Source organism: Deltaproteobacteria bacterium, from assembly GCA_016208165.1.
Lineage (GTDB): Bacteria > Desulfobacterota > Desulfarculia > JACQYL01 > JACQYL01 > JACQYL01.
The window spans coordinates 1-57,671 of the sequence record JACQYL010000052.1; the positions used below are offsets into that span (position 1 = coordinate 1).

47 protein-coding genes (1 of these 47 running past the window's edge) are annotated in these 57,671 nt (G+C 55.9%); 33 read left to right on the forward strand and 14 right to left on the reverse strand.

All coding sequences use genetic code 11. From position 1 onward, the window contains the following. The first annotated feature begins 48 nt into the window (after positions 1-48). Positions 49-1,797, forward strand: coding sequence for an ATP-binding cassette domain-containing protein (locus HY788_10975; GenBank protein MBI4774683.1), 1,749 nt, complete (start codon positions 49-51; stop codon positions 1,795-1,797). A gap of 12 nt (positions 1,798-1,809) precedes the next feature. Here HY788_10975 and HY788_10980 read toward each other — a convergent pair whose 3' ends face one another. Both HY788_10980 and HY788_10985 read right to left on the reverse strand, forming a co-directional pair. Beyond that, positions 1,810-2,226 carry a hypothetical protein gene (locus tag HY788_10980; protein MBI4774684.1) on the reverse strand — a complete coding sequence of 139 codons (417 nt, stop codon included), beginning with the start codon at positions 2,224-2,226 and terminating at the stop codon, positions 1,810-1,812. 172 nt (positions 2,227-2,398) lie between these two features. Then, positions 2,399-2,641 carry a hypothetical protein gene (locus tag HY788_10985; protein MBI4774685.1) on the reverse strand — a complete coding sequence of 81 codons (243 nt, stop codon included), beginning with the start codon at positions 2,639-2,641 and terminating at the stop codon, positions 2,399-2,401. Positions 2,642-2,983: 342 nt separating this feature from the next. On the opposite strand from HY788_10985, the gene HY788_10990 reads away from it, so the two are divergent. The 3 genes from HY788_10990 to HY788_11000 all read left to right on the forward strand — a co-directional run bounded on the left by HY788_10990 (position 2,984) and on the right by HY788_11000 (position 6,148). Further along, positions 2,984-3,487: a maleylpyruvate isomerase gene (locus tag HY788_10990; GenBank protein MBI4774686.1), complete on the forward strand. Its 504-nt coding sequence runs from the start codon at positions 2,984-2,986 to the stop codon at positions 3,485-3,487. A 43-nt stretch (positions 3,488-3,530) separates the two neighbouring features. Beyond that, positions 3,531-4,010, forward strand: a complete 480-nt coding sequence (locus HY788_10995; GenBank protein MBI4774687.1) for a VOC family protein — start codon at positions 3,531-3,533, stop codon at positions 4,008-4,010. A 365-nt stretch (positions 4,011-4,375) separates the two neighbouring features. Further along, positions 4,376-6,148, forward strand: coding sequence for an SLC13 family permease (locus tag HY788_11000; protein MBI4774688.1), 1,773 nt, complete (start codon positions 4,376-4,378; stop codon positions 6,146-6,148). A gap of 31 nt (positions 6,149-6,179) precedes the next feature. Here HY788_11000 and HY788_11005 read toward each other — a convergent pair whose 3' ends face one another. Continuing rightward, on the reverse strand, positions 6,180-6,530 hold the full coding sequence (locus HY788_11005; protein MBI4774689.1) for a DMT family protein: 351 nt from the start codon (positions 6,528-6,530) through the stop codon (positions 6,180-6,182). Between the two features lie 395 nt (positions 6,531-6,925). Between HY788_11005 and HY788_11010 the strand changes: the two genes are divergently transcribed. The 13 genes from HY788_11010 (at position 6,926) to HY788_11070 (ending at position 19,717) form a co-directional block, all read left to right on the forward strand. Then, positions 6,926-7,609, forward strand: coding sequence for a hemerythrin domain-containing protein (locus HY788_11010; protein ID MBI4774690.1), 684 nt, complete (start codon positions 6,926-6,928; stop codon positions 7,607-7,609). A 47-nt stretch (positions 7,610-7,656) separates the two neighbouring features. Next, positions 7,657-8,328 carry a phosphatase PAP2 family protein gene (locus HY788_11015; GenBank protein MBI4774691.1) on the forward strand — a complete coding sequence of 224 codons (672 nt, stop codon included), beginning with the start codon at positions 7,657-7,659 and terminating at the stop codon, positions 8,326-8,328. 13 nt (positions 8,329-8,341) lie between these two features. Beyond that, positions 8,342-9,835, forward strand: coding sequence for a hypothetical protein (locus HY788_11020; GenBank protein MBI4774692.1), 1,494 nt, complete (start codon positions 8,342-8,344; stop codon positions 9,833-9,835). Positions 9,836-10,032: 197 nt separating this feature from the next. After that, positions 10,033-11,172 (forward strand): chromate efflux transporter, encoded by a 1,140-nt coding sequence (gene chrA, locus HY788_11025; GenBank protein ID MBI4774693.1) that lies wholly within the window; start codon positions 10,033-10,035, stop codon positions 11,170-11,172. A 196-nt stretch (positions 11,173-11,368) separates the two neighbouring features. Next, positions 11,369-12,064: a hypothetical protein gene (locus HY788_11030; protein MBI4774694.1), complete on the forward strand. Its 696-nt coding sequence runs from the start codon at positions 11,369-11,371 to the stop codon at positions 12,062-12,064. Between the two features lie 84 nt (positions 12,065-12,148). Continuing rightward, a complete protein-coding gene (locus HY788_11035) occupies positions 12,149-12,652 on the forward strand; it encodes a periplasmic heavy metal sensor (GenBank protein MBI4774695.1) in 504 nt (167 codons plus the stop codon). 247 nt (positions 12,653-12,899) lie between these two features. Continuing rightward, positions 12,900-13,517 (forward strand): cytochrome c, encoded by a 618-nt coding sequence (locus tag HY788_11040; protein ID MBI4774696.1) that lies wholly within the window; start codon positions 12,900-12,902, stop codon positions 13,515-13,517. 194 nt (positions 13,518-13,711) lie between these two features. Next, complete coding sequence (locus HY788_11045) at positions 13,712-15,466, forward strand: copper resistance system multicopper oxidase (protein MBI4774697.1); 1,755 nt, start codon at positions 13,712-13,714, stop codon at positions 15,464-15,466. A 195-nt stretch (positions 15,467-15,661) separates the two neighbouring features. Beyond that, positions 15,662-16,327: a copper resistance protein B gene (locus HY788_11050; GenBank protein ID MBI4774698.1), complete on the forward strand. Its 666-nt coding sequence runs from the start codon at positions 15,662-15,664 to the stop codon at positions 16,325-16,327. 231 nt (positions 16,328-16,558) lie between these two features. Next, positions 16,559-17,656, forward strand: a complete 1,098-nt coding sequence (locus tag HY788_11055) for an L-lactate dehydrogenase (GenBank protein MBI4774699.1) — start codon at positions 16,559-16,561, stop codon at positions 17,654-17,656. A 114-nt stretch (positions 17,657-17,770) separates the two neighbouring features. Beyond that, positions 17,771-18,151 carry a hypothetical protein gene (locus tag HY788_11060; protein ID MBI4774700.1) on the forward strand — a complete coding sequence of 127 codons (381 nt, stop codon included), beginning with the start codon at positions 17,771-17,773 and terminating at the stop codon, positions 18,149-18,151. Continuing rightward, positions 18,132-18,614, forward strand: a complete 483-nt coding sequence (locus HY788_11065) for an HAD-IC family P-type ATPase (GenBank protein ID MBI4774701.1) — start codon at positions 18,132-18,134, stop codon at positions 18,612-18,614. Before HY788_11060 ends, HY788_11065 begins: the two co-directional genes overlap by 20 nt. Positions 18,615-18,808: 194 nt before the next feature. Then, the gene (locus HY788_11070; protein MBI4774702.1) at positions 18,809-19,717 is read left to right on the forward strand and encodes an NAD(P)/FAD-dependent oxidoreductase; all 909 of its coding nucleotides are present in this window, start codon (positions 18,809-18,811) and stop codon (positions 19,715-19,717) included. A gap of 160 nt (positions 19,718-19,877) precedes the next feature. Here HY788_11070 and HY788_11075 read toward each other — a convergent pair whose 3' ends face one another. Then, positions 19,878-20,987, reverse strand: coding sequence for a TOBE domain-containing protein (locus HY788_11075; GenBank protein ID MBI4774703.1), 1,110 nt, complete (start codon positions 20,985-20,987; stop codon positions 19,878-19,880). 185 nt (positions 20,988-21,172) lie between these two features. On the opposite strand from HY788_11075, the gene HY788_11080 reads away from it, so the two are divergent. Beyond that, the gene (locus HY788_11080; GenBank protein ID MBI4774704.1) at positions 21,173-22,135 is read left to right on the forward strand and encodes a sulfite exporter TauE/SafE family protein; all 963 of its coding nucleotides are present in this window, start codon (positions 21,173-21,175) and stop codon (positions 22,133-22,135) included. Between the two features lie 241 nt (positions 22,136-22,376). On the opposite strand, the gene ychF is transcribed toward HY788_11080, so the two are convergent. Next, entirely contained in the window at positions 22,377-23,447 is a 1,071-nt protein-coding gene (gene ychF, locus HY788_11085; GenBank protein MBI4774705.1) for a redox-regulated ATPase YchF, read from the reverse strand. A 245-nt stretch (positions 23,448-23,692) separates the two neighbouring features. Between ychF and HY788_11090 the strand changes: the two genes are divergently transcribed. Together HY788_11090 and HY788_11095 are read left to right on the forward strand one after the other, a co-directional pair. Then, positions 23,693-24,907: a DEAD/DEAH box helicase gene (locus HY788_11090; protein ID MBI4774706.1), complete on the forward strand. Its 1,215-nt coding sequence runs from the start codon at positions 23,693-23,695 to the stop codon at positions 24,905-24,907. 334 nt (positions 24,908-25,241) lie between these two features. Further along, positions 25,242-26,150, forward strand: coding sequence for a pirin family protein (locus HY788_11095; GenBank protein ID MBI4774707.1), 909 nt, complete (start codon positions 25,242-25,244; stop codon positions 26,148-26,150). Between the two features lie 279 nt (positions 26,151-26,429). Here HY788_11095 and HY788_11100 read toward each other — a convergent pair whose 3' ends face one another. Together HY788_11100 and HY788_11105 are read right to left on the reverse strand one after the other, a co-directional pair. Next, on the reverse strand, positions 26,430-28,781 hold the full coding sequence (locus tag HY788_11100; GenBank protein ID MBI4774708.1) for a glycosyltransferase: 2,352 nt from the start codon (positions 28,779-28,781) through the stop codon (positions 26,430-26,432). Positions 28,782-28,865: 84 nt separating this feature from the next. Beyond that, on the reverse strand, positions 28,866-29,702 hold the full coding sequence (locus HY788_11105) for a sulfite exporter TauE/SafE family protein (protein ID MBI4774709.1): 837 nt from the start codon (positions 29,700-29,702) through the stop codon (positions 28,866-28,868). A 65-nt stretch (positions 29,703-29,767) separates the two neighbouring features. Between HY788_11105 and HY788_11110 the strand changes: the two genes are divergently transcribed. Beyond that, the gene (locus tag HY788_11110; GenBank protein ID MBI4774710.1) at positions 29,768-30,091 is read left to right on the forward strand and encodes a hypothetical protein; all 324 of its coding nucleotides are present in this window, start codon (positions 29,768-29,770) and stop codon (positions 30,089-30,091) included. 196 nt (positions 30,092-30,287) lie between these two features. Here the strand turns inward: HY788_11110 and HY788_11115 are convergent, their stop codons facing one another. Genes HY788_11115 through HY788_11130 form a run of 4 tightly spaced genes read right to left on the reverse strand, consistent with a single transcriptional unit; the run spans position 30,288 to position 36,554 of the window. After that, positions 30,288-30,767, reverse strand: a complete 480-nt coding sequence (locus tag HY788_11115; protein MBI4774711.1) for a FixH family protein — start codon at positions 30,765-30,767, stop codon at positions 30,288-30,290. A gap of 31 nt (positions 30,768-30,798) precedes the next feature. After that, entirely contained in the window at positions 30,799-34,059 is a 3,261-nt protein-coding gene (locus tag HY788_11120; protein ID MBI4774712.1) for an efflux RND transporter permease subunit, read from the reverse strand. A gap of 21 nt (positions 34,060-34,080) precedes the next feature. Next, on the reverse strand, positions 34,081-35,286 hold the full coding sequence (locus HY788_11125; protein MBI4774713.1) for an efflux RND transporter periplasmic adaptor subunit: 1,206 nt from the start codon (positions 35,284-35,286) through the stop codon (positions 34,081-34,083). Next, positions 35,286-36,554, reverse strand: coding sequence for a TolC family protein (locus tag HY788_11130; GenBank protein ID MBI4774714.1), 1,269 nt, complete (start codon positions 36,552-36,554; stop codon positions 35,286-35,288). Before HY788_11130 ends, HY788_11125 begins: the two co-directional genes overlap by 1 nt. A gap of 902 nt (positions 36,555-37,456) precedes the next feature. Between HY788_11130 and HY788_11135 the strand changes: the two genes are divergently transcribed. The 7 genes from HY788_11135 to chrA (HY788_11165) all read left to right on the forward strand — a co-directional run bounded on the left by HY788_11135 (position 37,457) and on the right by chrA (HY788_11165) (position 46,882). Beyond that, positions 37,457-38,431: a chromate resistance protein gene (locus HY788_11135; GenBank protein MBI4774715.1), complete on the forward strand. Its 975-nt coding sequence runs from the start codon at positions 37,457-37,459 to the stop codon at positions 38,429-38,431. A 41-nt stretch (positions 38,432-38,472) separates the two neighbouring features. Continuing rightward, positions 38,473-38,910, forward strand: coding sequence for a chromate resistance protein (locus HY788_11140; GenBank protein ID MBI4774716.1), 438 nt, complete (start codon positions 38,473-38,475; stop codon positions 38,908-38,910). 29 nt (positions 38,911-38,939) lie between these two features. After that, a complete protein-coding gene (locus HY788_11145; protein MBI4774717.1) occupies positions 38,940-40,208 on the forward strand; it encodes an MFS transporter in 1,269 nt (422 codons plus the stop codon). Between the two features lie 66 nt (positions 40,209-40,274). Further along, positions 40,275-41,507 (forward strand): hypothetical protein, encoded by a 1,233-nt coding sequence (locus HY788_11150; GenBank protein MBI4774718.1) that lies wholly within the window; start codon positions 40,275-40,277, stop codon positions 41,505-41,507. A gap of 10 nt (positions 41,508-41,517) precedes the next feature. Beyond that, the gene (locus HY788_11155; protein MBI4774719.1) at positions 41,518-42,273 is read left to right on the forward strand and encodes a transporter; all 756 of its coding nucleotides are present in this window, start codon (positions 41,518-41,520) and stop codon (positions 42,271-42,273) included. A 98-nt stretch (positions 42,274-42,371) separates the two neighbouring features. Then, positions 42,372-45,566 carry a pyruvate, phosphate dikinase gene (locus HY788_11160; GenBank protein ID MBI4774720.1) on the forward strand — a complete coding sequence of 1,065 codons (3,195 nt, stop codon included), beginning with the start codon at positions 42,372-42,374 and terminating at the stop codon, positions 45,564-45,566. After that, positions 45,533-46,882: a chromate efflux transporter gene (chrA, locus tag HY788_11165; GenBank protein ID MBI4774721.1), complete on the forward strand. Its 1,350-nt coding sequence runs from the start codon at positions 45,533-45,535 to the stop codon at positions 46,880-46,882. Before HY788_11160 ends, chrA (HY788_11165) begins: the two co-directional genes overlap by 34 nt. Before the next feature lie 171 nt (positions 46,883-47,053). On the opposite strand, the gene HY788_11170 is transcribed toward chrA (HY788_11165), so the two are convergent. Continuing rightward, the gene (locus HY788_11170; protein MBI4774722.1) at positions 47,054-47,998 is read right to left on the reverse strand and encodes a calcium/sodium antiporter; all 945 of its coding nucleotides are present in this window, start codon (positions 47,996-47,998) and stop codon (positions 47,054-47,056) included. A 118-nt stretch (positions 47,999-48,116) separates the two neighbouring features. Here HY788_11170 and HY788_11175 point away from each other — a divergent pair, with 118 nt between their 5' ends. The 3 genes from HY788_11175 to HY788_11185 all read left to right on the forward strand — a co-directional run bounded on the left by HY788_11175 (position 48,117) and on the right by HY788_11185 (position 51,961). Next, positions 48,117-48,254: a hypothetical protein gene (locus HY788_11175; protein ID MBI4774723.1), complete on the forward strand. Its 138-nt coding sequence runs from the start codon at positions 48,117-48,119 to the stop codon at positions 48,252-48,254. A gap of 771 nt (positions 48,255-49,025) precedes the next feature. Beyond that, positions 49,026-51,626: a glycosyltransferase gene (locus HY788_11180; GenBank protein ID MBI4774724.1), complete on the forward strand. Its 2,601-nt coding sequence runs from the start codon at positions 49,026-49,028 to the stop codon at positions 51,624-51,626. A gap of 134 nt (positions 51,627-51,760) precedes the next feature. Then, entirely contained in the window at positions 51,761-51,961 is a 201-nt protein-coding gene (locus HY788_11185) for a hypothetical protein (GenBank protein MBI4774725.1), read from the forward strand. 248 nt (positions 51,962-52,209) lie between these two features. Here HY788_11185 and HY788_11190 read toward each other — a convergent pair whose 3' ends face one another. Next, the gene (locus HY788_11190) at positions 52,210-53,235 is read right to left on the reverse strand and encodes a hypothetical protein (protein ID MBI4774726.1); all 1,026 of its coding nucleotides are present in this window, start codon (positions 53,233-53,235) and stop codon (positions 52,210-52,212) included. Between the two features lie 262 nt (positions 53,236-53,497). Next, entirely contained in the window at positions 53,498-55,849 is a 2,352-nt protein-coding gene (locus HY788_11195) for an anion permease (GenBank protein ID MBI4774727.1), read from the reverse strand. A 317-nt stretch (positions 55,850-56,166) separates the two neighbouring features. Between HY788_11195 and HY788_11200 the strand changes: the two genes are divergently transcribed. Continuing rightward, a complete protein-coding gene (locus HY788_11200) occupies positions 56,167-56,910 on the forward strand; it encodes an ABC transporter ATP-binding protein (GenBank protein MBI4774728.1) in 744 nt (247 codons plus the stop codon). A gap of 6 nt (positions 56,911-56,916) precedes the next feature. Further along, positions 56,917-57,671: the 5' end (the start) of an ABC transporter permease gene (locus HY788_11205; GenBank protein MBI4774729.1), read on the forward strand. The gene runs 1,609 nt beyond the window's last position; 755 of the gene's 2,364 nt are visible here — the first part of the coding sequence; its start codon is at positions 56,917-56,919; its stop codon lies off the right edge, out of view.

Below are 57,671 nucleotides of genomic sequence, written 5' to 3' on the forward strand. Positions count from 1 at the left end.
CCCCTTCGGGGGCCCGCCCCGGCTGAGCCTCTTTTCAGCGCGCGCGGGCTGTGCTACCGATATCCGGATGAGACCCCGGCCCTGTCCGGCGTCGAACTGAATATTGCGGCCGGCGATCGGATCGCTTTGGTCGGCCAGAACGGTTCCGGCAAGACCACACTGATCAAACAGCTCTGTGGACTCTTGTCACCCACGGTCGGGGAAGTGTTCTACAAGGGGAAGCGGCTCGCCGGCGAGCATCTGGACCGCAGCAGGCTCGAGATCGGTCTGCTCTTTCAGGACCCGGACGACCAGCTTTTCGGTCACACTTTGTTGGAAGACGCCGCCTTCGGCCCCCGGTATCAGGGCTTGTCCTTGGAGGATTCGCAGCGGGCGGCCCGGAGGGCGATCGATCGCGTAGGCCTGACGGACAAGGCGTACAAAGCGCCCCACAATCTCAGTTTCGGACAAAAAAAACGAGCCGCTCTGGCCGGCCTCCTCGCCATGGAACCGGAAGTACTGCTCCTCGACGAACCCAACGCCAACCTGGATCCTCGCCAGGAGCAGGTCTTTTTGGACCTGCTCAACAATTTCTCCGGCACACTGATTTGCACCAGCCACGACCTGATCTTTCTCTATGAATTGTGCGACCGGGCCGTGGTGCTGGATGGGGGCCGCATCCAGCACGACTACTCCATGCGCGAACTGGTCTCCCAACGGTCGGCCTTGCGGATGCACGGTCTCGATTTCTCTTTTCGCCTGGCGGTCACGGCAGAGACCAACGATCCGACGGCCTCGACGACGAACCGGGCTTCACCCAAGGCAGCATCCTCTCCCTCCGCACCGGAAGACAGCCCGCTGGTATGCTTGCGCGACTATCGCTACGCCTATCCGGACGGCACACAGGCTCTGTGCGGCATCGACCTATCCATACAGGAAGGCGAACGGATTTCCATGGTGGGAGAGAACGGCGCAGGCAAGACCACGCTGTTGTCCTGTTTGCTGGGCCTTCATCAGGGGCGCGGAGCATTCTTTTTCGAGGGTCGGCCGGTGACCCGTCGCAGCCGCAGGTCCCTGTGGCGGCAAGTCGGTATGGTGTTCCAGGATTGCGCGGACCAGCTCTTCTGCCCAAGCGTGGAGGAAGAAATCACGTTCGGATTGAAGCAGCTCGGCCATTCTCGGGCCGAATCGCGCAAGCGGGTTGAAAAGGCCCTGGAAATGGTGCATCTCGAGGGTTTCGAAGAGCGTGTCCCCTTGCATCTATCCGGAGGTGAACGCAAACGTCTCGCGCTGGCCTGCGTGCTCGCCATGGAACCCCGGTTGCTCATACTCGACGAACCCACGGCCGGCCTCGATCCCCGTGGAGAAGAGCTGTTGCTGGCGATCCTGCGCGACCTTGACGTGACCCTTTTGCTGGTCAGCCACGACATGTTCTTCGTCAAAGAACTGACCCGCCGGACAGTGGTGATGCATGAGGGGCGGATTTTGGAGGATATGCCCATCCAGGCTTTTCTGCAGCATAAACGGCTTGGCAATCTCAACGGCCTATCTTACGTGCACCGCCAACGCAACAGCACGGCTATCCGCCAACTCCAGCATGAGCACGAGCACAGCCACCTGCATCATCACCTGCACGCGCACCCGCACCGGCATGAAGAGGTCGAGCATGAACACTTGCACGACCACGTCCACGACCACACCCATCGCTTCGTACACAGCCATCCCGAGGAAAAGCAAGACCACGATCATGCGGCCCGCCGCTACCATGAACACGGTCATCAGGACCACGAGGTCGAAGATCACGACCACGAACACTAGGCCACTGAATGGTCACTTTTGAGTGCTCGAGCCCGACCGCTTTTGCGCCACGGCCGAAGAGGCTTGTCGGGCCGTGTTTCCCTTTCCGGCGCGTCCTGCGATTTTTACCCCGGCCAGCCCGACCGCGCCCAGCAGGACCGCGCAGATCGGTGAAAACAGGAAAATCAGGCCGGCGGTGGACGATTCCGTCCGTGTACCGCCCCAGTCGAAGAGCCAAGCGGCATGTATTAAAACGATGACGAGCGTCACGACGGCGGCAAATACGACGGCGCTCCATGAGAGGCGCCCTATGCCGGGGGATCGAAAAATCGCCAGCCCGGCCAATGCCAACGGCGACAGGTTCCACAGCGCTATCCAGTGGAGTCCTTCGGCGTAGACCACCAACAGCACGGCGCCGGCAAGAAATATGACACCAACGACCCGAATCATGGGCGGCTCGCCGCCTGGCGTTGTTGCTCGGCCCACATCAGAATGCCACGCCGACCCTGCCTGGCCGGGTCGATCGAGCGACCCGGCTCCGGGATTCCATCGCCGGGCAGCGTGACGTCCACGAGGAAGGCCGGAATCGAGCGGAGCCGTGCCCGGGCGTGGCTTGTCATCGTCACACCCAACCCGAAAGGAAGTTCATCGCCGAGTCCAGGCTCGCGGCCACCGCTTCACGCGGTGACATCCCCTTGCGAAGGTGGTGAATGAATACCGGCACACCGATGAAGAGCAGGAAGACTCCCTCGAACACGAGGAACACGGTCCCCGAACCAGACCAGTCCTTGATCCAGGGGTTGAAGACTGCGACCAACGCCGCGGCATTCGCCAGCAGTACGACCAGGAAGATGCCCTGTCTCATACACTTTCACTCCATTGTTCGCGGAGGCGCGTCCATACGAAGAGGATCGCCACGACCGGTGTTAAAAACGCACAGAACCTAGGCGCCTTGGGGGAATAGTTTCTCTAATTACTTCAACGTATGCAGCGCATGAGATTATAGTGCCAAAATACATGATTCACCCCATTTTTTTTCTTCAGTTTTAAAACTAAATTCTTTCAGTTTCCTTCCGCCATGTTCGGTCGGACGATTCCTTCCTATCGCACTTGTCAAAACGCCCATATCGTCTTCCGGAAAGGAACCCGTCAGGTTTGAAACAGACAACCATACATGAGCAACAACCGAGAAAGGAGGCCGTCAGACATGGCCACTTCCAACGGAACCCAACTGGCTAAAAGAATTCGAAAAAGGATGGAAGAACTGAAAAACGTATGCGAAGGGGTTGATGAGACCACGGCTTCCCGCGCTCCCGAGGGACGATGGTCTCCCAAAGAAGTCCTGTCGCATCTTTGGGGGCCCGAAGGCTCCGGCCACCTGCCGATCCTTCGGGCTTTTTTGGTGAAGGAGACTCCCACGGTAGACATCGATCCCGAGAATCCCTTTTTCTCTGAGAAGCGCGCCCGGATGACTTTTGCGCAGCTGTTCTCGGAAGTCGTAAAGGAGTACGATGGCATCTCCAAGTTCGCGGAGGGCTTATCCGAGGCGCAGCTCGACCGGAAGGCTCGTGTTCCCAAGCTTAAAGACTCGCCGTTGGGAGAATATCCGACACTGGAAAGCATGGTCGGCGGTTTGGGAACGTTTCACCTTCAATTTCACATCGATCGGATGCGCGAGATTTTACAGGGTCTGGGCGTACCGGCGAAGTGAAAGAGCAGCAGGTCTCTCAGCGCTCACTTTGAAAGGAAAGGCTATGCAAAAGTTCACCCCGTGTTTGTGGTTCGATAGTAACGCCGAGGAGGCAGTGAGGTTTTATACCTCCATTTTCGAAAACTCAAAAATTACAGGCATTGCCCCTTATGGAGAAGCAGGAGCGAAGGCCTCCGGCAGACCGAAGGGAACGGCGATGACCGTGGGGTTCCGGCTCGAAGGCCAGGAGTTCCTGGCGCTGAACGGCGGACCTGTGTTTACGTTCTCGCCGGCCATCTCGTTCATCGTGAACTGCGAGACACAGGAAGAGGTGGACGATTTGTGGGGAAAGCTCTCCGAGGGCGGAGAGACGGAACAGTGCGGTTGGCTCAGGGACAAGTACGGCGTGTCCTGGCAGATTGTTCCCAGAGTTCTGGGAGAGATGATGCAAAACAAGGACCCAAGAAAATCTGAAAAAGTCATGGAAGCCCTGGTTCAAATGAACAAAATCGACATAAGGACTCTGGAGAAGGCGTATGAGTAAGCTTAGCCCATCCCGGACGTGAAAAGAAACGATCTTGTTTTTCGGAACATCCATGATAGAGACCAGGCGATCTGCGATGAAGGGGACGTGCCGGACATAAAGGAAGGCTCTGATAACCACACAGGAATTAAGCCAAGCATAATATATGCTTATTGGTAATACTTAAAGCAAATAGGCAAGTTTGAAGGAATAGAGTTGAGACGCCTTCTTCCAATTCATTATTGCGTCTCCCTGGTCGCGCTATGGATGGACATTGATTATCACGAGTTCTAAATTCTGCCGTATCTGATTGCTTAGACACTGTGCTATCATGGCAATGGTGAAAATACCTATTATGACCGAAAATCGGAGTCCCTGCCAAGTCAATGGGTCCTGATGCGATTTTCACATTGATCGTTGTGGTTCTGCTGTTTGTCGCCTTGATCAAAAATCTAGGCCCGCCCGACTTTCTCTTTCTTGGCGCCACGGCGCTCTTTTCCTTGACGGGCATTGTTTCACCGAGCGAAGCCTTCGCCGGGTTTTCCAACCCCGGCATGTTGACCGTGGGTATGCTGTTCGTTGTGGCCGCCGGCTTAAAGGAGACCGGGGTACTGGATTTCATCGGGCTCCACGTCTTTGGCGGCGTTCAAAATGAAGGGCGTGCTTTGTTGCGTTTGGCCGTGGTGGCGGTCCCGTTGTCGGCCTTTCTCAACAACACGCCCATTGTGGCCATGTTCGTGCCCTTGGTGCTGGCATGGTGCCGGCAACACCACGTTTCTCCCTCCAAGCTGATGATGCCCCTCTCCTTTATGACGATCCTCGGCGGCACGTGCACGCTGATCGGGACCTCCACTAATCTCATTGTAAACGGCCTGATGGTGGACAACGGCCTAAAAGGGATGCATCTGTTCGAAATCGGAATGGTCGGTTTGCCTTACACCATTGTCGGCATGGCCTACCTCTTTTTTGTCAGCCGGCATTGGTTGCCGGATCGAAAGGATCTTCTGGACCGGCTTGGCGAAACCAATCGGGAGTACGTCATCCATATGCGCGTCGAGCCGGAATGCCGACTGGTGGGGCAGTCCGTTGGGAACAGCGGCCTGACCCATTTTGTGGGTTTGAGAATGTTAGGAATCCAACGCACTGACGCGACCAGGCTCATCACACCCGAAGAGATCATTGAAGCAAACGACCTGTTGGTGTTTCAGGGTGTTGTGGGCAGCATCGTCGAAATCGAGAAGATTCCCGGCCTTGTTCCAGTGGGTGACGCCGCCTACGTCTCCTCGTCCAAGGAGCAGCGCGAGAAAAGACTATGCGAAGCCGTCCTTTCCGACACTTCTCCCTTCATAGGCAAAACGATTCAAGAATCCGCTTGTCAGGACTGTTGTGACTCGGCTGTGATCGCCTTGCATCGCCAAGGTACACGCCTCGAGAAAAACATAGAACGTGTCAGGCTGAAAGCGGGCGATACCTTGCTCCTACAGACCGGTCCTGACTTCATTCGCTCCTTTCGCAACGACCCTTCTTTTTTTCTCGTCAGCGATGTCAAGGAATGGCGCCCTCTGAGACGCGACAAGGCATGGATCGCCGGCCTCCTCTTCTTCGTTTTGATTATGCTGTTGGCCACCGGCTATTTGGCTCCGCTTATCTCGGCCGCACTGGTTGCCGTACTCATGGTGGGTGCGCGATGCATATCCGCCGGCGATGCACGGCGCAGCATAGACTGGCAGGTTCTCATCACCATCGCTTCGGCTTTCGGGGTCGGCAACGCCCTGCATAACTCGGGTGCGGCGTCCGCCATCGCCTCCGCCCTCGTCAGGACGACCGACGGCTTGGGACCGGTTGCGGCCCTGGCCGTTATATACCTGACGGGTTCGGTTTTGACGTCGTTGATCACCAACAACGCCGCGGCCGTGCTGATGTTCCCTTTATGTATTGAGGCGGCCCATCTTTTTTCGGTCAGTCCGCGGCCGTTCTTGATGGCGCTCACCCTGGCCGCCTCAGCCAGTTTCATGACCCCCATCGGCTACCAGACCAATCTGATGGTCTATGGGCCCGGAGGTTATCTGTTTTCTGATTTTCTGAGGATCGGAGCGCCTCTGAATGCGCTCATGTGGGCTGTCGCGGTGTTGCTGATTCCACTCATCTGGTCGTTTTAGGAGTCTTGTTAAGAATGAGCGGGCAGCAGCCTCATTGAACCACGGAGACGTGCCGGAACATGAAGAAGGCCGCCCCGGCCAGGCAGAGGCTTGCCCACAGGTAGTCCCAGGTCAGTTGCTGCTTCATGTAGAACACGCAGAATCCCGCGAATACCACCATGGTCACGACTTCCTGGATGACCTTGAGCTGTGGGAGGGTGAAAAAAGCGCTTCCCATGCGGTTGGCCGGGACCTGAAGGCAATACTCGAAAAAAGCCACGCACCAGCTGATGATAATGGCCACCAGGATCGGTTTGGCTCTCAAATCCTTCAGATGGCCGTACCACGCATAAGTCATGAACACATTGGACAGAACCAGCATAAAAACCGGCGTAAGACGCATGTAAGCACCTCACGTTAACAGCATTTGACCCATCAACAAGACCCCGAGGGGGATTACCCCACGGGGTCTTGCACAACATCGGCGCCGCCTGATCGGCGGACGTTTTTGGCTACTCAACCGTCACTCTCCTAATAGCCATTCTCCGTCGGGCCGTCAATCCCAACGTTGCCTGCGGCCGCGACAAGAGGAAGATCATGCGGGAAGGAATGGCATCTGGCCGCCTTTGCCGGCAACATGAAGACGCAGAGACGTTCTGAACCCTTGGATCGCAACAACGGACGTCATCGCGGGCTTCTATTTTCTTGAAATACACGATAGACCCTATTCACTCAATAACGATGGTCACGTAAGATTCATCAAGATCGTCGGACAAGGAGGTCTTTATGCCGTCGAATATGCCAAAAACGCGCCGCGGTTTTCTGACCCTTGCAGGCGCCGCATTGATGGTTGCGGGGCTTCCCGCTATTGCGCCTGTCGCTGCGAAAGAGGAATTACAGGAAACAGAGATCAGTCCTGCGGAAGACCTGATGCGGGAGCATGGGATTCTACGTCGCCTGCTCCTTATCTATGATGAGGTGCTCCGACGCATGGACAAGAATACGGAAACACCCGCTGAAGTCATCTCCGGTTCAGCCGGGATCGTCCGCCGGTTCATTGAAAACTATCATGAAAAGCTCGAAGAAGAAGAGGTCTTTCCCCGCTTCAATAAAGCAGGGAGGCTCACCGGTCTCGTGAAGGTGCTCTATGGTCAGCACCAGGCGGGACGCCGTCTTACGGATGAGATCTTGCGCACCTCAAGTGCTTCCGCCCTTGGTATCGGCCAGCCACGACACGAACTGGTCGAATCGCTCGAGCGGTTCATCCGTATGTACCGTCCCCATGCGGCTCGTGAAGATACCGTTCTTTTCCCTTCTTTCAGGACGATTCTCACCGCCAAGGAGTACGATCAATTGGGTGAAAAGTTCGAGGACAAGGAAATGGAGCTTTTCGGGAAGGGCGGATTTGAGAAGATCGTGGAGGAAGTCGCCGAATTGGAGAGAAAACTGGGCGTGTACGATCTTGCGCAATTCACCCCTTAAGGGGATTGATTAAGAAAAGGATCGGGCTTTTCTGGATTTCCTGGATTTTGCCTCGACTCTTACACTTTTTCCATTTGTGGAGGAAAATTATAGACCTGGAAGAAAAGGCATGGATAGGCCTGATTGCAGTGACCGTCCTTCTTATCGTTGGGGCAAGGTATTTGCCGTACTTCCCCGGTGACCTGGCGGTGGCTCGCTTCGTTCAATGGATTACGCCCGCATCCACGGGGTGGGCGGAGTGGATTTCCTCAACAGCCAAATTCCCTTTGAACCTCGTTCTGCTTACACTTACAATCGGTTTTTCCTGGTGGCTTGCCGGCCGGCATGCCGCCTTGCTTGCCATGGTCAGTTTTGCCGGGATGTGGGTCCTTGGGATAGGGCTTGGCCCTTTGCTTGCCAGACCGCGTCCATCGCCCGATCTTATCCATGTGGCCGGGAACCTCTCCGGATATTCCTTTCCGTCCATTTTTGGCCTGACTTACGCGTCGACCATCGGATACCTTGGTTTGCTGTTGACAAGAAAAGCTTCTGGGATACTGCGAAGAACCGCCGTCATTGCCTGTGGTCTCTCGTTGCTCGTCGGATGGGCGGCTCGAATCGCTTTAGGGGCTCATTGGCCCAGTGATGTCATCATGTCTTACCTGATCGGGTTTCTTTGGGCCTATTTCCTTATCCGCTTCGTCTATCGCAAATTCGCGGGGAACGCTCGTATTCCATAAAGGACAATGCAGCATGAAAAGAAAGCGGTTCCACCGAACGGCCTGCGTGGCTTTCTGGGGAGTTGCCATGATTTGCTGTTGGCTTCCCTTTTCGGATGTTCCGGCCTTTGCTCAAGGTTCGGAGCAGGATCTAAGAGAGCGTATCGAGCAACTGGAGAAGATGATGCTGGAACAGAGGCGCATCATGGATGCCTACGAGGAAGAGCTGAGAAGCGTGAAGGAAGAACTGAACAGACAAGCCGCGACGATGGATGAGAAGGTGAAAGCAGCCGCGAAAAAGCCTGAATATCAGGAGTACTTGCGTGAAATCATGCAAAGCATTCGCCTCACCGAAAAAGTGGAGACCCCCGAGGAAAAGAGGCTCAGAACGCTGTATGACGAGGGGTTTTATCTCGAAGGCGTCGATGACCAGCTTCGCATCGGAGGCTGGCTGCAGGCGGACTCGAGGTGGTTTCTCGATGGCGATCACCCCGAAAAGGATACTTTTCTCGTCCGGAGGGCCCGGTTGGATATCCGAGGCGTTCTGGAAAACCACTGGGGCTATCGATTGTATGGAACCCTTATAGGAGAACGTAATGGAATCCTCCAGGAAGGATGGCTTGAATACCGGAAATATGGCGGACTTCGCATCCGGGCCGGGCAGGTCCTGGAGCCTTTCAGCCTCGAGGCCGTTTACTCGGCTCGGTGGACCGACTTTATAGAGCGGGCGATGATCGTCAATGCGCTGTCTCCTCAGGAAGATATCGGAATCATGGCCTTCGGCAAAGTGTATCAGGATCAACTGGTCTGGGCCTTGGGTTTTTTCAACGGCCAGGGCCGCAACGAGGACGCCGTTGTGGACGACAAGGACGTTACGCTCCGCCTTGTGTATTCCCCCTTTCTTCATTCAACTTCCCTGAGCTGGCTTAACAATTTATATGTCGGAGGTTCCTTTAGCACGGGCAATAACGAACGGGATCTGTCGGGAACGGAATTCTCCACGCAGGCCTTCACACCCTTTTTCGACTTTGAGCCGGGCGTCACACAGGACGACAGGCTCACCCGTTGGGGTCTCGAAGCGGAATACCTTTACGGCCCGTTCAATTTAAAGACGGAGTATCTCTCCGGTCATTTTGAAACGGTTGGAAACGGTAACGAGTTCGCGGACCTCGATGTGAACGGGTTCTACCTGAATTTGGGATACATATTGACCGGGGAGAATGCGCCGCGTGACCTTCCCATCCATCCTCGATCCGTGTTCGATCCCTCCGAGGGGGGATGGGGCGCTTGGCAGTTGATGGGCCGATACCAGATCCTCACGACCGACGAAGAACTGCTCGATCTGGGACTGGCCACGGGGACCGACCGGGCCCAATCGGCTACCGTCGGTCTAAACTGGTTTCCTAACAGACATATTCGATTCCAGTTCAACTATGACCACGCATGGTTCCAAGACGAAATCACTGTTCAGGGGGTGTCACTGGACAGCGAAGACACCTTCACCACAAGGTTTTTGTACGACTTCTGATTCCCCGGAGCGGATGACGCGATCAAGCTCCAGCCTCTTTCAACGGAACCGAAACGCTCAGCCGGACCAAGAAAATCAAATCGGCGACTTGTTTGGCCTATCGTCGAAAGCCATTCGTTCAATCCAAAAGGCGTCAAGCCCTTACAAGGCGAGGTTCAGCCGTATGCTGACGTTGGTCTTTTTGAGGCAGGAGTATCATGAAACAAGTCTTGCCTGAGACACTTTCCGAAGTCGCGGCCCTGTTTCTCAAGCTCGGCCTGACAGGGTTCGGCGGACCGGCAGCTCACATCGCCATGATGCACGACGAAACCGTGAAGCGGCGTAAGTGGCTGAGCGATCAAGAATTTCTTGATCTTGTGGGGGCCACGAATCTGATCCCCGGTCCCAATTCCACGGAAATGGCGATTCATATCGGTTTCTTGCGTGCACGATGGCTTGGGTTGATTATCGGCGGACTGTGCTTCATCACGCCGGCCATGCTTATCGTGCTGTTGCTGGCATGGGTCTACATGCGCTTTGGTTCCACACCGCAAGCCGAATGGTTGCTGTACGGAATAAAGCCCGTGGTCATTGCAATCATTGTTCAAGCCCTTTGGAGCCTCGGGAAAACAGCCGTCAAAGGCCTGCTTACTGCGACGATCGGAGTCATTGTTATCGTTCTGAACTTTGTGGGCATCAATGAAATCGCCCTGCTGTTCGCCGGTGGATTGACAGTGATGTTGGTCATGAATTATCGGCGTTTAAGAAGACAGGGATTGGTGGCGCTTATTGTTCCAATTAGCGGAGTCGGCGTGTTGACCCGGGTTGCCATTCCCTTAAATCTGCCTCACTTGTTCCTTACTTTTCTCAAGATCGGATCGGTCCTATATGGAAGCGGGTATGTTCTACTTGCTTTTCTCCGTGCCGATTTCGTTGTACGCTTTGGTTGGCTCACTGACCAGCAGTTGATTGACGCCGTCGCCATCGGACAAGTAACTCCCGGCCCGATCTTCACAACGGCCACATTCGTTGGTTACGTCCTTGGCGGCATACCGGGGGCGCTCCTCGCAACACTCGCCATTTTCCTGCCTTCGTTCGTGTTCGTCGCCGTTTCCAACCCTCTGATTCCTTGCATGCGTAAGTCGCCGTGGGTTGGCAGCTTGGTGGACGGCGTGAATGTGGCTTCGCTGGGTTTGATGGCGGCTTTGACCTGGCAACTGACCAGAACTTCGATTGTTGACCCTCTCACTGTTACAACGGGGCTTCTTTCCGCACTGCTCCTCATCCGGTATCAGGTGAGCTCCACGTGGCTTGTCCTCGGTGGGGCCTGCGTGGGGTTGTCAAGGGCGCTATTCTGAAATCTCGGAAAATGCTGCGGCGCATGGTCCGACCGAGCCAAATAGACCTATCCCCGAGCCGCGAAAGCGGCGTATGGGATACTGGAATACAAAATCCGGCAAAATACAGGATCGAGGGTATGGAACAGAAGATGGAACGGGTATTGGATGGGAGCACAGGTACGGCTTCAAAAAAACAACACCAAAGGAGGATGCCATGAATAGAAATCTAGTGGTAGGCTTGTTGGTTGCGGCGGTCTTCTTGGGAACTTCTGCTCTGATGGGGATCCAACCATGCAAGGCTGTGGAAGAGCACCATGAACCCGGCGCCAAAGCAACGGCGCCGGGTGCATCCGAGTCCACGGGTATGATGAAGGGTCCTGCTACAGGCGGCGGCCCGGGGATGATGGGCATGATGGGCCAACCCGAGGAAGAAGACGACCAAGGCATGACGGGCATGACGGGCATGATGGACATGATGGATGACGACATGATGCGCATGATGATGTCGCACATGATGGGCGGACCCGGCGGCATGGGAAAGATGATGGGGCAAATGGGCTCCCTCAGGAGAGGTCATCGCAGGGGCATGGCTCCTATGGCTCGGGTGTTGGACAATTTGAATCTGACGCCGGAGCAATGGGACCAGGTGCGTGGCCTGGCAAGGAAGCGACTGGAGAAGATGGTGGACCTGTGGGCTCAGCGGATGAAGCTGAAGATTGAACTGGCCGGCCTGCGCTGGGATAAAGAAATAGATCCCCAGAAAGTTAAGGATCTGTTCGTTAAGAAAGGGGAAGTTAAGGCCGAGATGTTTCTGTCGAATCTGGAGTACTGGCGAGAGTTGAAAAAAATCCTCACTCCGGACCAGCTCGAGAAGCTGGAAGCTCTCAAAGGATCTGACCTGCCGCTATAGAGCTCGAGGGGATCATAAGCCGATGTCACATTACAGATCCGTGGGCCTCGATCACGGCTGAGGAACATCGGAAACAGGAGGTTGATGATGAGAAACGCGTTGTTGGTCTGTCTGGCCGTGCTGGTATTCGTGGCGACGCCGGTGTGGGCGGATGAAGACCGATCGTCGTCGCCCCGGCAGCCCGGCTCTGCGGAACACGGATATGAAGACATGGGACCTGGAATGTTGGGTCGCGGTCAGGAAGGAGATCGCGGTGTGGGCGGCCATGGTCGCGATTTGACGGGCCCCGACGAACAAGGGTGGCGGGGCATGAGCCCTGAACATCGTGAGCAGTGGCGGAAGAAGCGCTCGCAATTTATGCAGGACACCTTGCCCATGCGGCAGGAGTTGAGGTCCAAGCGGATGGAACTGGAGACGCTGTGGGACCAGCCGAACCCCGATCGGGAAAAAGTCAAGGCTCTGTCGGACCGGATAAACGAGCTGCGCCTCAATTTGCAGCAAAAGCACGATGAATATCTGATGTCGTGCCGCCGGGAGTTTGGAGACCGCGGCTGGGCTTGTCCCACCGGGGTCTGGCTGGGGTACTGAGCGCCGTCGAGCCCCGCATCGATGATGCGGGGCTTGGTCTGCAAGTGAGAAACATCCAAAGAAGAAGTGGAAAGATACAAAGGACACATGGAAAGCCGGGCGGTTCTTTTCAGGTTGGGACGAGAAAGCGGTGACTTGCCGTCGGACAGACCGCGCTGGACGCGGATTCGACGTACATACCGCACGGCCTGGAGGAACTGCGGCCGCGCAGCGTGATCTTCAAGGGTTTTCATACGGGAGGGGAACCGTGAAATACATTTCGACCGTTGTCATCGTTTTAGCTCTCATGGGACTGGGAGCCATCATATATGCCTGGTCGGGCGCCTACAACATCGCTGCGACGGAGCCTCATTGGGACATGACGGCATCCTTTATCGAACTCCTGCGGGATCGCTCCATAGCTGTGCATAGCAGCGATATCCAGGCCCCGAATCTGGATGATCCAAAGCTCAAGGAAGTCGGAGTTCTTCACTACCACGAGATGTGCCGTCTTTGCCATGGAGCCCCGGGATACCGGCGTGAGGAGTTTGCGGAAGGTCTCTATCCTTCGCCGCCGAGCATGACCTCCGGAAGCCTTCAGAGTGAGCTCGGCAAGGCTGAAATCTACTGGATCGTCCGTCACGGCGTCAAACTGACGGGTATGCCCGCTTTCGGGCCAACCCACACGGAGGAGCAATTGTGGGGCCTCGTGGCCTTCGTAGAAGACGTACCCCGGACAGCCCCCGAACAATACCGGCAAATGGTCATGAAGGAAGGCGGGATGGGGCCGGGACACGGACACGGGGAGACGAGCGAAGAAGAAACTCAGGTTCACGGTCACTCTGAACCGTCAGATCATGGGAAAGCGGAAGAACAGCGTCAATAGAACAGCCGACCGTGCAAGCAGTAATCGGTGCTGCAAGACACGTGTGTCCGGCGAAGTCCGGACGTCGATCGAGAGAAAGCCCTGGCTGGGCGGACGAGGGCCAATACCGGCCGACCGAGGCATAAACAACTTCGTTGCGATTTCCACAAAGTGGCTGACAAGGTCGTTCATCGGAAACGCATGGGGAGAGCAAAATGAACGGCTCCAAGGAAATCACCCGACGCAATTTTATGAAGACCACCGGAGCGGGACTTTTCCTGACAGGTCTATACTGTACCCTGCCCATGCCGGCATGGGCGCTTACAACCAGTCCAGGAATCGAACAGAGGACCCCCAAAAGCCGATACGATTTTACCATCGGTTATTCGCCCGTACAAATAGACGGTCGTGAGGGCACGGCGACCGCCATAAACGGTACGGTTCCGGGCCCCCTCCTGCACCTCCGGGAGGGCGGCGACGTCACTCTCAATGTGACCAGCCGGCTAATGGATACGGAACACGCTTCCATCCACTGGCACGGAATCCTGGTGCCGTTTCGGATGGATGGCGTTCCGGGGGTGAACTTTAACGGCATCCAGCCGGGCGAGACTTACGAGTATCGCTATCGGGTCAAACAGGCCGGTACGTATTGGTACCATAGTCACTCCCGTTTTCAGGAGCAGACCGGGGCTTACGGGCCTTTGATCATCGAGCCGAAAAACGGAGAACCGTTCGACTACGACCGGGACTATCCGGTGGTGCTGTCCGACTGGTCCTTCGAGGACCCGGAGACCATTTTCCGACACATCAACCTGATGGGGCACTATTACAATTTCCAGCGGCGCACTATATGGGACTTTTTCGAAGATGTGGGTGAGCGCGGCTTTGCAGATCCGATCTCCGAACGCATGGCCTGGGGCAAGATGAGGATGAGCCCGGTCGATTTGGCCGACGTGACGGCTTACACCTATACGTATCTCATGAACGGCCATTCACCGGACATGAACTGGACGGCGATTTTCAATCCGGGGGAGACCGTCCGGCTCCGTTTCATCAACGCCTCCGCCACGACCAACTACGACGTGCGAATCCCCGGCTTGGACATGGAGGTGGTCATGGCCGACGGAAAGGCAGTGCGCCCTGTGTCCGTTCATGAGTTTCGTATCGGAGTGGCCGAAACGTACGATGTGCTGGTACGGCCCATGAAGGACCAGGCTTTCACCATATTTGCCGAATCCCTGGATCGAAGCGGCTATGGCCGGGGAACCCTGGCCCCCGAACCGGGAATGAAAGCCCCTGTGCCCGCACTGCGTCCCCGCCCGGTACGACGCCTCGAGGATATCGGGATGGGCGGGATGCTTCACGGCAATATGAAGGATATGAGCCACAGCCAAATGGACCACGGAAGTAAAGCTTCGCTAGACGATCCGAGAATCCCCGGGCCCAACGGACCTACGCCTTTCAAACCGGAGAAGTCGCGCTCGAACGTGGAAATGGTGATCACGAATCCGACATACCGGCTGGATGAGCCGGGCATCGGTCTCGGCAAAGACGGCTGGCGGGTCTTGACATACGACGATCTCGTTTCCATCGAACCGCAGCCGTACTCTGCGACGGTCGACCGGGAGATGACGATCAATATCACCGCGAACATGGAGCGGTACATGTTCTCCTTCGACGGTAAGAAATTCACTCAGCATCCGTGCCCGTACCTTTTCCGCCACAACGAGCGACTGCGTCTCTTCTTGGTGAATCACACCATGATGGAGCATCCCATACACCTGCACGGCATGTGGATGCAGCTCGAAAACGGAGCCGATAAGCTGCCGTTCAAACACACCATCCTAACGAAACCCGGAGAGGTGCTTTCCGTGCTCATCACACCGATCGAAAAGGGGGACTGGGCCTTCCATTGCCATCTGCTCTACCATATGGAAGCCGGCATGTTCCAGGTAGTCCGGGTCGCCTGAGGAGGACATTCAATGAAGACATGCATGCTGCTGCTGGTTCTTTTTCTCCTACCATCCACAACCTTGGCAACCGATGAGACCTTCACCGATTCAGAGGAGCGTGCATTTCCAGCCGATTACCACAAAGTGGATGCCCATCCGGAGAAAGGCGAAAGGATTCAAAAATACGCGGAAGATGCTCAATCAGGGGCGCAGATGAATTTCGGCGTACAGCCCATTCCCGACAACGAAATCTTCGCCGTTTTCCGTGGGGACCGCCTGGAGTACCAAAGCAATGATGGAGAGGGCGGTCTTTTCTGGGATGTTCAGGCATGGGGCGGCACGGATTATAGCAAGCTCTGGTTCAAGAGCGAGGGCTTTTGGCTGTTCGACAAAGAGACGTTCGAGGAGGCCGGGGTGGAGCTGTTTTACAGCCGTAACATTGCCACGTTCTGGGATTTGCAGGCCGGTGTCAGACACGATTTCGAGCCGCATCCGACCCGGACCTTCGCCGCGCTGGGCATCGAGGGGCTGGCGCGCTATTGGTTTGAAGTGGATGTGACCGCATATATAAGCCAGGACGGCGACCTCTCGGCCAACCTGGAAGCCGAGTACGACCTGCTCCTCAGTCAAAGGCTGATCTTGCAGCCGCGCTTCGAGATCGACGTTGCAGTGCAGGAGGTCGAGGAACTCAGCATCGGCCAGGGCATCAATGACATCGAGTTGGGCGCCCGCCTTCGCTACGAAATCCGAAGAGAATTCGCCCCCTACATCGGGGTTTCCTGGAGCCGGAAGCTTGGCGAGACAGCGGATTTGGCTGAGGCCGACGGTGAAAGCATCGAGACAACCTCCCTCGTGGCAGGTATCAAATTCTGGTTTTGAAAATCCGGTTTTTAAAAGATGGCAAACGAATGGAAGATCGGATTTTGTAGAAGCGCCTGAATCGAATGGCTTCAGATGGCTCATGTTGGGGCTGGGGACTCATTGGGCACATACCATTACGCATTCGACTCCCGTAGTGGAAAGAGATGGCTCTTGGGCAAAAGAGGTAGCATCACGTTTCGCGAGAAAGCTCTTGCAGGGACAAACGTAACGTGTAAGGGGGCGAAAACAATGGCCAGGGACCCGGTTTGTGGTATGGAGATCGAAGGCCAAGAGGGCCGATACGGAGCTCAATATATGGGTGAAAACTTCTCTTTTTGCAGCGAGGACTGTAAAACCAAATTCGAGGGCAACCCGCAGAAGTATTCAGATGCAATGGAAACACCTGTTTCGACCACTCGAAAGGTCGTTATCGTGGGAACCGGGCAGGTGGGAGCGACCATCTGCTTTTCACTTATGACGAGCGGACTCGCTTCCAGCATCGTTCTCATCGACCTCAACCCCGACTTGGCTGAAGGTCATGCCATGGACCTCAATGACGGCCTCTCCTTTGTCCAGCCGGTGAGAATCTTCGCAGGAAACTATTCAGATTGCAAGGGAGCCGATATTGTGGTCGTGACGGCAGGCGCCGCCCAAAAACCGGAAGAGACGAGGTTGGATCTCGTTTCCGAGAACACGAGAATTTTCAGAGATATTATTCCCAGGATCGTGGCGCACGAGCCGGGAATCCTGTTAATCGTATCCAACCCGGTCGATATATTGACCTACGTTGCCCTCAAAGTTTCCGAATATCCCATGAACCGCGTTATCGGATCCGGAACCACGCTCGATACGGCCCGTTTCAGGTTCCTTCTCAGCAGGCATTGTCAGGTGGATCCCCGCAATGTTCACGCCTACATTATAGGAGAACACGGCGACAGTGAGGTTCCGGTCTGGAGCCAGGCCAATATCGCGGGCTTGACTTTAAGCCAGTACTGCTCTGTCTGCGAAAGAAGCTGCCTTTCGGAGGAAAGAGAAGAGATTTTCAGGCAGGTTAAAAATGCCGCATACGAGATTATCAACCGAAAAGGATATACCAACTTCGCTATTGCCCTGGCAGTGGTGCGAATCATCATCAGCATACTCCGTGACGAGAACAGCGTCCTTACCGTTTCCACACTGGTGGATGATTACCACGGCATATCGAATGTTTGCTTGAGCATACCGGCCATTCTGAACATGAATGGTGTCTCCAAGCATATCCACATAAACCTGGATGACTCCGAAAGGCGCCAACTCCTGGCTTCAGCCGAAACCTTAAAAGGAATTATCGGGAAATTGGATATCTGAGAAGAAGGCAAGACAATCGCGGAAAAACAGCAAACCGACAAGAATACAGTCGGCGATTCATTAGGTGACCCTGAACTGGATAAAGGTCATGAAAGACACAAAAACCACAACGGTATGAAGCGCCGGGATCACGAAGGAGGCAGGGAGCACGACGGACACAAGGGCGGCGATCACCACGCGCACATGGTGGCGGACTTCAGAAAGCGTTTCTGGATCTCCTTGCTGGTTACGATCCCTATTCTGGTATTTTCTCCCATGATCCAGGCGTTTTTAGGGGTCAAGCAGGCTCTTGGATTTCCGGGGGACGACTATGTGTTGTGGGTACTTTCGTCGTTTGTTTTCGTTTACGGCGGCAGGCCGTTTCTCAAAGGGCTCGTCGATGAGCTGAAAAAGCGACAGCCCGGAATGATGGCCCCCATCGCCATTGCCGTTGCTTACGGTTACAGCGCACAAAGAGTTGGGCGTCCAATGTATAATGCTTACTGGAGACAATGAATTGGTGGCCAGGTGGGTGGCTGAAGAGGTCGGCCTTGACGAGTATTTCGCAGAGGTTTTACCTGAAGACAAAGCGGAAAAGGTAAGAGAAGTCCAGTCTCGGGAACTGGCCGTGGCCATGACTGGAGACGGCGTTAATGACGCGCCTGCCCTTGCGGAGGCCGATGTGGGAATTGCTATCGGCGCAGGTACGGACGTGGCGGTTCAGGCGGCGGATATCATCCTGGTCCGCAGCAATCCGCTGGACGCCGGGGCCATTTTGGGCCTTTCGCAGGCCACTTACCGCAAAATGATCCAAAACCTGGTTTGGGCCACGGGGTACAACGCATTCGCCATACCGCTCGCCGCAGGAGTCTTGTCCGCCTACGGAGTGTTGCTGTCCCCGGGCATTGGGGCGGTTCTTATGTCCTTGAGCACCGTGATTGTCGCAGTTAACGCTAGATTGTTGAAGACTGCAAAATAGCGCAGCGATATCGCAGGGGGTCTGTAGGGCTTGCTCGGAAGGTAAAAACAGCTCTGATCCTTGTACGCCCTTGGCTTATCTAAGACTTTAATATATTGATATATTAAATTGTTTTATATGAAGAATTGCACGAACACGTCGATTGAACTTCAGCGCCATGCGGCGCTTTTTTACCGGTAACGTGGGAGTATGAAATGACGGACGAGCGTTACGATGTGGTCATCTTGGGCTCCGGACCCGCGGGGCTCCAAGCGGCCATCCATGCGGGGCGCAGAAAGGCCTCGGTCTTGGTCCTTGGAAGACTTCCCAGAAGCAGTTCCTACAACGCACACATTGAAAATTTCTGCTGCCTGCACGGGGACACGGGCGCGGAACTTCTGAAACAGGCTCACCTGAAAGCAGAAGAATCGGGCGCGAAGTTCCTCGAGCAGGATGTGACCGAAATTACGATGGACAATGGGCGCTTTTCGTTGCAGGTCGAGAGCGGAAGACATCTCGACGCTGCGGCCTTGATCTTTGCCATGGGCATTTCCCGCAAGAAGCTCGGCTTGAAAGGGGAAAAGAATCTCTTGGGACGAGGGATCAGCTATTGCGTGGACTGCGATGCGGGTTTCTACAAAGGAGAAGCCGTGGCCATGATCGGATGCGAGAGCGCGGCCCTGACGGGCGCTCTGACGTTGCTCCTGTATGCCAAGGAAGTGCACTTGATCTGTGACAAGCCGGATGCGACCGATGTTCTGATCGAAAAGATCAGGGAGAGCCCCATTCAGCTTCATGAAAGCAGGAAGGTTGCGGAAATCTTGGGCGACGAATCAGTAACAGGCCTGGAATTGGATGACGGCGCACGCATAGACGTTGGGGGCGTTTTCATTGAACTCGGAGCCAAAGGGGCCACCATGCTGGCGGGGGCATTGGGGGTCGCTCTGGACAAGGATACCATGAAGTATATCGCAACCAACAAAAAGCAAGAGACCAATGTCCCGGGTGTATACGCCGCCGGGGATATCTGTGGTCCTCCGTGGCAGGTGGCCAAGGCGATCGGCGAGGGGTGCGTTGCGGGTCTCGAGGCGGCGGCTTACGCAAAGAAGCTGAGGAACGCATGAGCCGAGCGATGAGCATCGGCCGACTCTTAAAGGACGGAACAGATTGACCCATAAGGTTATCATGTTCAGTCGCGAGGCAGGGAAGCAGGACTGCGATCTCGCCGAATCTTTCCCGCCGACCTTGGTTCGTATTCTGTCGTTTCGTAAGAGCAGGGGTCGCTTAATCGATGTGCAGCACCACGGCAAAACTGTTGAACAATGCCCAAACCGGATCACCGACGTTGAGATTGAGCTGCCGGCTGCCTGCGGTCGAGACAAGGGCGCACAATTCCGTCCCATCGGAAATACGGACAGCATACTCCGTATTGACTTCACCCCCGGCTATACGGACGATACGGCCGTGAAACCTGTTTTCCGCGCTGCACGCCGGTTCTTTATCCCCCTGCTCGAGAATAACCCACGGCGCCTTGACTTCGGCCCTGATCAACCCCCCTTCCTTTAACGCCAGTCTGTTCAAGCTGTCGATGGTGATGACCGTGGTGACCGAGTGGCCGCTCATGGTGGTCAGATTCACGCAAGCCTGTATATCTCCGCGGTGGATCGTTAGGATTTTGCCGAAGAACGCGTTACGCGCACTGGTCTTACGAGACGCTTCTCTCTCCAGAAACAGCCTGGTCACCTGCTGGATTTCATCCTCTGAAAAGGAGACATAAGACGATGTCAGATTGGGCGTCGAATGGCCCAGCATCATCTGAACCACGGGCAGCGGCATGTTGCCTTGCATCATCTCCACGGCCCGCGCCTTGCGAATCAGCTCCGGACTACCCAGCCGCTTGGGATATCCGCAGGCTTGGGCCCGTTCATAAAACTTGCGGCGCACGAAGCCCGGATCGACGCCGAAACGGCTCTGCAGAGGATTTCTGAAAGCGGGATCATCCAGCGTTCGTTGAATCTCACCGGATAAGTCCTCCGAAATCTGAACCTCCCTTGGGTTCGTTTCCGACATAAGGTCCGCGCGGCGAAAGAGGATGCATTGCCGTTTAGTATCGATGTCCCCGAAGGGGTTCAGGGACAGAACCTCGTTCAACTTGGCCCCTGTGTACCGGATCAAAAGAAAGATGAGTACGATGCGACGGCGTGACAGGCGTACGTCAGCGCGCGGTGAACTCTCGGCCCACTCCCGAAAGGAGTGCTCCAATCGATGGAGCTGAACGGCGTCCAGGCACTGGTCTTCGTCCGGAATCGAAACGATGCGCCCGTGGTTCGTATTCTTTTGGATGGGTGGTTGTTGAGCGGACGACGCTGGATGTTCTTTCGTTTTCGCGTTCATGAGTCTCTCCGCCGAGGTTTCCGGTGTGACCCGGATCGATCCGTTCGTTTGATTATAGCTTAGCCGCGCGACGAGTCACCCGGCAAAATCATCTTGACGTTGGTCCTATGGCTTTGATACATATTAACACGAAAATAATATGTTTCGTGTCTATTAAGTCAAGCGCTTTTCAAATGGAGGCCGAGATGCTCTTTCAGACCGCCGGAATCGAAGTCGCTCCATGGATTCCACCCCTGGTCGCTCTGGTGATCTCCTTTTTCACCTCCATGGGAGGAGTTTCAGGAGCTTTTCTTCTCTTGCCGTTCCAAATGTCGTTTCTCGGGTACACCCATCCTTCGGTCAGCGCCACCAACCAATTGTTCAATGTCGTCGCCATTCCAAGCGGGGTCTATCGGTATTGGAAAGAGCGAAGAATGGTGTGGCCGCTGACCTGGGTCGTGGTGGCCGGTACGCTGCCCGGGGTTTTCATCGGTGCTCTCCTAAGGGTCTCTTACCTGCCGGATCCAAAGCATTTAAAATTGTTCGCGGCCGCCGTGCTGCTCTATATCGGCATCCGGATGGTGGGGGATCTGGTAAAGAACAAGACGGGCAAAGCAACTACCCAAGCCCGCAGCGAAGATCGTTTCCGAGAGACGGTTCGCCGGCATCGCTCGGACACTACCGGCCGGGATCCTTCTGAAGCGTCCTTGGCGGCCGTCAAGGTCACCCACTTCAATTTGAAGCGAATCGGGTACACATTTTATGGTGAGCACTACGACGTTTCGTTCTGGGGCATTTTCTCCCTGAGCTTCGTCGTCGGCATTGTGGGAGGGATCTACGGCATCGGCGGCGGCGCGATTATCGCTCCGTTCTTCGTCACTTTTTTCGGGTTACCCGTGCATACCATAGCCGGAGCGGCCCTGATGGGCACTTTCGTTACATCGGTCGCCGGTGTGGCGTTCTATCAATCCATCGCCCCCCTGTATCCGAATATGTCGATTGCCCCGGATTGGCTGTTGGGAATTCTATTCGGAATAGGCGGGACGGCGGGGATGTACCTGGGGGCCCGTTGCCAGAAGTTCGTTCCGGCCAAAGCCATTAAGTGTATGCTGGCCGCTATTATCATCTTTACGGCCGTCAAGTATGTCGCCGACTTTTTCGGGCATTGACCCGGGACGTGACGGACATACGCAAAAAACAGGTACAAGGCCGATCAACCATCATATGGAGGTTCCTTGAAACGAACGGATCCGGCGGACGGCCGATCAGGCTCTCCCGTTCAAACCGGTCGAGAATGGAAAGTCGCCGGCCGGCTCGTTAGCGGAGAGCGAGGCAGGTCCGGCTTCTTTGGCCTCACTCTCCATCGGCTATCGCCAGGGTGCTCTCGTCCCCTATGTGTACGATTCCGGGCTACACGTTAAACCGGAAATTCAAAATGTCACCATCTTGAACGAGGTAGTTCTTGCCCTCGACTCGAAATCGCCCCTTCTCTCTCACTCCTTTTTCCGATCCGTAGGCCAGAATGTCATCGTAGCTGAAGCATTCCGCGCGGATAAAGCCACGGGCTATGTCCGAGTGAATTGCGCCGGCGGCGTCCACCGCGGAGTCCCCGTTTCGAACGTTCCATGCGCGGACTTCGTCGGGCCCAACGGTAAAGAAATTGATGTAGCCCAGCATCCCGTAGCAGGCCCGTGTCAGACGGTCCCGGGCCGAGTCCCGGATTCCCATGTCCTCCATGAACATCCGGGCTTCCTCCGCGTCCTCCAAGCGCGAGAGTTCCGTTTCAAACTTGCCGGCGAATTCGATTACTCTGAAAGTCCTCTCGATCATCTCGACGACCGTCTGGTTCTTCCCATACTCGGATTCACCGGAATTGAGGATCACGAGCTGCGGCTTGCCCGACAGAAACTGGAAACCGCGCGCGATCTTTTTCTGATCCTCGGACAGATCCATTCCCTGGATGGGGAGCCCGGCCTCGAGCCGGCTCGTGATTTTTCGCATCAGACTTTCTTCGGATATCAATTCGTTGGACTTGATTCCCCGGTCAAAGGAGTGCTGAATGCGTTCCAGTCGACCCTCTGCGAGGACGAGGTCGGCCAGCAGCATTTCATCCCGGATCTGTTCCAAGTCTACGACCGGAGTGGGGGCGCCGTTCAGGTCATCCTTGAAATTCCGGACAACCAGGGCCAGCGCATGAGCGTTCTTTGCCTGTTGCATGAGCTCCGGAGGGAACAGCCCGGTACGGCCCGAGCCGTTGTTGAACCCGGAAAAATCCACCATCTCGATGGTGGCGTAGGTCGTCTTTTTGGGATGATAGAGTTTGGAAAGGCGGGTAACTCGGTCATCACCGACATGGATCACCGCCTGGTTGGGCTCGGCCTTGGCGTTGACGTGGTTCGTTATTGCCGCTTCCGCTTTCGTCAGCGCGTTAAAGATGGTTGTTTTGCCCGAGTTGGGCAGTCCGATGAACGCTATCTTCATTACTAACCCTTTCGCTTGTATCTAGTTTTCCCGGTGGTCAATTTGAGTGTGCATGAATAAAAACCCATTTATATACATCAAACCAGAGGAGTTGGCAAGAATGAAAGCGGATCAAATGGGCTTGACAGCGGTTCAAACAAGCTGTAGGGTGCATACAAACGTTGTTCCTGGTTGTTATTTACGCGAACGTAAGCCCTGGAATGAATCCAGGGCTTTTTTATTGGAACACAGAAAGAAGGTATTTTTTGGACTTTAAGGAATTTCATTTTCATCCGAGTGTAGCTGCCGGAATCACGGCCGCCGGATTCGAGAGACCGACTCCGATTCAAGAGAAGGCCATCATTCCATTGATGAAAGGACTCGACGTCATGGGCCTGGCCCAGACGGGCACCGGCAAGACAGCCGCCTTCGCGTTGCCGTTACTGAATCGATTCGTGGATAAGAAACGCGGCCGCGTACGAGCCCTGATCATCGCTCCTACTCGCGAACTTGCCGAACAGATCCACCAGGATATCAACACCCTTGGAACTCAAACCCGGTTGCGCTGCATCACCCTTTACGGAGGCGTACCGCTCAACCCTCAGATTCAAAAACTAAAAAGGGGCGCTGAAATCATCGTGGCTTGCCCCGGCCGCCTTATCGACCATATCAACCGGGGCAATGTGGATTTCTCCCTTCTCGAAGTACTGGTTCTCGACGAGGCGGACCAGATGCTGGATATGGGGTTTATCCCCGACATTCGAAAAATTTTGAAGCGTATCCCCACCAAGCGTCAGACGCTGATGTTCTCCGCTACCATGCCTAACGAAATTCGACAACTAGCGTTCGAGGTATTGTGCAAACCGGTTACCGTTCAAGTGGGGAACACGGCGCCTGCGGATACGGTCAGTCACTTTCATTTCCCCGTCGCGCAAGATTTGAAGACATCTTTGCTGCTTAAAATCCTGAAGGATACGGATGTCGGATCGGTTCTTGTCTTTACTCGGACCAAACAACGCGCCAAGCGTCTAAGTGAAGCTCTATGCAAGGCCGGATACGGTTCAACCTCTCTGCAAGGGAACCTTTCTCAGGCACGCCGCCAGGCTGCACTGAACGGCTTCCGGTCGGGAAGGTTCCAGATCCTTGTGGCCACGGATATTGCGGCGCGCGGTATTGACGTTTCCAATGTCTCCCATGTCGTCAACTACGATGTCCCCACCACTCCCGAAGCCTACATCCATCGCATTGGAAGGACGGGTCGCGCCGAAAAGAGTGGAAAGGCTTTTAATCTGATCACCAGTGACGATTCCGCCATCGTACGCTCCATCGATCGGATCCTCGGTTCGCAGGTCAAGCGATGTACCTTTTCGGACTTTGACTATAGCCCCTCGACCCGGCCTTCGGCGAACAAAGAGGCTCGCTCGACAAGGTCCTGGAAATCACTTAGAAAATCGGATCGCGAGCATCTTTCCTTTCCATGATCCGAATTCGGAATAGGAACAGAGAGAAAAACGAAGCCCCGTATCGTCGATGCGGGGTTTTGTTCATTTGGTAACCGGATTGATGAGAGTTGCGTCGATGGTTGGCTCCTCTTTATGCATCCGTTGAATGTTCAAGCAATTCGCCCTCTGAATGCTCTATCTTTCAGATGCTGCCCGGCATTCTCTTTGGTGGTCTGAAAGAGGTCCGTTTATGTGCCTCCCTTGGTCACGCGGTATGTACTCCCAAAATACATGATCCACCTCATTTTCCTTTTTCCATATTCAAACTACATTCCTTCAGGTATTTGTCACGCCTGGACGATAGGAGGAAAAAATGAAATCCGTGCGCATGATCAGTAAAGTGTGGAAGAGCAAGCCGACCATCGAGGGCGCCGGCGTGCATCTGAAACGGGCTTTCGGCTACAACCAGGTTCCCCAGTTCGACCCTTTTCTCATGCTGGACGACTTCCATTCGGACTACCCGCCCCATTACCTGAAGGGATTTCCATGGCACCCGCACCGTGGGATCGAGACGATCACCTATGTCATCCATGGAAGGGTGGAACACGGGGACAGCATGGGAAACCAAGGGGTCATCGCTTCGGGCGACGTGCAGTGGATGACCGCGGGCAGCGGCATCATTCACCAGGAAATGCCGAAAGGCGATGACAACGGACTCATGTGGGGGTTCCAGTTCTGGGCGAACCTTCCCGCCTCCCACAAGATGATGGGACCGCGCTACCGTGGAATTGTGAGCGAGGAGATCCCGGAGGTGAGTCTCGATGGAGAGGTTCGTGTGAAAGTGATCTGCGGCGAGGTCGGCGGAGTGAAGGGGCCGGTGAGGGACGTGGTCGTCGATCCCGCCTATCTGGACGTGACGGCGCCGCCGGGAACGACCTTCAAGCATCCCATCCGGAGGGGACACAAGGTGTTTGCCTATGTGGTGGAAGGAGAAGGTTACTTTGACCCGGAACGAAACCCCTTCGCCCACGAAGTGGTTGGGGAGAACTATTTCGATATGAACCGGAAGTGCGCCTGTGGTTCCGAGAGTCTTATCCTATACGGTGACGGCGACGAGGTGGCCATATCCACCCAGGCGATTCCGGTCCGTTTTCTCTTGGTTTCGGGAAAGCCGATTGGTGAGCCGGTCGCGTGGTACGGTCCCATCGTCATGAACACCCAGGAGGAACTGCAAATCGCTTTCGAGGAATACGAAAAGGGGACGTTTATCAAACATCCGTAGCAAACCAGGGACGATCGAAAGGAAAACGCGGGGTCGAGTCCTTTTTCCTCGACGAACTGAAGCCACTCTCCATCGCGGGCAAACGCATGATCGTTATCCGGCTTCGGGCGCGGTTCCCTGATCCTGTAGCGGCATGGTTCGGGGCATCGATGATGCGCGCCAACCGCCTCACATAGAATGATGGTGTTCCATTGGCCGAAGGCCGGCGGTTGCTTCTTCACATCGCGCACTTGAACCAACGGGAAGGAAGGGATTCCCTCTAGACCGCTCGATTTCAAGTCAATTCAGTGCCGATGTCACTTTCGCTGCAAGTACGCGAGCGTACACTTGAGTCATCTCGTATCCGAATTTCTCGATACTGTACACCTTGGCGAATTCCCGCGCGTTTGCGGCAAGCCGCTCGCGCAGTGCGGAATCCGCCAGGAGCTTTTCAATGTGCTCTCCCCAAAGTCCGGCATTCAGCTTGGTCGTGTACCCGTTGAACCCGTTTTGAATAAAATCATTGATACCGCTCGATCGAACCGCCACCACCGGCAGTCCGGCTGCCATCGCTTCCAGAATCACCATTCCCTGGGTTTCGGCGCGCGAGGCGAAGACGAAAATGTCCGCCAGGCGACAGTACGCGGGTACCTCTTCGGGAGGCACCGCCCCGAGGAGAAAAACCTGTTTTTCCAAGCCCAGTTGACGGATTCTTTCTCGCAGGTGGTCACGCTCCGTGCCTTCGCCGACGATCAGGAGCTTGAATGGTAGATGACAGCTCTTCGCGAGGTCGTGGATGGCATCGAGCATGAAATCGATATTCTTCTCCTTGCTCAACCTCGATACACTGATCAGTATCCTTTCATCGCCGATGCCGAGCCGAGCGCGAAGCTTGTCGAGCTCGCCGTTGTCCACATGGAGAAAGCATTGGGGATCTACTCCGGTAGGCTGCACAAATATAGGGCTTTTGACGCCAATCATGCGCAGATACTCTTCCGCGGATTCGGTAGGCACTACCACACCGTCACACCGGTTGGCGAAGCGCCTTACCTGGGCGTGCGATATCAGATTCCGGAAAAGCGTTCGGGCCAAGGGCATATAGTGGGCAAAGTGTTCCAAGCGTGTGTGGTAAGTATACACCACGGGCACCTTCAGGCGCCGTGCGAGGAACAAACCGGCTCTACCCAGCCAGAACGGATGATGCAAATGGATGACATCCGGTCGGAAGGCGGCCACCGCCCGGTAAATAGGCAAAGAGAAAATATTCGGAATCGGAAACTCACCCTTCTCACCAAGCCGAATGAGCGCCGGAAGCCGCAAGGTGTCTTCCTCTTCCTTGTTTTCCGGTTTAGCATCGTAGCTGGGAGCCGCAATCAACACCTGATGGCCCAGTGTTTTCAGCCCCCGTCGCAAGCGGTCGATGGATATCGGCACACCGCCGACAAAGGGCAGAAAGCTATTGGTGAACATGGCGACCCGAAGAGGGCGCCTCAGAAACGGCTCAGGCTCCAGGTCGAAATTGGGATAGTAGTTCCGCTCCGTGAAGACGGCGACGTACAACCAGATGGCTATGGCGATCAGAACGCTTACCAGGAGCAGAAAGTTCAGGTAGCCCACATAAAAAACGGAATGAACGAAGAACCACAAGCTTTCCAGAGTGCGAAACACAGGGTGCTGACCGATATCGAGTCGGATGGGCGCGACATCGACACGATCGCCCTGGACGGCAACTTCGACATAATGATAATAGCTGCGTTCGTTGTTGAGCACCAACCCGCCCGCTCCACCGGTCACTACATACTCGGTGTCCTTGTTTCGTACGCGTGAGAACAGCGGCACGTTGGCGGAGAACACCGCATCCACCCTGAAACGTTCGATGATCGCCGTGAATCGATCGCTGACCTCCTCCGGGAGAAGATAGTCGTCGCCGAAGTCCAATACGCCTTTCCTGTCGATGGGCCTGACGGGACGGCCGGAGAAGAGAAAGGTATGCTCGCTTGAGGTAACGGCCAATTCTTCCTCGAGCCAACGGAGCTGCCACTCCCAAGACGTCTTTCCCGTGCTGTCCAGGAATACGAAACGGCTGTTACCGGCCGAAAACGCAAACAAATAAGGGCCGAAATGATCGTAGAACCGAAAACCGCCGAGCCTGCTGTCCTCGTTCTCTCCGAAAGTGAGTAGGTAAGGCATCTGCAATTGGCTCAGTGTTCGATAGATCGCCCGGTATTTGTCCTCCCCGCCGCTGCTGACCGCATTGCCGGCCGAAACGGCAAAATCCACACCTCGACCGTTGATCATGGGGATAATTTTCCGATCGAAGATGCCCACCGAGTTATTGATATTACCCACTACCGCAAACGTGAACGAGGACCGTCCACTCAGTTTCGCCTCGATACGTTCGACCTGTCGCGCATGGACGCTCTCGAAGTCCTCTTCGAAAAAATTCAGATAGACCTTGTAGACGAGCAGCAAGGCAACAGCCAGAATATTCAAATAAAAAATCAGTCTGAGCTTGCTCCATCTACGCACAACGTCACTCCTTAACAGTAACGGCGCTGGAAACAAAAAAGGTAACCGGAAACAGTGCGAGGCCCCACACAGCCAACAGAATGGCGATCTGTGGGCCGATCGGATAGGTTGGGTTCGAACCATATCATAGAGAGGACGTGCCTATGGCTAAAATTAACGATCTGAAGGACGTGAGATTACCCCTAACCCGTAGTTTCGAATGGCTGCTCACACAGCTAAGAACAGGATTCTGATGCCGACCAGCCCGAGCGCCGCCGCCAGGCTTCTGATAATCCAGTTCCCGGTGAGAAACCGGGAGAGCCGGGCTCCGATTTGAGCACCCAGCAGGACCCCGATGCCCAGAGAAATCATATAATGGACCCCATATGGGAAGGTGCCGGTCAAAATATGCACAACGGTTCCCGTAAACGCCATGATCGCCAGAATCAAATGGGAAGTTGCGGTCGCCACGTGCACGGGAAAGTGTAGCAGGTACACGAGCGCGGGAACATGGATAATGCCTCCACCGATGCCTAGAAAGCTCGAAATGTACCCGATAAACAGGCTCAGCAACACCCCCGCCTTGGGGTTGAAAGCGTAGTCGAAAGTGGTTCCGTCCGTCTCTTTCAGGTGACGGCTCATCATGTCATGGTCAAAAAAATAAACCGTCCGGCCCTTTGCCGCCATTCCGGGGTGGAGATTTAGAAAGACCGCGGCGCCTACAAGCAAGATCCCAAATATCACGTCAAACAGACGGCGAGGGATGAAGCCGGTATTGAGGGCTCCGAAAATCGCCCCGGGAATGGTGGCGACAGCGAATAATAGCGCGGACTTGTAGTCGATCCGCCGCATCAGGGCATAGGCTCCCGATCCCGACAGGGCGTTCAAAAACACGATCGCCAGAGAAATGCTTGTGAGTTTCTCCGGCGTTTCATTTGGAAAAAAGAGGAGCAGCAGCGGCATCAATACAAAGCCGCCGCCGGCCCCGATGAGCGTCCCATAAGTTCCGACGCCCAAGCCAATGGCAATCAAACCCAAATAGGTTTCCGGGCTGAGACCGTTCATTTCGGTTGCCGATTTCCTGCTCGTCTGAGGGGTTAAACGATCGGACAAGACGACTCGATTCGATTATGCTCGACTCATCATTCAATGGTCCGCCCATGGATTCCGAGATTGCAGGGTATCATACCGCAATTGTGCCAACGGCAGAAAGCGAATTCGGGATCGGCTTTCCGCGTCCGGCGGCCGACGCAGCAAACGAAAGGACGATTACCGGCACGGTGGTGGAAACGGCCGGGAACAAGGAAGAGAAAATCACCCCTGCCGGAATCGCAACCGAGAGCGAAGGCAAATTTGAGGTTGCGGGGAAGGACGAGGGCGCTGAGCTGATGAACATGATCGACAAGAAATTGGAAGTATCGGGCTCAGTTCACGAACCCAAAGAGGAAAAATAATACATGTGACCGGCTACGAAGTCGTGGGAATGGAAGAATCCGTGGAGCAGCTCATGGAAAACCCCATGGGAGAATCCCCGGAATGATCCCCGATCAGGTAGGAATGAAATCTTCTGCTTGTTCGATGCAAGGAAAGGGGACGGCTCAGCCGCCCTCTCCGTTGTGGTTAGCCGCAACCGATAGTAAATAAGTCCACCTAGTGGAGGTCGTAATAAATGCCTCCTGTCTTCTTCTGGTCGCCATATCTGGCTAGCACCAGGATCTGATATCGACCTTTCACGGGCATGTTGACATAAGCATCGTAGCTGTTCATCGACGGTTCGAAAGTCAGTGCTTTGAGCTGGTCCTTTCCGGACGGATCGATGAGGCGCATACTGACACTTGCATCGGTGATCGGCTGCTGCGATTTTTGATCTTTGAGCACCACGGTGATGTTGTGGGTGGTTCCGGCCTCGACGTTCTCTTTCATCTTCATCTCGCGCAGCATCTTCAAGTGCTCCGAGTTGGCCATCACGGAAAAACTGATCACAACCCCTTCCGCCAAGACGTCCTGGGTGGTCATGGCTCCCGTTTCGTGGGTCGCGGCGCCATGGTTGTGTTGCGCTACGACCCGTGCGGGGCCGGCTAGGCACAGCGTCAGCAGGAGACACAACGTGATCAAATGAGATTGGAACATAATACCTCCTCGGATGGTACGGTTGTCGGTTTCAATGGCTCAATTCCGATATGTTCAATTTTCCTTTTTTCAGTGCCCGGGATTTGATCATGGCAAAAATCACCGGCGTTATGATCAGCACATGTACCGTGGAGGTGACCAGTCCCCCGATGATGGGCGCCGCAATGGGCTTCATGACATCGGACCCTACGCCGACCGACCACATGATCGGAACCAGGGCCATCAGGGTCGTGCCCACGGTCATGATCTTGGGGCGCAGGCGGAGCACCGAGCCTTCTACGGTGGCCTCGAGGATGTCGGCCTGACTGACCGACCCACGGCTCAATCGCTTGTCCAACGCTTCGTGCAGGTAGATGATCATCACCACGCCGGTTTCCACAGCGATGCCGTACAAAGCGATATAGCCTACCCACACGGCCACGCTGAAATTGTAGCCGAGTAGATACTGCAGGATCACCCCGCCGGTCATGGCGTACAAAACAGCCAGCATCAGGATGATCGATTCCGAAATGGAGCGGAAGGTCATATAGAGCAAAATGAAAATAACGAAAAAGACAATCGGCAACACGACTTTGAGCCGTTCTTTAGCGCGCAGTTGGAATTCGTACTGTCCGCTCCATGAAAGGAAATAGCCCGTGGGCAGGTGCAGCTTTTCGGCGATGGCCTGCTTGGCGTCTTCGACATAGCCGCCCAGATCGCGCCCGGTGACATCGATGAAGACATAGCCGGCCAGCATGGCGTCTTCGTCTCGGATCATGGCCGGTCCGCTGGTCAGGCGGATATCGGCCAGTTGCGCCAGCGGAATCTGACTCACCTGCGCGCCGGATGCAGCGGGCGCATTCATGGCCCCGCCGGCGCCGGTTATGTTCACCGGCACCAGGATGCGCTCGATCTTTTCGATGTCGTCCCGTAGTTCGCGCATGTAGCGTACGTTCACCGGGTAGCGTTCGCGACCTTCTATGGTGCGGGTGATGTTCATACCGCCGATGGCGGACTGGATCACCTGCTGGACATCGCCCACGGTCAGTCCATAGCGTGCAATGGCGTCTCGCTTGATCCGGATATCGGTGAAATAACCGCCGGCCACGCGCTCGGCGTATACGCTGCGAGTCCCGGGCACCGATTTGAGGATTTGTTCGGCGGCGATTCCAAGCTGTTGAATGGTATTGAGATCCGGACCGAAAATCTTGATGCCCACCGGTGTGCGGATGCCGGTGCTGAGCATGTCGATGCGCGCCCGGATGGGCTGGGTCCAGGCGTTTTGCATGCCGGGAAACTGCATGCGCCGATCCATCTCTTCCACCAGTTCTTTAAAACTCAGGGAGCGCTCGGCGCCGAAGATGCGTCTGGCGGCCGGACGTAACCCTTCCGGCAGAAAGTCGTACTCCCTAGCGACCTTACGCCACTGGTCGCGGGGTTTCAACTGCACGGTGGTCTCCATCATGCTGAACGGCGCCGGATCCGTGGACGTTTCGGCCCGGCCGGCCTTTCCGTAAACCGACAGGACTTCGGGAAAACTCTTCAGGATGCGGTCCTGGGTCGCGAGCAGGTTCCGGGCTTCCGTCACCGAAATGCCTGGGTTGGTTACCGGCATGTAGAATATGGTTCCCTCGTAAAGCGGCGGCATGAATTCGCTGCCGATGCGCAGCGCCAGAAAAATCGCCAGAGGAATGAGCAGGAAGTTGATCGCGATGGCGGTCTTCTTGAATCGAAGGCACCAGGCCAGGATAGGCGCGTATATCCTCCTCAGAATGCGCGACAGCGGGTTCTGTTCCTCGGGCCTTAGGCGTCTGCCGCGCAGGAAAAGGATCATCAGGATGGGCACGAGTGTGATGGCCAGCAGCGAAGAGGCGGCCATGGCGAAGGTCTTGGTGAAGGCGAGGGGACGAAACAACCGACCCTCCTGGGCCTCGAGCATGAATACGGGCACAAAAGAGATAATGATGATCACCAGTGCGAAGAAGATGCCCCGTCCGACCTGCTGACAAGCACTGACGATCGTAGCGACGCTGTTCTTACGCTCCTCGTCGCTGCCTTCTGAAAGACGCCGGTAGCCGTTTTCGACCATCACAATGGAAGCGTCCACCAGCACGCCGATGGAGAGCGCCAGTCCGCCCAGGCTCATGATATTGGAAGAGATTCGAAAGAAATACATGGGAATGAAGGAGATAATCAGGGCGATGGGCAAGGCGAAAATAGGCACCAGGGCGGATCTGAAGTGCAATAGAAAAACGATCACCACCAGGCTGACCACGATGATCTCTTCCAGCAGCGTTTTCTGCAAATTGTGGATGGATTGGCGAATCAGATCCGATCGGTCGTAGGTGGGCACGATCTTGACCCCTTCGGGCAATCCCGGGGCGATTTCGGCGATCTTCGCTTTGACGGCGTTGATGACGTTCAATGCGTTTTCGCCGAAGCGGATCACGACCACTCCGCCCGCCACTTCACCCAGACCGTCCAATTCCACAATGCCCCTGCGGATGTCCGGCCCGACGACTACTTCTGCGACGTCACGCAACAGGATTGGGGTGCCACCCTGGTTGCCCATTACGATCCCGCCGATGTCCTCCACCGATTTCAGGTATCCCAGGCCTCGCACCATGTATTCCCGGCCGCTGAATTCCATCAGCCGCCCTTCGACGTCGCTGTTGGACATCCTGATGCGGCTGATAACGTCCAGAATGGAAATATTATACGCCGATAGACGGTTGGGATCGATGTTGACTTGATACTGCTTGACGAAGCCTCCGATGCTGGCTACTTCCGAAACTCCTTGAACGCTGGCAAGGGCATAGCGCAAGTACCAGTCTTGCAGGGAACGCAGCTCGGCTAGGTCGTGCCGTCCGCTTTCGTCCACCACGGCGTAGGTGTAGACCCATCCCACACCGGTCGCATCCGGGCCCAGCACCGGTACCGCGCCCTCCGGCAGCCGGCCGGTGAGCTGTTGCATGTACTCCAATACTCGCGAACGGGCCCAGTAGATATCCGTGCCGTCTTCGAAGATGACATATACATAGGAAAAGCCGAAGTCGGAAAGGCCCCTCACGGTCTTTACCTTGGGCGCGGAGATCAGACTGGAGACGATGGGATAAGTTACCTGATCCTCGATCAAGTCCGGGCTGCGGCCTTCCCAGGGTGTGTAGACGATCACCTGAACGTCGGAAATGTCCGGCACGGCATCCAGGGGGATGTGCTGCATGGCGTAAACACCACCCAGAACCAGCAGCAAGACGCCGGTGAAGACAAGGAAGCGGTTCCGGGCGCAGGCTGAAATTATCTTCTCGATCACGGGACATCCCTCGCTAATTCGTTAGTGTTGGTGGACGGACCCGACGGCCTCCTTGAGCTTGGATTCCGAGTCGATCAGGAAATTGGCGCTCGTCACCACCGTCTCGCCCGCCTCTAGTCCCTGCACCACTTCGAAGTAGCCTTCCGCTCGAACGCCCGTTACGATATCCCGTGGTTCGAAATATCCGGCGTCCTTGGACACCAGCACCACCTTGCGGTCGCCGGTTTCGATCACGGCGCTTTCAGGAACGGCTTTACGGATGCCCAGATCGACTTTAATCGCTACTTCAGCATACATCTCCGGTTTCAGCTGGCCTTTGGGATTCGGGAGCTCAAACCGCAGGCGCGCAGTGCGGGTGCGTGCATCGAGGGCTGGATAGATGTAAACCGCCTTGCCCCGGAAAACTTCTCCCGAAGCTAGAGTGATATCGGCGTACTGTCCTAATCGAATTATCGGTAGCTCATACTCGTAGATATCCGCGATCAGCCAGACTACCGAAAGATCCGCGATTTTAAAGAGCGTGGCGCCCGGATCGACATAGGCGCCGCGAAAAATCGACTTCTCCAGGATGATGCCGCTCAGCGGCGAGTGCAGCGCCAAGGTCTTTTGAATCTTGCCGTTCTTTTCCAGTTGCGCGATTTGGTCTTCGCTGATGTCCCAGAACAGAAGACGCCGGCGCGTCGAATCGATCAGCACATCGCCGGCGCCCGAGATCTCCGCGTAAGGGCTGTTTTCCCAGCTGCGACGAGCGCTCAACGCCAGAAGGTATTCCTCCTGGGTGGACACGAGTTCAGGGCTGTAAATCGTAAGGAGAGGCTGTCCCTTGGCTACAAAACGGCCCGTGAAGTCGGCATAAAGCTCTTCCACCCAGCCGGCGATCTTGGTCGAGACAACTCCGACACGTTTTTCGTCGTACTCGATGCGTCCGACGGTGCGGATAACCTTTTCCAGCGGCCGCGTTTCTACTTTTCCGAGTTTGACGCCGATCAACTGCTGCCTTTCGGAAGATATCTGGACGCTGCCCGGGGCCAACTCGATCATCTTGCCCTTATTTTGGAGTTGCCCGACATCCAGGCTTTTGAGTTCATCGAAATCGGATAGGGCCTTATTATCTCCGGACGCCGGGGCCGTGGGGGCATGGCCCGCATGTTCATCGGCGGCCTGTCCGAGAAGCGCCCATCCGACGGCCAGCAAGATCAGTAGTAGTACGAAATGAAAAGAGCGCATTATTCTTGCTCCTTGCCAAGCACCAGGGGCGTCCCCACCGCGGCCTCGAGGACGGCGATGCTCTTGGCGTAATCGGTGAGGGCCTGATGGAAGTCCAACTCGAAGCGGTAAAGTCGCATACGGCTGTCGAGCAGGGTCATGAAGTCGGCCTTGTTGACGGTATAGGCGCTCATGGCGGATTGGATTTGCACTGTGGTCTGGGGAATAATTCCGGTACGATACAGCTCATATTGCTTCTGAAGCCGTTGGGCCATGGTTGCCGCGTCGGAGATGGCGAAGAAGATTTCGTTCCGCGCTCCGGTATACTCGGCTTGCCGGGCCGATAGCCTGGCCGCCGCTTCATCCACCTTTCGATTCTGTTTGGATTTGGCGAAAACCGGTAAATTCATCTCGATCATACCGCTGTATAGCTCCGAGTCGATATCGCGCTGACCATAGGACACCCGGAAATTGAAATCGGGGTAACGCTCGCGATTCGCCAGAGACAATCCTTTCACGCCGGCCGATACTTCGTTCTGCAGGGCCTTAAGCACGGGGCTTGTGTCGAGGGCGGTCTGCTGTAGCTGTTCGATGTCCAGATTACGGGGCTCGAAAAGCACTTCTTCAGGCACACCTAAAGGATGCGACGTAGGCCGATTCAGAAGCATGTTCATTCTGGCCTCGAGCGCCCGCCGACGCTGTTCGAGCATCAGCAGCTCATCCAGCATGCGGGAGATCTCGACCTGTGCCCGGATCACATCTTCCTGGATTCCCTGGCCGAGGCCGTAGCGGGTCTGGGTCAAGCGTGAAAAATCTTCAAGGATAGCCTTGTTGCGAAGCGTCACATCGGTGGCGCGGTATACATGAGCGAGATCGTAAAAAACCAGCTTGACGTCCTTGATCACCTGGTTGGCGTTTTCGTCGATCTCTGATTGAGAGGCTTCGGCTTGCCTTTCGGCGACCTCTCGCATCAGCCGGCGCTTGCCGAAGAAAGGCACTTTTTGTGACAAGGATATTTCCTTGGTGGTCATCGGCTCGACGTTGAAATCGAAACTGTCCGGTAAATTCAGGACGCCAAATCCGAGCATGGGATCATCCAGAGCTCCGGCCTGGGGTATCTGCTGTCGAGCGGCTTCGGCACGATGGCGGGCCGCCCCGATCTGAGGATTGACGGCCAAAGCCTCTTCGATCAGTTGATTTAAGCTGATGACGGGCTCCGCAGGAATGGCGATCAACGGCCGGAGGAGAAAGAAGAGAAGGAAGAAAAGCCCGCACAGGATGCGTGGCATATACAGCCCTCCTTTTTTGGCAACGCGTGCTGGTTCAGTCCCTGTGTGATGTTGGACAAAGATAACGCGGTCTTTTAGAAAAACAAGGCTCTGGACAAGCTTTCGTATGAAAAATTCCAACATGAAAAGCAATATACAAGAGAGAGCAGGCTCCTGCCGGTCAGCGGGAAGAGTAAGGGCGCATCCGGCGAAAAGAAAGGCGCTCTACCGGATTTGCGATGTATCGTCTATTTAGTGGAAAAACTGGAAGTAGGCTGGAGTCTTTGTGAAGAATACCCACGCAATGGCCGGAATCTTCACTCGACTTGGAACAAATCGAAGGAAGGCGTCCCGTCCTGAAGCAAGAATGTGGGTGTACTTGCCATGTCCGGGCGCGCTCTGCTTTCTATAGACGAGGAGTTCATTGGCGGCTTCCGTTCATGTGTTGTCCGAGTATGCAAGGTGCGTCCCGTTTCTGAGCGCTTAGTTGCATATACCGCTGAATCACTTGCTCAATTTCCAAGCATCCGAAGACCACGCCCGGACTGAGTATGTATTACGTTCAATAAACAGGTTGGCTCCTAGTTGCCCGGAGTTTCGCGAATCGCCCGGGCCTCTATGTAAACGCTGCGCACCGACGGGACCGCTTGGCGGATATCCAATTCAATCTTTGCTCGTCTATTTTACTCAACGCTTTTGCAGAACACCCGTGCAATCAGGATTGTTCGAAGAACAGTTTGACGACCACGGCTTGGAACGATGACGCGTTGAGGAGCTTCCGGGGCGTCTATGCGTATTTTTCTCCGTACCCTCTACCGATATTCTTGTATCAACCCCATAGATGTGCTCCATCTCCATGTTCATCCTTGACAAAGTGAAACAATTGTAACATTATGTATGTTACAATTGTTTAGGAGATAACCATGGCATCTGCCCATCCGACCACATGGCTGCTGTTCATTCATCAAATCCCCCCCAAACCAGACGCCCTTCGCGTGAAAATATGGAGGCGCCTTCAGCAGGTGGGGGCCGTCGCGATCAAGCAATCGGTCTACGTTATGCCGTTTTCCGAGCAATCAAGGGAGGATTTGAGCTGGACGCTCAAGGAGATTGTCGAGGGCGGCGGGGATGGCTCCATCTCAGAGGCGCGGTTTGTCGAGGGGCTCTCGGACGAACAGATCCTCGCCCTGTTCCACAACGCGCGCAAGTCGGACTACGAAAAGCTGATCCAGGAGGCCAACGCGCTGCTCGCCGAATGGTCTTCCGGAGAGAGCGACCCCAGGGACCCTGCGACCAGAGGACCGGCTCAGCTTGCCAAATTGCAGCGACGGTTGGACGAAATGGCCGCCATCGATTTTTTCCGGACCCCGGAGCGCGCCACGGCGGAATTGCAGCTTAAGGAGTTGGGAAATCTCCTGACCAGACAACCATCCGCCAACAACACGGTTAATGAGGGTATCGGCGACCTGATGGGAAAGACTTGGGTGACCCGCTGCAATCTGTTTGTCGACCGTATCGCTTGTGGCTGGCTGATCCGTCGATTCGTGGACAACACGGCAGCATTCAAATTCGTTCCTGGTCCTCATTACGCACCCAAGCCCAACGAGGTCCGTTTTGACATGTACGACGGGGAGTACACCCACGAGGGAGACCGCTGCACCTTCGAGGTTATGGTCCAACGTCTTCAGATTCAAGACCACGCCATGGGCCCTTTGGCTGAAGTGGTACACGACATCGACTTGAAGGACGGAAAGTTTGGCCGCAGCGAAACCTACGGATTTAACGCCCTTCTGACCGGCTTGGTGGCCGCGCATCCGGACGATGATGAGCGAATGACGGAAGGGTTTCGCCTGTTTGACAATCTGTACGCCTATTATCAACGGCAAAAGAGGGAATAACCTTCTGAGTTCGGAGCTTAGAAACAATAGGAGAACGCCCAATGAAATGGATAACCCGATCCCGTGTCCACGTCGACCGGGTGGCGTGCCCTTGGCTGATCGCCCGGTTTATCGACACGGATGCCGAGTTTCTGTTCGTGCCGAAAAGCAAGGTAATGCAAATCGCCGAAAAGACCGGCGCGATTCCCTTTGACACTGAGGGAGCCGAGCTGCACCACCGGGAGGACCGCTGCACCTTCGATGCGATAATCGAGGATTACCAACTTACCGATACGGCCCTGCTGCGCATGGCCAAAGTGATCAACGCGGCGGACACCGGCCGCCTGGGCGCCGATCCCCTGGCGGCCGGTTTTGAAGCTATCGCCGTGGGCTACAGTCTGCGCTTTCCGAATGACCTGGAAAATATCGAAAAGCAGTTTGAGGTCTACGACGCCTTGTATACCTGGTGCCGCCTGGATGTCGCCAGGAGAGAATCCTAAAGGAACGCGTCATGGCAACCATAGAGACCATGAATTCACGGGCCTCACGGCTTGCCGGCTTTCTCGGCCTGAAGCGAAGCACGGTCGGTGTGCTGGTCATGGTGGTGCTGGTGGGCATGGGCGAGCGCATGGCCGAGCGTTTTCTGCCCATCTACATGCTGGCTATAGGGGGTGGTGTGCTGGTCATCGGGTTGCTTCAGGCCATGGACAACCTGCTGTCGGCCCTTTACTCCTTTCCCGGCGGCTACCTGTCCGACCGCATCGGCGCCAAACGGTCGCTTTTGATTTTTAACCTGGTGGCCATGGTCGGCTTTGCCCTGGTGATCCTGGCGCCTTCCTGGCAGGCGGTGCTCATCGGAGCGATGCTTTTCATTTCCTGGTCGGCCATATCCCTTCCGGCCACCATGAGCTTGATGTACAAGGCGCTGCCTCAAAACAAGCGCACCATGGGAGTCAGCATGCACTCGCTGGTGCGGCGCATTCCCATGGCCCTCGGCCCCCTGCTCGGCGGTGTCTTCATCAGTGTCTGGGGCGAGCGGGACGGGGTCCGCCTGGCCTTTGGCGTGGCCCTGGTCATGGCCGTGGCCGCGCTGCTCCTACAGCAGCGGATGATCGAAGATGATACTCGGGACAAGCGTTCCACATCCGACACCTGCGCTCTCACACCGGAAAAAAACCCGCTGAAACTGCTGCGCCTGATGAACCCGGCCATGAAAGGCCTGCTGGTGACCGATATCCTGGTGCGGTTTTGCGAGCAGATCCCCTATGCTTTCGTGGTGGTCTGGTGCATGAAGACCATCACGGATTCGGTATCGGCCGTTCAGTTCGGCCTGCTGACCACCATCGAAATGACCACGGCAGTGCTCGTCTACATTCCGGTGGCCTATCTCGCCGACCGCGGCGCCAAGAAGCCTTTTGTGCTGATGACCTTTGTCTTCTTCACCCTCTTTCCCATGGTGCTGTTGTTTAGTCGTAGCTTCGAGTGGCTCGTTGCGGCCTTTATTTTAAGGGGGCTAAAGGAGTTCGGAGAGCCCACCCGTAAGGCGCTGATCATGGATTTGTCTCCGGATCACTGTAAAGCGGGAATGTTCGGCCTATACTATCTGATCCGGGACGTTTTTGTTTCCCTGGCCGCCCTGGGCGGCGCGTTCTTGTGGCAAATCAGCCCTCAAACAAACCTGATAGCGGCGTTCGTTTTCGGGATCATCGGCACGACGGGGTTTGCGATTTTCGGCCGCGATATCCCAGTACCCACAAAAAACAAGGAGTCTCAAAATGACAGTTCGGAAACAACATAAACAGTTGAATGAATTCAATCCATAAAAGCGTTTTTTCAGCCTTATCTTCAACTTGAGGAGGAAGTTATGAAACATGAAGCAAAACCAGCCCTTGTTTTTGTCATCACAGCAGCACTGATGGGAGTTCCTCTTTTTTCTTTGGGATTTGCGAAGGACCTGACGTTTCCCGAGGGAACAGCCACATCATCCGAAACTTGCGGGGAATGCCACCAGGCGATTTACCGCGAATTCGCCTTTGGCTTCGGAAGCGACATTCGCTACTTGCCGACTTCGCTGCCGACTGCGGAAGGTGCGAAACTTACGTTACCCGCTACTGTGTCGGCTACCGCGACAGCCCATGCTTTCGCTGGAATCGAGCCGTTCCCTGTCCACGCCCGTGAATCCGAAGAAGAAGGCAGGTCGTGCAACGTCTGCCACTTCCCGGAGCCCTTTGCTATCCCCGACATGAACGTCCCGGAGATGACCAAACCGACTGGACGCCCGAAAGGGGAAGAGGCAGGGGGCCTAACCTGCGCCAGTTGCCACCTCACCCCGGAAGGAAAGATCAGAGGGCCTTATAGCGTCGAAGCCCCTCATGAAACGGTGACTGATCCCGCTATTCAAACCTCGGCCATGTGCGCCTACTGTCACAGCATGGGAAAACGGGTGGTCGGAAAGCAGACACAGACTTTCCTCGAGTGGCGTGAGGATTTCCACAAACCTGCTCTTGGCAGGCAGCATTGCAATGACTGCCACATGCCTCGGACCGTGCGCAAGGTGGCGGAGGATTTTGACAATCCCGAACGGGTTGTTGCACGGCATCTCTGGACAGGCGGCCGTTCCAAACAGCGAATCACCAGCGCTCTCAGCATGGCGATCAGCCAACCCTATGAAGGGAAGCCGACTTTGACGCTCCATGTCATCAACATCGGCGCCGGCCATTCGGTGCCGACAGGTTCGAACCGCCGTGCCATTTACATGAACGTGGAGCTCTTGGGTCAAGATGGCAAGCGTATCGAGCAGAGGGAGTGGATGTTCGCCCCCTGGTATGGACCCAGGCCGGATGACAAGAAATATCTGGAGGAAGACAAAACGCGTCCAGACAGCATCGCCGCCATGCAGGCCGATGCCCAGGGGCCCCATGAGCCGATCATCCTCGCGGGAGAGGAGCGCGTTCTTTCCTGGGCGCCGAGCCTGAAACCGGGCGAATATACTGTTAAGGCCCGCCTGATTTACGACCTCAACCGGTATAACGGCGGGTCTTTTTCGGATGACCAGACCGAAGTCAATAGTGCAACTCTCGCAATCAAGATAAAGTGAGGATATTGGAATGCGCCGGTTTTTTATCACCGTTTGTTCGATTATGATTGCACTGGCCTCGGTTGCAAGCCCGGCGTTGGCCGGGCCTCCGCTCATAACCGACGATCCGGGCACTCCTGGAGATGGCAACTGGGAAATCAATTTTGCCTTTGCCATGGAAAGACGGGATTCGGAAACTCGTTTTGAGGCGCCGATCCTTGATGTCAATTACGGCTGGGGAGATCACGTCCAGCTCAAATTCGAAATCCCCTGGATCATTCTTCACGAAGAAGGGGATAGCACAAAGAACGGCATTGGAAACTCTTCATTGGGTGTTAAGTGGCGGTTTCTCGGTGAAAAAACCGATGGTTTTTCCGTTTCCTTCTATCCGAAGCTTGAGTTCAATACACCTGGCTCCTCATCAGATGACCGCGGACTTGTGGATAAAGGAACCAGTTTTGCTATTCCTTTCCAGGCGGCAAAGGGATTTGGACCAGTTGGCCTAAATTTGGACCTGGGGTACGCTTTCATAGAACACAATAGGAATGAATGGCTCTGCGGTCTTGCTCTGAGCTATGAAATATCCGATCGGTTCAAGCTCGTGGGAGAACTGGCCGGGAATGCCCTCAGTGATTTCAATGAACATGAACTGGTAACCAATCTCGGCGCCGTATGGCAGGTTAGCAAACATCTGGCCTTGCCCATGTCCGTGGGAAGAAGCATTCATGATTCCGAAGGAGATGGTGCTGAACTCCTATCCTACATTGGGGTGCAGTTAATATACTGATCGGGGCGGATTGAGCAACCGTTTATGGGCGCCGCATTTAAAGGTTCGGGGTGGAGGTGTTTCTCCGTCCGAATTTAGAGAAAAGGGGGGAAACTACCATGGTGACATTTTTCAAAAGCCAAAAAACTGGCGATGCCTGCCTGCCGCTGCCGGACATGGACCCGGAGCAGGTTGGCCGATATCGGCACTTTAGGGCGCTGCTAGCCAACAACCGCGCGGCACTCACCCTGATGGCCGATCTCGAGCAAATGTACTATGACAACCGGCCCTTCACCATCCAGTTCGTGGAGCGAAAGCGTAATCAACTGTTCTCCGAGGTCGATGCCATGGTGCAATCCCTGTCGGGCGTATCCGGCAAGACGTATGAGCGCCTGTCAGGGATGTTGGAGGGCCTTCGTCATTATTCCAAGGATGAACTTAAGGCGGATATCCCTCCGACAACGGAGGCCCTAACCATGCCCATCGACGGGATTGAGGAAGATCATGATCGGGCCGTGGGCGCCAAGGCCGCCAATTTGGCGCGCATGCGGCGGGAGCTGGCCCTGCCGACACCCAATGGGTTTGCCATAACCACCACCGCCTACCGGCTGTTTTTAATCGAAACCGGCCTTGCCGCGTATATCGATGAAGCCTTGGCGGAACTGTCTGCCGACGATCCAGCGGCCCTGGAGGCCATCGGCAGTAAGATCCGCGCCCGAATCATGGAAAGCCCGCTTCCGGCAACGATTCACGCGGCGATGGAAGAAGCCGCTGGTAACCTTACGAACGGGACATGGTCCAATCTGCGTCTGGCGGTGCGCAGCAGCGCCATCGGCGAGGACAGCGAAATCTCCTTCGCGGGGCAATACACTTCGGTCCTGAACGTGCCAGTGTCGGATTTGGCCGAGGCCTACAAACAGGTGGTGGCTAGCAAGTATTCCGCCTCGGCGCTTTCCTACCGCTTGCACCACGGCGTGGACGATCGCGAAACCCCCATGGCTGTGCTGGTGCTCGAAATGATCCAACCGCGTTTGAGCGGCGTTTTATACACCGCCGATTCCATAGGCACCGATCAAGACAGCATTAGGATCAGCGCAGTCCACGGTCTCGGCGATGCCTTGGTGGGCGGCGACGCCTCCCCGCAGCGTACATACCGGATCGACAAGAACGAATTCAGGATTCTGGACATGGGCGGGATTGGGATTGCAGACCGATCTCCCGTAGATGCCTCCTCCGAGGCGGAATCTCTACGAGAACTATGGGATTCCGCCAAGCTGCTGGAAAATCACTTCCAACGCCCCTTGGATATCGAATGGGCGCTTGATGGCTCAAATCGTCTATTTCTACTGCAAGCCCGCCCGTTGCTGGTGATCGAAGAAACAGCCGATCAAGGACCCGAGCCCGCCCACGATTATCCAGGCCATCCCATGGTCATCGAAGGCGGCAAGTGCGCCGCAGGCGGCGTTGTGGCTGGCCGGGTGCTGATCTTGAAAAACACGGAGACGGACGATCCCATCCCGAGGCTTGACCCCGACACTATCCTGGTGGCCTGCACGGCATCCACATCCATTACCCCATGGATCGGCAAGGCAAAAGGAATCATCACCGATATCGGCAGCGTCGCCAGCCACCTGGCCTCGGTTGCCCGCGAGTTTGGCGTGCCGGCGCTCTTTGACACCCAAACCGCCACCGCGACCCTCAAGGATGGCCAACAAATCACCCTATGGGCTAGCAAGGCGCGGGTATACCGAGGCGTTGTGGAGGAACTGACGCGCGGCATGCGGCCGGTGAAACGCCCCATCTTCGCCAGCCCGATGCACCTGAGGCTGCAGCGCCTACTGGACCTGACTTCGCCCTTGAACCTGACCGCGCCCGATTCACCCCAATTCACTCAGGAAGGATGCCGGACGGTTCACGATATCATCCGCTACTGCCATGAGATGTCCGTGCGCGAGATGTTCCGTTTCGGTGAATCAACGGGACGACTGCGCGCCGCGATGCGCCTCAAGGTGAGCATTCCCATCCAGCTTTATGTCCTTGATCTGGGGCACGGACTTCGCCGGGGGTTGACCACCTGCGATGAAATCAACGCCCACGATGTGGTGAGCGCGCCCTTCCGCGCCTTGTGGCGGGGGCTTTCCCATCCGTGCGTCAACTGGACGAGCACCATCGCCGTGGGCGCTCACAACTTCATGTCCCTGATGGCGGGAGGGGCCATGCCTCAGCAAGGCCGCCTGGGTGAGGCCAGCTATGCCATCGTCTCGGCCGATTACATGAACCTGAGCGCGCGCTTCGGCTATCATTTCGCCACGGTGGACGCCCTGTGCGGGACGGATACGGAGCATAACTATGTCAATCTCCAGTTCGCGGGCGGCGCGGGCGCGTATTTCGGACGCACCCTGCGGATTCAGTACATGGCCGCCGTGCTCAAGCGCCTTGGTTTTGAAGCCAGCGTCAAAGGGGATTTGATCGAGGCGAGCATGGCACGGTTGGACCAAGCCGGCATGGAGGAGGCTCTCGACCAGTTGGGTCGTCTGCTGGGTACCAGCAGGTTGCTGGACATGGCGCTGAACAGTCCGGAGCAGGTGGTCTCGTTGGCCGACGCCTTTTTCCAAGGCAAGTACGACATCCTTGAGCGAGAACGAGAAGACGGGCCAAAAGACTTTCACCTGATCACCGGAAATTGGAAAACCGGCAAACCGGACATGGAGCAGGGGGTGCTGCAGGATGGTTCCAATTTCGGCTCTTGGATCTCCGCCGGCGTCTCCCAGGCCATGGCTCGGGTCATGGGCAAACGGTACCAGGAACTCCTGGACAACATCGGAGCCTACTATTACTTCCCTCTGGCCATCGCCAAGGAAAGCAGTATGGCCGAAGGCATGGCTCGGGTCATGGTAAAACCGCTATCCGGATACATCGACCAAGCCGGCGGGCTGGCTTTCGCCATCCGCGACTGGGGCAACTACTTTGTGTTTCGCATCAACGCCCTGGAGGACAACGCGATCTTGTTCGAATTCAGAAACGGCAAGCGTATCGAACGGTCAAATGTAGAAACTCCCATATCCAGTGGCCAGTGGCACCGGCTGCGCGTGGAAACGGCCGATCACCACATTCGGGCTTTCCTCGAGGATAACCTGTTGCTGGAATACACGGCCGACCGTGATCTGGATGGCTATGTCGGACTGTGGACCAAAGCCGATTCGGTAACCCTTTTCAACGGTTTATTCCTGGAACGCGGCACGGCACAATCTCTATTGCAGGCACAAATAACCCTTAAAACATGGAACAGCACAAAGTCCAAGGAGGATCAATGAACGTTCAATCCAATCCAGCGCCGTCGACGACGATCACATTCAGGGACGCTGTGAAATTCTGGACCAAGCTGGGCTTCATCAGCTTCGGCGGCCCGGCCGGTCAGATCGCCATCATGCACCAGGAGGTGGTGGAACGGCGGCGCTGGATCGGCGAAAACCAGTTCCTGCGGGCGCTCAATTTCTGCATGCTGTTGCCCGGGCCCGAAGCCCAGCAACTGGCCACCTACATCGGCTGGCGCCTGCACGGCACATGGGGCGGCATCGCTGCCGGTTCCCTGTTCGTCATTCCGTCCATCTTCGTCATGCTCCTGCTCAGCTACCTGGCTGTGGCCCATATCGAGGCGCCGGCCGTGGCGGCTGCCTTTTACGGGATCCAACCGGTGGTGGTGGCCGTGGTGATCGAAGCGGTGCTGCACATCGGGAAAAAGGCGCTCAAGCACTGGGTACTATATGTCTTTGCCGCCTTGGCCTTTGTCACCATTTATTTTTTCAAAGTGCCGTTTCCCTATATCGTGGCCGCAGCGGCGCTCAGCGGTCTGCTCGTGCGGCAATGGTTGCCGCAGATTTTCTGTAAAGGCCAATTTGACACGCAAGCCCGAGAATGCCATGCTGAATTGGAATCTTCCACGGGACAAAACAACACCCGGCCATCCTTCGGCCATGTCGCAAGGGTCTTTGCCGTCTGCCTCATGTTGTGGGCTATCCCGGTGAGCGTCCTATGGATGTGGCGAGGCGGAGGCGATACCCTGACGCAGATCGGTTTGTTTTTCACGAAAGCCGCCTTTGTCACCTTCGGCGGTGCTTACGCCGTTCTGACTTACATCTCCGATGTGGCCGTGACCAACGGCTGGCTTACTGTTCAACAGATGCTCATCGGCCTGGGCCTGGCAGAGTCGACACCCGGTCCGCTCATTATGGTCACTCAGTATGTGGGGTTTATTGGGGCTTGGAACCTGCCGGAAGGACTGAATCCTTTGACGTCGGGCATCCTCGGTGCTCTGATTACCACGTACGTCACGTTTCTGCCCTGCTTTTTCTTTATCTTTGCCGGCGCGCCCTTTATCGAGGCCATGGCCGGCAATCAGCGACTTCAGGCGGCGCTAACCGGCGTTACTGCAGCGGTGGTGGGTGTAGTGTTCAACCTGGCGGTCTGGTTTGGGTATAAAGTGATTTTGCCCAACGGCAGCGTCGACGTCTTCGCCTTGGCATCCGCTGGGATCTCGTTATTTCTCCTTCAGAAATTTCACGTTCCCATCCACTATGTCGTGCCTGCGGGCGCTGCGGCAGGTGTCATCCGGCAAATGGTGTTTCAATAGAAAAACAGCATGTATAGGAATCTGTATATGGGTGTCTCGCTATAGAATAGACGATTCAGCGACGCAACAAGGAATACGATTTTGGCTTTACAATGACATTACCGCTTCCGCGCGCTGTGGTTCCTATCCGGGTGTTTCGGCGTTGTTCGCTTCGTCATTCAGGTCCGCTGCTCATTTCGGCCACAACAAGTAGACGTAGACTGCATAAATCAGCAGGAATACAGTGGCTTCAATCCTGTTTAATTCATACTTTGTCCACATGAACGGGAAGAGCAAGACGGCCGTTGTCATCATGAATGCCAGGTCCATCCGTCCAATTCCATCGGAGCGAAGGGGGGCTATCATGGCTGACAGTCCGAGAATGGCAAGGATATTGAATATGTTGGACCCGATAATGTTGCCAATGGCGATATCCTCTTCTTTTCGTCCGGCCGCGACAATGGATGTAGCCAACTCCGGGAAGCTGGTACCCGCCGCGACAATGGTCAGACCTATCACCGCCTGTGAAACCCCGAGCGCGCTTGCAAGAGCTACTGCTCCCTCGACAAAGCAGCGGGAACCGATAACGAGACATGCAAGTCCGAGAATGATGGTCAAGATGTCAGAAGTCACCGACCCAACGACTCGGACTTGGAGCGCTTCGGAGGCAGCGGAGCCATACATTTGCCCATACTTCTTACCGATATATATAGTAAAAAGTGTATACAGAGTTATACCAACGAATAGTACAAGTCCTTCAGATCGATCGATGAAATTGTCCTGCAGCAGAACACAGAGCAAAACTGACACCCCTATCATGATAGAGGTGTCAATGCGCAAGACTTTCAGGTGGACTCTTAAAGGCCTAACGAGCGCTGATAGCCCAAGAATAACCGCTATATTGAATATATTTGAACCAACTACATTACCAACAGAAATATCGCCCAACCCATCAAGTCCGGCCTTTAGGCTTACGACAAGCTCCGGCGTGCTTGTACCAAAGGCTACAATGGTCAAGCCGATTACAAGAGAAGGTACTTTGAAACGAAGCGCAAGTTTTGAACTACCCCTCACAAGCCATTCAGCTCCGAAATAAAGCAGTGCCAACCCAAGAATGAGAAGTCCCGTAATTGCCATCTTGTCTTATCCCCTCCTTGTCATGCCGATCATGGACAGTCAGCGCTTCTGACTCCTCATCTATATCATTCGCTGCGCTAGCTCTCATCGCTTCTTGAAAGAAACCGCTTGGTTCCCAATGCTGCGGAAATGCGCAGCCGACGAGAAGGAGCCCTGCCTGCAACAGAGTATTACCTCTCTGCAGTTGCAGCCGACATCGAGTATTCCGGGTTCCTTTTGCGGAGCGCAGGTGGAATTGATCGAAAAGGCGGTTTGAGTGTTTTCGGTGTAGGCGCTTTCTGCATGTCGGGCGGATACAGGATCATTGGTTACATCGGTAAAGCATGGAATGGCATTTTGACTGCACTATATCTTTCACCGTCGGACCTTTTGGCTCGAAGTCGGTTGAGTCGGCTTTAACCGCTTCGCCAACTTCTTACGGGCGCTCGCCGGAGTACCTGTCGCCCAAAATTATTAGCATAGCGCTTGCCTCTGACTTTCTCCAGTCCAATATTGAAACGGACACGAAGTCTTCGCTCCATATTTGCGGCCCCATCGGGGATCCGATTCATGGTGACCGGGACGGCCGCCCCGATGGTTCCGAGGCGGTTCGAAGTCGGGTGGAGGTCTTTCCTGTTCGATGAGGAATGGAATGGGCAAAATGGTCGGTTCCCGGCATCACATTCTCTTGACAATATTCGCGCATAGCACTATTTCCCCGTTTGAGAAATCTTCGGACAGGGTAGGGCGGTCAAACGACGCGAGATACGGCGTCCGACTCACCGTCCACCCGGACGGAAAAAGTCCGTCCGTAGGTGCGCCGACACGCTAGGTAAACAAGGACGAAATAAAACCTTGTAAGAATGGAGCCGTATCCTTCATGGCCGCTATCAAGCCACCCCATTCATGGGTGGAGATTCATTAGCAGATATGTAACTATGCCATTTTTTTCGAATAACGGACGGACACGGGCTGCACTTGCAGATGAGGTGCTTCCTGTAATATCTTCGGAAGGCAACACCCCCCAGCATCAAGGATCGTTTCCAACATGAAAACCTCTAGTGTGATCATTGCGGTTGCCATCGCCATCCTATGCGTGAGCTTGTGGGCTTTGGTCAATCGTCCTGAGCAGGAACCTCCTTGGCCCCCTCGCATACAGGGATTTTCCTTCTCGCCCTTTCAAGCCGGCCAGGGTCCTCTCGAGGAGAAATACCCCTCTGAAAGTCAAATTGAAGCCGACTTGGCCGTGCTCCAGGGTAAAACCTATGCGATTCGGACCTACACGGTTGAGGACGTTCTGGTCAAGATACCCGAGTTGGCGCGAAAATACGGTATCAATGTGGCCTTGGGGATCTGGATTGACGCCGACCTTGAGCGCAATGAAGCGGATCTTCAGACCTTGCTTCAGATGGCCAATAAGAACACCAACATCGTGAGGGTCGTCATTGGAAATGAGGCCATTCTTCGTGGCGATCTACCTGTCGAAACGCTCATCGAGTATCTGGAAAAGGCGAATAAGAAGCTTGATATTCCGGTCAGCACGGCCGAGCCGTGGCATGTGTGGATCGAATACCCTGAACTCGCCGAACATGTAGACTACGTGGCCGTACATATGCTGCCATACTGGGAAGGGGTTCACATTGATGCCGCCGTGGACTACATCGTTGAAAAGATCGCTCTGTTGAAAGAGCTCTTTCCGGACAAACCCATCGTCATCGCTGAAGTCGGTTGGCCCAGTAACGGCAGAACCAGGCAGTTGGCCGTGGCGTCAACGGCCAACCAGGCCATCTTCCTGAGGCGATTCCTGGATCGGGCCCAGCAGGAGAAGTACATTTACTACGTCATGGAAGCCTTTGACCAGCCGTGGAAAAAAGACACGGAGGGCTCGGTGGGAGCGTACTGGGGGGTTTACGACGTTGACCGCAAAGAGAAGTTCCCTTTTACCGATCCAATTGTGCCCATTGCGAACTGGTATATCCTCGCCTTCGTTTCCGTTCTGGTCGCAGTCATTACCTTCGCGATCCTTCTCATCGACAGTCAGACGCTCGGCAAGCGCGGGCGAGGCTTTTTGGGAATAGTGGTGTTTTCGGCCGCCTCCGGGGCGGTGTGGGTGGTCTACGACTATGCCCACCAGTACCTGACACTGGGCACCGTTCTGGTGGGATTGGTGATGATGAGCGGTATGATTGGCGTCGTCGTGGTGTTGCTCACCGAAGCGCATGAATGGGCCGAGGCTCGCTGGATTATCCGCTGGCGGAGGTCGTTCAGACCCGTGGAGATGGCTGCCGAGGACCTGCCGATGGTTTCCATCCATGTTCCCATTTATAACGAACCGCCGGACATGGTGAAGGAAACCCTTGATGCTCTGGCCGGCTTGGATTACCCGCGCTTTGAAGTTCTTGTCGTGGACAACAACACCAAGGACCCACAAGTCTGGCAGCCGGTGCAGGCCCATTGCCAACAGCTTGGCTCGCGTTTTCGTTTTTTTCATGTTGATCCACTGTCGGGCTTCAAAGCCGGTGCGCTAAATTACGCGCTGGCCCGAACGGATGACCTTGCGCAGGTTATTGCGGTGATCGACAGCGACTATGTCGTGGATGCAAACTGGCTCAGAGACCTTGTCCCGCAATTCAAAGACCCGAACATGGGTATCGTCCAGGCTCCTCAGGATTACAGGGATGCGGCAGAGAGCGCTTTCAAGAACATGTGCTACGCCGAATACCGAGGCTTTTTCTTCATCGGAATGGTCACCCGTAATGAACGCAACGCCATCATCCAGCACGGCACCATGACCTTGATCCGCCGGTCGGTCTTGAGCGACCTTGGCGGATGGGCCGAATGGTGTATCACCGAAGACGCGGAGCTTGGACTGCGCATCTTTGAAAAGGGGTGCGAGGCCTCTTACGTCGTCCATTCGTACGGTCGCGGGTTGATGCCCGATACCTTTACCGACTATAAAAAACAACGTTACCGCTGGGCCTATGGCGCCGTTCAAATCTTGCGGCGGCATATGTCCTACCTGCTGTCCTCCAGGAAGAGCCGGCTGACGTCCGGTCAGCGCTATCACTTCATTGCCGGATGGCTGCCGTGGCTGGCGGATGGCGCCAACCTGCTGTTCATCCTGGCCGCCCTGTGCTGGTCCCTGGCCATGATTGTCGATCCCAAGCATATCGATCCTCCCCTGGTGATCTTTTCGCTCTTGCCCTTGTCGCTTTTTGCCTTCAAAGTCGGTAAGTTATTCTACCTGTATCGAACACGCGTCGGATCTTCCATAGGGCAAACGCTGGCCGCGGCCATCGCCGGCCTCGCCCTTTCCCACACTATTGCCAAGGCCATGCTGGCAGGCCTTGTAACCCGAGGCAAACCGTTCTTCCGAACGCCCAAAATGGCCAAAGCATCGGTTCTGATGAAATCCCTGGCCGTTTCCGTGGAAGAAATTCTGCTGCTTGGCGCCTTACTCAGCGCTGCGGTGACGATAGGGTCGCTGCAAGTCATGCAAAGCCTGGACATGCATCTGTGGGTGGCTGTGCTGATCGTCCAGTCCGTGCCTTATGCAGCCACCCTGTTCATGGCGCTGATCAGCGCCTTGCCTCATCGCCGTCGTGCGGTTTTGGCTAAGACAGCGGAAGCCGAATCATCCTCGGCCTGACGGAGCCGGCGCATTTCGCCGCCGCGCAAGAACGGAGGATCGGATTTTAAGCCGATTGGATGCCCCTTGATGTGGCAAGGGATAAAAGCAAAATGGAACCCTTTTCATTTCAAAAGCTATAATGGGGTATAACAATGAAAACCTTGTTTATCATTTCCACCGATGATGGCGAAACGATCTTCAATGCGATGCGGCTTGCTAACGTGGCCGTGAAAAAGGGCGACGGGGTCAGCGTGTTCATGCTCGGAAAGGGTGTCCTTTTTGAACAGGCGGGAAACGAGCATTTTGATGTGATGGGGGAAATGAATAAGTTCGAGGGCGATTTTTATCTCTGAGGGGTCTGTATGAAATCCCACGGTCTGGTGGGATCAGGTGCGTGCCCGATTGGTTGGATGGATGATTTATACGAAGTTGCCATGGAAGCCGAAAAGTTTTTACGTTTTGAAGGAATTGGGCGTCGCTTTCGGACTGACCCGGTATGGAATGGCGGCTCAGACCCGGGCCGCCTCATTCAGTTGCGGCAGGCGTTATACCGACCGCTATTTTAAAGCTGCAATAACCCCCATGCACCGCATCGATCTCGCTATTGATATTTGGCCCTCAACACGTCCGCCATCCGGTTCACCGCAGCGAAAGCGCGTTCCACAGTACGTTCCCTGTCGGGGTTTACCAGGCAGCACGTGGCTGGGGAAAGCATGCAGCGGGCTATGAGTTGTTCCCGATCGATACCCTTGGACCAAAGGATTTTCCAAACGCTTTCGAGACGCCGGACCAGAGAGGGGATCTCCTCCCGGGCGAACGCCTCGAAACCAGTGGGCACGATACCCCAGACGATGACGCCGCCCCGGTCAAGAAATTTTCGAATGGCGATGGCGTAGGAGGCGAAAATCTCCGCGTTGGTAAACACGTCCAGGGAGAGCACGTCCAGGTCCATGCTCAGCAGGAAATCCCAATCCGGGTTGCCGCACAGGTGAATACCCCGGGGCCGGTCCACGTGGGCGAAGAATTGGTCCAGGTCGCCCTTGGCCTTCAAGTTGTCGTATCCGGACATGGCTGAAAACAGAAACTGCAATCCCGGTTCATCCACAAACATGAAGGCGTGGTCATTGCGCTGTTTAAGCCGCGCCAATTGAACGTTTAATCGTTTGGCCATGAAATCAAGCATAAACGGCCGTACGGTGTCATCGAAGAGAATGGGGCGTTCATCCTGGTCCAGGATGTTGAACCCGAAACTGATCGGTCCCTCCAGTTGCCCCCGAATGGCAGGCCTGTCCTTTAGGTCCATGGCCAGAAATCGGTGGTACACGGCCGAATAGGTTTCGCTGACGTCGAAATAGGTCGGATCGTCAAAGCGCAGCAGCGTGTCTTCCAACTCCTCCGCGAACTTATCCACGGAAAAACGCAGGGTCCGTTTGTCCATATCCAAGATGATGCCGGGGAAATGTTCGGCCGCTTGTACATACATATCCTCATGGTAACTGTAGTTGGGCAGTTGCGGCCAGAAAGGAACGTCCAACGACAGGGCCGCCTCGAGGGCGCGCGCTACGTCGGTGTGCGGCATCACGGCCATGGCGGTCGTCAAGAGGTTTCCGGGAATGTTGTGTGCCATAGCCACCCCTTTATCATTTGGGATTCTCGTAACGCGTTAAGGATTAACCCCACATTTTTTCATGCATCGGTGCGGAACCCGATCGGGCATATCGAAGTCAGGCAAGATTCAGCCTTTCTGCCGGCCTTGTGGTATCAACTAAATGATAAAGTTTGTGCGGGGATGCGTGTTTACGCCGCCGCAAATAAGAGGTCCCGACGTAACAATCTCGATGCCTCAAGAACCGGAGTCATGCCTGATTATTTGATTCTTCACTTTCCATCTATCCGTAGGGTGGCCACAGGACGGGCAGCAATCCCACCGACACGAGCAGAGAGATGATCGTAATGGGCACGCCCACTTTCACGTAGTCGATGAAGCGGTAGCCGCCGGGGCCCATGACGAGCAGATGGGCAGGGTGTGACAGTGGGCCGGCAAAGCTCGACGAGGCCGAGATTGCCACGGTCATCATCAGCAAGTGCGGCGACATCCCCAAGGCGCCGGCGGTGCTGAGCGCCACCGGAGCCATCAACACCACCAGGGCTGCCGTGGGGATGATTTGCGTGCCGAGCACGGTCACGACAAAGAGAGCGGCAACAACCCAGCGAGGGCCGAGATCACCGACTGCGGCGATCAGGGCGGCTGCCCCCATCTGCGCCGCCCCCGTGTGTTCGATGGCGGCTCCCAGCGGCAGCATACCGGCAATAAGGAACACGACCTTCCACTCAATGGCCCGATAGGCTTCCTCCATGCTCAAGCATCCGAGAAGCACCATCAGCGCCGCTCCGGTAAGGGCGGCAATGGCAATTGGAACAAGGCCGAGTATAGCGCTCAGAAGGACCGCCAGCATGATGACAACGGCGATACGGGCTTTCTCCAGGCGCGGCGCCCGCCCGGCGGCCTCGTCCAGCACGAGAAAGTCGGGATCGCGGGCCAAGGCCTCGATGTTGCGGCGCTGTCCATAAACCAGCAGGCCATCGCCGAACTGCAAAGGCGTGTCCTGAAGGCCGGTGCGATGGGGACGGCCCATGCGCCAGATGGCGAGGACGCTGATGCCGTAGCGCTCGCGGAAAAGCAACTCGGCAAGGGTTCGTCCCGCGAGAGTGGTCCGTGGTGAGAGCAGAACTTCCGTTACGCCGATTTGTTGTGACTCCAGTTCGGCAACCAGGCTGGAGGATTGTTCTGCGAACTCCAGATCTTGGAGACCTTCCATGACCTCGAGATCGGGGGGCGAACCCTGCAGCACGAGTAGATCGCCGGCCTGCACTTTTTCATTCGGCGAAGGCATGCACAGCAGTTCATCCCCGCGTACAAGACCTATCACGGTCAGGCCGAATGCGTTTCCCAAACGGCTTTCGACCAGATCATGCCCGACCAATACCGATCCCGGTGGAACGCGCACCGGCAGCAGCTCGATACCGTCACCGGCAAGCGCCTTCAGCTGATCCGCGGCCACGAAGCGCAGTTCTTTGACAAACCCCGTGCGCGACAACTCTTCCAATGCGGCCCGTTCCCCCTGCATCAGCAGACGCTCGCCGGCCACGATCCGATGCCGCCGCAGATCCTCGACTTTGCCTTCGATTGGACAGTGGAGCGCCATTACATGAACGCGATGCTTCCTCCGCAAGCCGCTCTCCGCCAGCGTGGATCCGAGCAGGGGCGAAGGTTCGGCGACGAGCCCCTCGGCCACCTCCAGACATTTGGGGAACAGGCTCGGGACAAGGTCGGAAGACTCGACCCGGAGGTGCTGGCTGGCATAATAGCGCTTCACGTGGTCGGGACTACCATGCGCGATGAGCGTGTCTCCTGACTTCAGGACGTCGTCCGGACCGGGAGCGAGTATCAGCACGCCCTTGCGCTGGAGCGCCAGCACGGTCAGATAAAGAGCCGAGCCCAGCCGGCTCTCGGCGAGTGTGCGGCCGTCGAGCGGCGACCCCGTTGGGATGCGGATGGTGAAGATGTGCGTGTCGAGCTGGTAGGAAGCGCCAAGCGCCAGACGGGCGCCGGCGTCCGGACTCGCGGACCGACTGGGGAGCAGGCGACGCCCGATGAGCACCATGAAGCCGATACCGGCCGCAACGATAGCCGCGGTGATCGGCGTGAAGTCAAAGAGGCTGAAGGGGCGCAGGCCTGCATTGCGGACTGCGTCGGTCACCAGGATGTTGGGAGGGGTGGAGATTCCGGTAAATGGACCGCCAAGGAGGGCGCCCAGCGCCAACGGCATGAGGAGCCGGGAGGGTGAGCGCCCGCTGCGCCGGGCCAGCTCCAACGTTGATGGCAGTAGAATGGCGGCGACCGTCACGGTGTTGATCAGCGCCGACAGCAGACTGGCGGTAACCATCAAGGCAACCATGAGCATGGCTTCGCTGCCTTTTGTGAAGCGCTGTAACGGTTGTCCGAGCAGATGGGCGATACCGGTGCGCGTCAGCCCCGCGGACAGGATGAACAAGGCCCACACCGTGACCACTGCGGGACTGCTGAAGCCGGCCAACGCCTCTTGAGCACTGACCAAACCCGTCAATGCAAGGGCCGACAGCACCAACAATCCCACCACATCCACACGCAGCCGGCCGTCGATAAACAGAACCAGTGCCGCGGCCACAATCGTGAGCAGTAAAATGACCTCAAACGTCAAGATGGTCTCCTCCAAAGTGTATCAGAATAGAGACGGCGGGTTCTCGATGAGTATCGATATCTTCGTCACCCGGCTGGGAGCATAATACAATCGTGATCAAAATTTAATACATATCTTGATAAGCAGTAACGAAACCCGGATCAAGACTTGCCATTGGAATTTTCTTGTTTTTGAACCCTCGGAATGAGCCCGGAATTCCCAGGGCGCAAATGACTGTTGACCGAATACGCATAAGGGATCATTATTGCCGCATGTCGACCACCTCATCCGAAGCACGTCACTGAAAGACTTGGATTCAATAGACATGGAAAATGAGCATGCCCGAAGCCGCGTCATCGTCTGAGGCAACCGACGGAATACCCCTTTTCCACGCCGGTCGCCTGGAAAAGGTGTACCGCACCGGTGGTGACGTCGAGGTGCGTGCGCTGAACGGCGTTGATCTGGACCTATATGAAGGAGAACTCGTCGTCCTGCTTGGGCCGTCCGGCAGCGGAAAATCGACACTGCTCAACATTTTGGGCGGACTCGATGTGCCGACGGACGGAACTCTCTCCTATCGCGGCAGGGATATCACCGGGGCTGACGAGAAGGAACTGACGCGGTTTCGGCGCGATACCGTCGGTTTCATCTTCCAATTCTACAATCTCATCCCCAGCCTCACGGCTCGCGAAAACGTGGCGCTTATCACCGACATCGCCAGGAATCCCATGTCGCCGGAAGAGGCCTTGGACCTGATGGACCTGGGCGACCGAATGGACCATTTCCCATCGCAGCTCTCCGGTGGCGAGCAGCAGCGGGTCGCCATCGCCCGCGCCATAGCGAAGCGCCCCGAGGTCCTTCTGTGCGATGAGCCGACCGGCGCGCTGGACGTGAAAACGGGCATCACCGTACTCGGGGCCATCGAACGGGTGAACCGCGAACTCGGAACCCTTGCCGTGGTCATTACGCACAATGCCGTCATCGCCGAGATGGCGGACCGGGTGATTCACCTTTCCAGCGGCCGGATCACTCAGATCCACCGGAACCTCGAACGTCGCCCGGTGCGCACTCTCGAATGGTAGGCCGTCATGCGCCCGCTCGATCGAAAACTCTTCCGCGACCTCGGCAAAATGAAAGGCCAGATGATTGCCGTCGGATTGGTCATGGTATGCGGGCTTGCCGTGATGATCATGGCGCGCAGCCTGATTCTCTCCCTCGAATCCACGTGCGACGTCTATTACATCGACTACCGGTTTGCCGACGTCTTTTGCGACCTGAAGCGGGCGCCGAATTCCCTGCACACCCGACTCGCGGAGATTTCAGGGGTCGCGGCCGTCGATACGCGAGTCAACGGCGCGCTTGTGCTCGACCTGCCCGGCATGCGGGAACCGGCCGATGGCATAATTGTTTCGCTGCCGGATGACCGTCCTCAGCAATTGAACTTGCTTCACCTGCGCACGGGGCGCCTACCCGAGATCGGCAGCCGCGACGAGGTCGTGGTAAGCGAAGCCTTCGCTGACGCCCACGGGTTTAAGCCGGGCGACACCATCGACGCGACCATCTATGGCAGCCGCGAACGGGTGCGCATCGTCGGCGTCGCCCTGTCACCGGAGTTTGTGTTCGAGTCGCGCGCCGGCGAAGCGTTACCCGATCACCGCCGCTTCGGCGTCTTCTGGATGAACGAACGGGAACTCGCCGACGCGTTCGATCTGGATGGCGCCTTTAACAATGTAGTTGTTGACCTGGCGCCGGGCACCGATACCCGGGCCGTGTTGGCGGAACTCGATCGCCTGCTCGAACCTTACGGCGGGCGCGTGGCCTACGATCGAACGGACCACGCTTC

What these genes read in the sequence shown, in the direction of transcription:
- HY788_10980 (MBI4774684.1), bottom strand. Translation starts at nt 2,226, where the DNA reads ATGATTCGGGTCGTTGGTGTCATATTTCTTGCCGGCGCCGTGCTGTTG.
- HY788_10985 (MBI4774685.1), bottom strand. Translation starts at nt 2,641, where the DNA reads ATGAGACAGGGCATCTTCCTGGTCGTACTGCTGGCGAATGCCGCGGCG.
- HY788_10990 (MBI4774686.1), top strand. Translation starts at nt 2,984, where the DNA reads ATGGCCACTTCCAACGGAACCCAACTGGCTAAAAGAATTCGAAAAAGG.
- HY788_10995 (MBI4774687.1), top strand. Translation starts at nt 3,531, where the DNA reads ATGCAAAAGTTCACCCCGTGTTTGTGGTTCGATAGTAACGCCGAGGAG.
- HY788_11000 (MBI4774688.1), top strand. Translation starts at nt 4,376, where the DNA reads ATGGGTCCTGATGCGATTTTCACATTGATCGTTGTGGTTCTGCTGTTT.
- HY788_11005 (MBI4774689.1), bottom strand. Translation starts at nt 6,530, where the DNA reads ATGCGTCTTACGCCGGTTTTTATGCTGGTTCTGTCCAATGTGTTCATG.
- HY788_11010 (MBI4774690.1), top strand. Translation starts at nt 6,926, where the DNA reads ATGCCAAAAACGCGCCGCGGTTTTCTGACCCTTGCAGGCGCCGCATTG.
- HY788_11020 (MBI4774692.1), top strand. Translation starts at nt 8,342, where the DNA reads ATGAAAAGAAAGCGGTTCCACCGAACGGCCTGCGTGGCTTTCTGGGGA.
- chrA (MBI4774693.1), top strand. Translation starts at nt 10,033, where the DNA reads ATGAAACAAGTCTTGCCTGAGACACTTTCCGAAGTCGCGGCCCTGTTT.
- HY788_11030 (MBI4774694.1), top strand. Translation starts at nt 11,369, where the DNA reads ATGAATAGAAATCTAGTGGTAGGCTTGTTGGTTGCGGCGGTCTTCTTG.
- HY788_11035 (MBI4774695.1), top strand. Translation starts at nt 12,149, where the DNA reads ATGATGAGAAACGCGTTGTTGGTCTGTCTGGCCGTGCTGGTATTCGTG.
- HY788_11045 (MBI4774697.1), top strand. Translation starts at nt 13,712, where the DNA reads ATGAACGGCTCCAAGGAAATCACCCGACGCAATTTTATGAAGACCACC.
- HY788_11050 (MBI4774698.1), top strand. Translation starts at nt 15,662, where the DNA reads ATGAATTTCGGCGTACAGCCCATTCCCGACAACGAAATCTTCGCCGTT.
- HY788_11055 (MBI4774699.1), top strand. Translation starts at nt 16,559, where the DNA reads ATGGCCAGGGACCCGGTTTGTGGTATGGAGATCGAAGGCCAAGAGGGC.
- HY788_11060 (MBI4774700.1), top strand. Translation starts at nt 17,771, where the DNA reads ATGAAGCGCCGGGATCACGAAGGAGGCAGGGAGCACGACGGACACAAG.
- HY788_11065 (MBI4774701.1), top strand. Translation starts at nt 18,132, where the DNA reads ATGCTTACTGGAGACAATGAATTGGTGGCCAGGTGGGTGGCTGAAGAG.
- HY788_11070 (MBI4774702.1), top strand. Translation starts at nt 18,809, where the DNA reads ATGACGGACGAGCGTTACGATGTGGTCATCTTGGGCTCCGGACCCGCG.
- HY788_11075 (MBI4774703.1), bottom strand. Translation starts at nt 20,987, where the DNA reads ATGAACGCGAAAACGAAAGAACATCCAGCGTCGTCCGCTCAACAACCA.
- HY788_11080 (MBI4774704.1), top strand. Translation starts at nt 21,173, where the DNA reads ATGCTCTTTCAGACCGCCGGAATCGAAGTCGCTCCATGGATTCCACCC.
- ychF (MBI4774705.1), bottom strand. Translation starts at nt 23,447, where the DNA reads ATGAAGATAGCGTTCATCGGACTGCCCAACTCGGGCAAAACAACCATC.
- HY788_11095 (MBI4774707.1), top strand. Translation starts at nt 25,242, where the DNA reads ATGAAATCCGTGCGCATGATCAGTAAAGTGTGGAAGAGCAAGCCGACC.
- HY788_11100 (MBI4774708.1), bottom strand. Translation starts at nt 28,781, where the DNA reads ATGGTTCGAACCCAACCTATCCGATCGGCCCACAGATCGCCATTCTGT.
- HY788_11105 (MBI4774709.1), bottom strand. Translation starts at nt 29,702, where the DNA reads ATGAACGGTCTCAGCCCGGAAACCTATTTGGGTTTGATTGCCATTGGC.
- HY788_11110 (MBI4774710.1), top strand. Translation starts at nt 29,768, where the DNA reads ATGCTCGACTCATCATTCAATGGTCCGCCCATGGATTCCGAGATTGCA.
- HY788_11115 (MBI4774711.1), bottom strand. Translation starts at nt 30,767, where the DNA reads ATGTTCCAATCTCATTTGATCACGTTGTGTCTCCTGCTGACGCTGTGC.
- HY788_11125 (MBI4774713.1), bottom strand. Translation starts at nt 35,286, where the DNA reads ATGCGCTCTTTTCATTTCGTACTACTACTGATCTTGCTGGCCGTCGGA.
- HY788_11130 (MBI4774714.1), bottom strand. Translation starts at nt 36,554, where the DNA reads ATGCCACGCATCCTGTGCGGGCTTTTCTTCCTTCTCTTCTTTCTCCTC.
- HY788_11135 (MBI4774715.1), top strand. Translation starts at nt 37,457, where the DNA reads ATGGCATCTGCCCATCCGACCACATGGCTGCTGTTCATTCATCAAATC.
- HY788_11140 (MBI4774716.1), top strand. Translation starts at nt 38,473, where the DNA reads ATGAAATGGATAACCCGATCCCGTGTCCACGTCGACCGGGTGGCGTGC.
- HY788_11145 (MBI4774717.1), top strand. Translation starts at nt 38,940, where the DNA reads ATGAATTCACGGGCCTCACGGCTTGCCGGCTTTCTCGGCCTGAAGCGA.
- HY788_11150 (MBI4774718.1), top strand. Translation starts at nt 40,275, where the DNA reads ATGAAACATGAAGCAAAACCAGCCCTTGTTTTTGTCATCACAGCAGCA.
- HY788_11155 (MBI4774719.1), top strand. Translation starts at nt 41,518, where the DNA reads ATGCGCCGGTTTTTTATCACCGTTTGTTCGATTATGATTGCACTGGCC.
- HY788_11160 (MBI4774720.1), top strand. Translation starts at nt 42,372, where the DNA reads ATGGTGACATTTTTCAAAAGCCAAAAAACTGGCGATGCCTGCCTGCCG.
- chrA (MBI4774721.1), top strand. Translation starts at nt 45,533, where the DNA reads ATGGAACAGCACAAAGTCCAAGGAGGATCAATGAACGTTCAATCCAAT.
- HY788_11170 (MBI4774722.1), bottom strand. Translation starts at nt 47,998, where the DNA reads ATGGCAATTACGGGACTTCTCATTCTTGGGTTGGCACTGCTTTATTTC.
- HY788_11175 (MBI4774723.1), top strand. Translation starts at nt 48,117, where the DNA reads ATGCTGCGGAAATGCGCAGCCGACGAGAAGGAGCCCTGCCTGCAACAG.
- HY788_11180 (MBI4774724.1), top strand. Translation starts at nt 49,026, where the DNA reads ATGAAAACCTCTAGTGTGATCATTGCGGTTGCCATCGCCATCCTATGC.
- HY788_11185 (MBI4774725.1), top strand. Translation starts at nt 51,761, where the DNA reads ATGAAAACCTTGTTTATCATTTCCACCGATGATGGCGAAACGATCTTC.
- HY788_11190 (MBI4774726.1), bottom strand. Translation starts at nt 53,235, where the DNA reads ATGGCACACAACATTCCCGGAAACCTCTTGACGACCGCCATGGCCGTG.
- HY788_11200 (MBI4774728.1), top strand. Translation starts at nt 56,167, where the DNA reads ATGCCCGAAGCCGCGTCATCGTCTGAGGCAACCGACGGAATACCCCTT.